Origin of the sequence: Curtobacterium sp. GC_Cur_3 (assembly GCF_026544205.1) — a bacterium.
Lineage (GTDB): Bacteria > Actinomycetota > Actinomycetes > Actinomycetales > Microbacteriaceae > Curtobacterium.
This window is the reverse complement of the sequence record NZ_JALNUI010000011.1, coordinates 54,933-108,634: the sequence shown is the minus strand read 5'-3', so window position 1 is coordinate 108,634 and position 53,702 is coordinate 54,933. Positions and strand designations below refer to the sequence as shown.

The window sequence follows — 53,702 nt, the reverse complement described above, 5'->3', positions numbered from 1 at the left end:
TGACCACCCCGTGCGGCGGGACGGGCTCGCACGGGGTGGTCAAGCTCGCACGGGCCGAGGGAGGTCGCACGGTGCGCGACGGACACGCGCCCGCACGGTGCGGCGCGGCGGAGCGGTGCTCGGTGCGAGGTTGACCACCCCGTGCGGCGGGACGGGCTCGCACGGGGTGGTCAAGCTCGCACGAGCCTCGGGAGCGCGCACGGTGCGAGGCTGCTCGGCGCACACCAGCTCGCATGGTGCGAGGCTGCGCGGCGGGCTCCGGCGACGGGCGACGGGCGGAGGGCGGCGGGCGAAGGGCCCGGCAGCCTCAGCGGCGGCGCAGCATCACGACCGCACCCGCGGCAGCGACCACCATGAGCACCGCTGCGACGCCGGCCGTGATCGTCACGCCGGAGTCGAACGCCGCCCGGGCGGACTCGAGGAGCACCTGCCCCGCGGTCCCGCCGAGCTCGTTCGCCGCCGACACCGCGCCACCGAGGGTCTCCTGCGCCGCGGTGTGCGACGTCGAGGACAGCCCGCCCGGCACCACGACGTGCGCACGGTAGGCCGCGGCCAGGATCGTCCCGAGGATCGCGGTCCCCAGCACGGCACCGATCTCGTACGCGGTCTCGGACACCGCCGACGCCGCACCGGACTTGTCCGCCGGGGCGGTGGAGATGATGAGGTCGTTCGTGACGGTCTCGGACGCGCCGATCCCGATGCCGAGCAGCACGAACGCGAACGCCAGGGCGGCGATCGACGCGTGGTGCCCGAGCACCGCGACCAGCCCGTACGCGGCAGCGGAGAACAGCAGGGCGACGCTGACGACCCACCGTGGCGCGACCCGGGCGACGATGGGCACGGCGACGATGCCCGCGACGATGGTCAGCACGGACCCGGGGATCAGCACGATGCCGGACGCGAAGGGGTCGAGCCCGGCCACGAGCTGCAGGTGCTGTGCGATGAAGAACAGGAACCCGGTCAGCGAGAACATCGCCGCCATGTTCATCAGCACGCTGCCGGTGAACGCCGTGCTGCGGAACAGCCGGAGGTCGAGCATCGGGGTGCGCGTGCGGAGCTGCCGACGGACGAAGGTGATGCCGCAGAGGACACCGACGGCGACCATCGCGACGGCGAGGCCGCGCTCCTCGGGGTGCACGATCGACTTGATCGCCCACGCGATCGGTGCGAGCGTGCCGAGCGAGAGCAGCATGCTCACGACGTCGACCGGCCCGGGGTTGCGGTCGCGGGACTCCGGCACGCAGAACGGCACGGCCGCGAGCATCACGACGAGGATCGGGACCGCGACGAGGAACACGCTGCCCCAGTGGAAGTGCGCCAGCAGTGCGCCGCCGACGAGCGGACCGAGGGCGTTCCCCGCGGCGAACATCGTCGACCAGACGGCGAGGGCCATCCGCCGCTCCCCCGCGTCCGGGAACACGTTGCGGATGATCGAGAGCGTCGCCGGCATGAGCATCGCGCCGAACACGCCCATCGCCACGCGGGCGGCGACGAGCATCCAGGCGTCCGTGGCGAAGGCGGCGGCGACGGACATCGCGGCGAACCCGGTCGCGCCGACCACCAGGATGCGGCGGCGTCCGATCCGGTCACCGATGCTGCCCATCACGACGAGCAGCCCGGCCAGCACGAGCGGGTAGGCGTCGACGATCCAGAGCTGCGTGGTGGCGTCGGGGTGCAGCGCGCGGGCGATCGACGGCAGCGCGAAGCTCAGGATCGTGTTGTCGACCGAGATGAGCAGGACCGGCAGCATCAGGACCGCGAGCGCCAGGAACCGTCGTGCGCGGCTCGCGGTGACACGCGTGGCGACGGGACTGGTGAGGAGTGCGGACATGGTGGTGCTCCGAGGACTTCGAGGGAGGTGCCACGGGCGCGGAAGTCGTCACGCGGCCCGGCAGGACTCCGTCTACTGTACCGTCCGGACGGTTGTGGTTGCAAATGCAAACTCCCCTGACCGACTTCGCAGGCTCCGTCGGCGCTGGCGCCGTGCATCGCTGGCGCGATGCCCTGAACGAAGCGCGCGGGAGGCTCCACTGCGGTCGTGCGCCGAGCCTCCCGTCCGGCGGTGGGCGTGACCACTGCCCCGGCCGAGCGGTCAGGCCGACTCGCGCACCAGGAGGCGATGGCGCACGGTCCGCTGCACCGCGTCGCCCTGCCGGGGCAGGTCCCCCGCGAGCATGCCGAGCGCGAGGTCGAGCGCCTGCTGCGCGACCGTGTCGAGGTCGACGGCGAGCGTGGTGAGGGTCGGCGCGACGAGCCCGCCGAGCGGCAGGCCGTCCACGCCGACCACGCGGACGTCACCCGGCACGTCGACGCCCGCACGGCGGCAGGCCGACAGCACGCCGAGGGCCGTCACGTCGTTGAAGGCGAGCACGGCGTCGAGGCGGCGGCGGTCGGCGAGCAGGCGTTCGGTGGCCGCAGCGCCTGCCGCAGCGGTCGGTTCCCCGCCGTGGACGAGCTCTGGCAGGTACCCGCGTCGGCGCAGCGCCTCGGCCATGAGGCCACCGCGGTGACTGGGCGCTCCGTCGGTCGACGCGTCGAGGACCACCGGGTGTTTGACGCCCGTGGCGACGAGGTGGTCGGCGAGCGCGTCGATGGCCTCGGTCGGGTCGATGCGGACGGACGCCCGGGTGACGGGACCGGCGGGGTCGAGCTCGACGACGGGCACCGAGCCGAGCTGCTCGATCCACTCCGGGGCGCGCAGTCCCAGGTACCCGATGACGACGTCGGTCTGGACGCCGAGGGCCTGCACCATGCGGGACGGGTCGCTCGCGAGTCCGACGTCGGCGAGCATCACGTTCCACCCGCGGTCCGCGGCCAGCCCGAGCACCGCGGCGGCGAGCTCCGGCGAGTACGGGTTCCGCAGGTCGTCGACGACCAGACCGAGCTGGTGGTCGCCGCCCGTGACCAGGCCGCGGCCGAAGCGCGACGGGCGGTAGTCGAGGGCCTCGGCCGCCAGGAGGACCCGTTCCTTGGTCGCCGCGCTGATGCCGGTCATGCCGTTCATCGCGCGGGTGACCGTCTGCCGGGACACCCCGGCGGCCGCGGCGACGTCGATGATGGTCGCGCGGCCGGCGGGGGGCGTCGTCTCGCTCAGGCGCGGAGGTCCAGCCACGCGACCTGCTCCGGGGTGAGCTCGACGGAGAGGCCGGTCATCGAGGAGCGGGCCTCGGCGATGGTGCGCGGTCCGAAGAGCGGGAAGGTCGGGAACGGCTGGTTGAGGACGTACGCCAGGGCGATCGCCGTCGCGGGGACGCCGAACTGCTCGCCGAGTTCGCTCGCACGTCGGAGCCGCTCGAAGTTGTCGTCGCTGTAGTAGCAGCGGACGAGTTCGGCGTCGCTGGTGTCCTCCGGCGTCGCACGACCGGTGAAGAACCCGCGTGCCTGGGACGACCAGGGCAGCAGCGGGACCTGGCGCTCCTCGAGCCAGGCCTTCGACGCGGCGTCGGTGACGTGGCGGCACCCCTCCCACGGCACGTCGTACGCCTCGGCGAGGCCGAAGTGGTTGCTCAGGACCTCGAACCCGTGCTTGCCGTTCGCCTTCGCGTAGGCGTTCGCCTCGTCGAAGCGCGCCAGGCTCCAGTTCGACCCGCCGTACACGCGGATCCGGCCGGCGCGACGGTGCTCGTCGAGGACGTCGACGAACTCCCCCACCGGCACGTCCGCGTTGTCGCGGTGCATCATGTAGATGTCCGCGTGGTCGGTGCCCTGACGCTCCAGGCTCTCGAGCAGCTGGCGGCTCAGGGACTCCGGGTCGCAGTACGGGGTGTGGGCGCCCTTCGTGATCACGACGACGTCGTCCCGGATGCCGCGGTTCTGGATCCACGTGCCGAGGCGACCCTCGAGCACGCCCCCGCCGTAGATGTACCCGGTGTCGAAGACGTTGCCGCCGCGCTCCACGAACAGGTCGAAGATCGCGCTGGCGTGCGCCAGGTCGGGCTGGTTGTCGACGCCCATCACCAGGCGGGACATCCGCTTGCCGACGCCCGGCACCTCGCCGTACAGCATCGTGGTGTCGGACGCGACGGTGAGCGGTCGGCCGCTGACGGTCGGGATGTCGGCGGTCTCGGCCTCGAACGGGTAGCGCAGCTCGATCGCGGCGCGCCAGCGGTCGAGCGTGCGGGCGGTGGCGAGCGACTCGTCGAGGGTCATCTGGGTGGCCTCACCCAGACCGGCGGCGAGTGCGGCGGTGGTGGCGTCGGCTTCACGGGCGTAGGGGTGCTCACCGGCGAAGGACAGCGTGCGGGGGTCCTCGTCGATGGTGCTCACGACGATGGTGGGGTCGTCACCGAGGGTCCACGGGTCCGCCAGGCTGATCCGGCCGCGGGTGCCGTACACGGTGACGGCGTTGTCGTCCTGCACGCGGACACCGGTCCGGACGTTGGCGGTGATCGTGCGACCGGCCCGGCCGCGGTAGGTCAGGTCCGCTGTGGTCCACTCGTCGACGCCGGTCGGGCCGAGGGTGCCGGTCGCGGTCAGCTCGGTCGGCTCCGCGACGGCCGTGCCCGTGGCGGCCTGCACGATCGCCGCGGCCATCGTCACGGGGTAGCCGCCGACGTCGAGGATGCCGCCCCCGGCGGTGTCCACGTCGAACAGGCGCCCGGTGCGCTCCCCCGCGCGGAACGCGAAGGAGGCATCGACGTGAGTGACCTCGCCGATCGCGCCCTGGCGGACGAGGTCGAGCAGTGCCGCGGTCTGCGGGTGGAAGCGGTACATGTAGGCCTCGACCAGGGGCAGGCCGGCGACCCGGGCGGCGTCGACCAGGGCCATCGCCGTGCCGTGGTTCGGTGCGAGGGGCTTCTCGCACAGCACGGCCTTGCCCGCCTGCAGCGCTGCCAGCACCAGGTGGGCGTGGCCCGTGTGCACGGTCGAGACGTAGACGGCGTCGACGCGCGGGTCGGCGAGCACCTCGTCGTAGTTCGTCGCCGTGACGTCGGCGAACCCGTGGCCGGCGGCGTCGTCGGCGAACGAGCGTGCCCGCTCGGGCGACGAGCTGCCCGCGGCGACGAGCGTGGCGCCCGAGGTACTCGCCGGGAGCTGGGAGAGGAACCGGCGGGCGATGCTGCCCGGGCCGAGGACGGCCCAGCCGGGGGTGTCGCCGGTCGGTGTCTGGGTGGTGCCGGTGGTGGTCGCGGTCTGCGCTGACATGCGGATCCTGTTCGTCTCGTGAACCTTCACGGTCACGACGACCCTAGGGCAGTTCTGCCCGCTGGATCAAGGACCGTGAGCGTTCACGATCCCACGGCGGGAGCAGCACGAGCCCGCGGTTCCCTAGACTTCCCCCATGGCCAGTGCCCGCGACCGTGTCCTCGACAGCTTCGTCGCCATCGTGTGCGAGGAGGGCGAGCGTCCCGCCACGCTCGACGCCGTCGCCGCTCGTGCCGGGGTGTCCAAGGGCGGACTGCTCTACCACTTCGGCTCGAAGGCCGCCCTCGTCGAGGGGCTCTGCGACCGGCTGGTCGACCTGTCCACGGCCGACGTCGAACGGATGCGCGACGCCGAGGACGGCCCCGCCCGCTACTTCGTCCGCAACTGCCAGTTCGTGGGCAGTGAGCTCGACCTGGCACTCCTCGCCGCCAGCCGTCTGCAGCAGGCCGGGTACGCGGAAGCCGGGCGCACCCTCGACGAGACCGAGAACGCCTGGCTCGCCACCCTGGTCGAGGCACTCGGCGACGCACCCACCGCGCAGGCGATCAAGCTCATGGGCGACGGGCTGTACCACGCCGCTTCACTCGGTGCCGCGAGCGACGTCCGGCCCGACCGCGCGACGGTCGACATGGAGTCGTTGCTCGGCGTCGTCGACCGGCTGGTGTCCACCAAGCCCGCCGGGTGAACCAGCGCGGGCGCCCCTGGGGATAGACTTGTGGTGATCCACCCGTCTGACCTCCGGAGGTACCCTGTGGGCCGCGTCATCGCCGCTTTCTTCTCGATCCTGCTGCTGCTGGTGTCGATGTACCTGTTCGGGTTCGCGTTCCAGGTGGACTCGGGTCAGGCCTTCGTCTTCATGGCGGGCGTCCTCCTGATGTCGCTCTCCTTCTTCCTGCCGATCCACGTCTTCGGCAAGAAGTAGCCACACCGCCGAGAACGGCCCCGCACCTCACCGGTGCGGGGCCGTTCTGCGTCGCGGGTCGATCCGCGCCGTGACCCGGCTCAGGCGGGGACGCGCAGGCTCCGCAGGGCGACGGCAGTGGCGATGGCCGCGTGTGCCGCTTCGGCGCCCTTGTCCTCCTTCGACCCGGGCAGGCCGGCCCGGTCGATCCCCTGCTGCTCGTCGTCGAGCGTCAGCACACCGAAGCCGACGGGCTTGCCGGTGTCGATCGCGACGCGGGTGAGGCCGCTCGTGGCGGCGTCGGAGACGTACTCGAAGTGCGGGGTGCCGCCGCGGATGATCACGCCGAGCGCCACCGCTGCGTCGAAGCCGGACTCGAGGGCGACCTTCGCCACGACCGGCAGTTCGAAGCTGCCGGGGACGGGGATGACGGTGGCCTCGGCGCCGAGCCGCTCGACCTCGCGCTGTGCCCCGGCGAGGAGCCCGGCTGCGATCGTGTCGTGCCACTGCCCGGCGACGATCGCCACCCGGATGCCGCTGCCGTCGACCTGGTCGCGGTCCGCCGCGCCTGCTCCGCTCATCGTGTGGTTCCTTCCGTGGGCGCGACGAGAGTCGTCGCCCGGTCGGCTGCGTCGAGCCACTCGGCCAGCGCAGCGATGGTGATGACGGGCACGCCCTCGCGTGCCCCCAGTTCGACGAGCCGCGGCAGCCGCATCATGCTGCCGTCCTCGTCGACGATCTCGCAGATCGCCGCCGCCGGACGCAGCCCGGCTGCGGTGACGAGGTCGATCGCGGCTTCGGTGTGCCCGGAGCGCTCGCGGACGCCGCCGGGTCGTGCGCGCAGGGGCACGACGTGTCCGGGGCGGTGCAGGTCCTCGCGCACCGAGGTGGGGTCCGCGAGGACCCGCAGCGTCCGGGCGCGGTCGTGGGCGCTGATGCCGGTCGTGACCCCGACCGCGGCGTCGACCGTCACGGTGTACGCGGTGCCGCGGACGTCCTCGTTGTGCTCGACCATCGGCGGCAGGTCGAGCGCGTCGGCGATCTCGGTGCTCACCGGGGCGCAGATGAAGCCCGACGAGTGCGCCACGGTCCACGCGATCCACTCCGGCGTCGCGAGCTCGGCGGACAGGATGACGTCGCCCTCGTTCTCACGCGACTCGTCGTCGGCGACGATCACCGGACGGCCGGCCGCGATCGCGGCGACGGCGTCCTCGACGGTGGACAGACCGGGCACGCGGGCGGGCGCGACCACCGGCGCCGAGCCGGCCACGTGCCCTGGTGCCGCCACGTCGGGGTGCTGGGATGCGTCGACGACCATCACCGGGCCTCCAGGCTGGAGAAGTCGGGGGCGAGCTCCGACGGGTCCGCGGGGGTCTGTTCGCGCACCGCCGCCTCGAGCCGCAGCATGCGGCGGACGTGGCGCGCGAGGACGTCGGTCTCGACGTTGACGCGGTCACCGGGCACGCGGTCGCCGAGGGTGGTGGCGCTGAGGGTCTCGGGGATGAGGCTGACCTCGAACCAGGCGGCGGCGAGGTCGATGGACTCGGCGGAGACGGCGGAGACGGTGAGCGAGACGCCGTCGAGCGCGACCGAGCCCTTGTCGACGACGAGCGGGCTGAGCTCCGGCGACAGCGTGAAGCGGACGCGGCGCCAGCCGTCCCCGTCGGCGGTCTCGAGCACGGTGGCGGTGCCGTCGACGTGCCCCTGGACGATGTGCCCGCCGAGCCGGTCGCCGACGGAGGCCGCACGCTCGAGGTTGACCGGGTCGCCCACGCGGAGCGAGCCGTGCGCGCTCATGTCGAGCGTCTGCTTCATGACGAAGGTGGTGAAGGTGTCGGACGTCTGCTCGACGACGGTCAGGCAGACGCCGCTCGTCGCGATCGAGTCGCCGTGCCGGGCGTCCGAGACCACGAGGGGGCCGCGGATCGTGAGCGCGACGGAGTCGCCGTGGGGGTCGACGGCGGTGACGGTGCCGAGTTCCTCGATGATGCCGGTGAACACTGGTGTCCTCTCAACGGGACTCCGGGTGTGCACGACGATCGTCGGCAGAACGGAGGTCGCGTCCACGCCGAGTGGTGGGCGTGGTCGTGTCCTCCGCCAGCGCGCCTACCATCCGGACTCTCACCGTCGGTCCCGGAGTCCCACCGGGTCAGCATCGGTCGGGAGTTCACCCGTCGTCAGCTCGTGGACTGTCACCACCGGTTCGGACTTGCACCGACCCCGGAGCGCTTGCGTACCCCGAACGATACCCCAGCCCCCTGACGCGCGCGGCGCGCGGGTCACACGCGGTCATGGACGGGCGCGCCGCCGGGCTGCCAGGCGCCGCGCCAGCGTCACCCGCGCCCCCGCGCCAGGGCCACGGCCTGGCGGAGCGACAGGTCCGGCAGGTACGCCCGGACGACGGCGATGCCGATGGAGGGCAGGGCCACCGGGTCCGGGTAGGCCAGGACCAGCGGGTGCAGCTCCGGCCCGAACTTCAGCTTGAACTTCAGCAGCGACCGGAAGCCGTAGACGGGCTCGAGCACTCCGCCGACGAGCTCGAGGAGGTTCTGCACGCCCTCCCCCGACGGTGCCGGCGCGGCTCCCGGCGCCTGCGCGAGCGGGGCGGCCGACAGGCTCAGGCGGGCGACACCGTCCTCGCGCATCCGGTCGGCAGCGCTCGCGACCAGGAACTCCATCACGCCGTTCGGGGCCGCGCTCGTCCGGCGCATCACGTCGAGCGTCCACCCGACGACGCGGCCCTGGTCGTACGACGGCAGCCAGCTCGTCACGGCGAGCACGGTGCCCTCGGCGTCCTGCGCGACGAGCGTCCGGACGGCCGGGTCCCGCATCTCGTCGACACCGCCGAGCGTGAAGCCCATCTCCGGGAGCTCCCGCTCGGAGACCCACTCCTCGGAGATCGCCTCGATCTGCCGGACGGTGGCGGTGGGCAGGTCCTGCCAGCTTGACCACGTCGCCGTGATGCCCTCGCGCGCGGCCTTGTTCACCGACGTGCGGACGTCCTGCTTCTTCTTGCCGCTCGTCGTCCAGTCACGCGGGTCGAAATCCGCGTCCTCGGCGACCGGCAGCGTGCCCCAGCCGAGCGCACGGAGCGGGGCCGCGACGGTCTCGTCGACGCCGTAGAGCACCGGGGTCCAGCCGTTGTCGTCGCAGAACCGGGCGAAGGCGGTGAGTGCGTCGCCGCGGGCGTCCTGGTGTCCGAACGGCCCGCCGAGCGTCACCGCGACGCCGCCGTTCCGCCGGTAGGCGATGCCGGCTCGACCGTCCGCGGCGAACCAGTAGGCGTTGCCTCGCCACGTCGTCATCCAGCCGAAGGTGTCCCCACCGCCGGCCACGAGCAGCGCCCGGGCCTGCTCCCGCGCGGCACGGCTGCCGTCGAGGTCGGTGTCGGTCGGCGCGGCACCGGTCGGTCGGACGGCGGCGACGGCCACCACCAGCCACAGGATCGGGCCGGCCAGGCCGAGGGTCAGCCGGAGCCCCGGATCAAGCCGCGGCAGGTGCTCCCAGAACGTCGTCGGGGCGAGCGGACCGAGCGCGGAGACGACGATGCGCCAGGGCTCGGCGATGCGGACAGGCGAGGCGTCGGCGACGACGAGCATCACGACGACGAGCACGACGGCGGCGCCGAGCACGGCGATCCCGAACCCGGCGAGACGACGGCGGGTGGGCAGCACGGTGAACGAGCGGCGCAGCAGCACCAGGACGACGGCCGTCGCGAGCGGGACCGCGATCGACGCGATGATGGACAGCGTCACGATGAGCCGGTCCTCGGGGCCGTGCAGCCGCTCGACCCGCCCGGGCACCAGGCCGTACGTGACCGCGGCGGCGATCGCCGTCACCAGGTCGACCACCACGACCAGCCACACCGCGAACCGGCTGCCCCGGAACAGCCCGAGCCCGCCGACGACGAGGACGAGGAGCGGCGGGACCGCGAGGAGCAGCGTCCACGGGTCCGTCGCCCGGTAGGCCAGGAGTCCGCGGAGACACTGCCCGGCGACGCCGTCCGCCCGGCAGCCGGCGACCGGGGTGACCGGCCCGGCGCCGACGACCGCCGCGATCGGCGCGAGGATCCCGACCCGGGCGCGGGACACGAGGGCGATGACCGGGCCGACGGCCGACACCAGCACCGCGGTGCCGAGCAGCACGCGGGTCTCCCGGTGCGAACTGCGGGACCAGCCGACGCGCTTCGGGGCGTTGCGCAGCGTCTCGCCGAGCACCCACCCGGCTGCGGCGGCGAGCACCGCGTAGAGGTCGGACGCGTGCCCGGCGTAGAGGAACAGCGCGGCCACCACGGCCAGCGTGCCCACCCGGATGCGGCGACGCCAGAGCGGACCGGCGAAGGCGCTCGCGGTGGCGATCGTGCCGACGATGGCCGTCCATGGGTCGAACGCCGTCGCTCGTCCGGCGATCAGCGCCCAGGCGTTCCGCCCGTCGAGGTCGACGAACGCACTGAGCGCGCCGATGCCCGTGCCGACCAGGGTCGTCACGACGAAGGCGACGGCCGTGCGCCACGAGCCCATCAGGCGTTCCGCTGCGCCGACCAGCACGACGACCCCGGCGAGGGTGAGCAGGAGCGCGACGACACCGGTCGAGACGACGAACACGCGGAGCGGACCGAACGACGCCGGACCGAAGGCGTCACCGAGCGCGGCGGCATGGCCGTGGTGGCTGGCTGCGAGACCGTGCGTCAGGCGCATGACGACCCCGATCACGGACATCGCGAGGACCAGCACGACGATCGCGGCCGTCACCGGCGACCGGCGCACGGCACGCAGCGGCGAGCGACCGAGGTCACGGAAGGACGGACGACGGCGAGACGCGGTCGCGGAGGCGGTCGCGGTCGCGGTCGCGGACGAGGACGCGGTCGCGGGCCTCGGCGCGGTGCTCACAGCGCACCGCCCTGCGCCGGGAGACCGAGGTGCGCGACGACCTGCGGCAGCCCGTGGGTCAGCACGTACCGCACGGTGTTCCAGTCGTGCGCGGACCTCGGCGAGACGATGAGGGACGTCTGCATCCCAGCGCGTTCGGCCGCGGTCCGGAGCGTGGTGGTCGAGGCCCGGTAGGGCGCGTCGTCCTGCCCGAAGCCGAACACCGTCAGGTGCTGCCGGTACGGCGCGTGCCGGCGCATGACCGCGACGGGGGCCGCGGCCTGGTACGCCGACCGGGAGCCGTCGAACCCGACCTTGACCGTGTGCGCCTCCGACCCGTTCTTCACCGTGAGCTCGCTCGAGATCGCGAGCGCCGACCCGAAGACCTCGGGGTGCGCGGTGGAGAACTGCATCGCGCAGGTCGCCCCCTGCGAGAACCCGGTGATCCCCCAGCCGCTCGGGGCCGCGGCCACGTCGAGGTGCTGCCGGATCCAGTCGACGGTGTCGGTCATGACGTAGGTCGCGCTCCGCCCGAGCCGCCGGGAGTCCACGCACATCGGGTTCCGGTTCGGGGCACCGAGCTGGTCCGGGCTGACCACGATCGGGGCCAGGCCGTGGTGCGCCCGGGCGTAGGTGTCGAGGTCCTCGCCGAGCTCGCCCGCCTGGAACATGTCGGACGGCTGCCCTGGCTGCCCGGACAGCGCGACCAGGACCGGCAGCGTCGGCGGGTTGGCGGTGAGCGCGGCCGGTGGCAGCCACACGACCGCGCGGCGCGCGTGGAAGTGGGACACCGTGCCCGGGATGTGCACCGAGATCGTGCGGCCGTGGTCCGGCATCGAGGCCGGGGCCGTCCAGGTGGCCGCGTCCACCACCGTCGCATCGGTTGACGCCGCGTGCTGGTGCCCGAGCGAGCCCGCCGGGTACGGGTCCGTCGTGATCGCCTGCTCGATGGTCCGGTAGGCACCGAAGTCGACGTTGATGCCGAGTCCGGTGGCGAGCGCGACGCCGGCGAGCGCGGCGATCGCCACGGACCGGCGGCCCCAGCCGCCCTGCACGAGGACGGTGATGCACAGTGCCACGGTCGCGCCGAGGAAGGCGACCCACATCCGCGTGACCGGCGTGAAGGCCACTCCGAAGTCGTCCTGCACGTCGCCGAACCACCAGACGGCCAGGAGGCCCACCCCGGCTCCGACGAGCAGCGCACCTCCGCGCACGGCGAGTCGACCGCGACCGCTCACGATGGTCCGCCCCGCGCCCCTCGTGGAGCGTCGGCCGAGGGGGCCGACGAGTGCCCAGAGGGCCAGCAGCCCGGCGACGACGTCGACGGGGACCAGGACCCCCGGGGTCACGATCGGGGTGCGGAGCAGTTCGGTGAACACGGGTCCATCGTCCAGCCCTGCGGCTCCCGACCGGCTGCTGCACCGCTTCCACTGTTCACAGCATCGACATCATCGCCCCACAGTCCGCGACCAGTCCGTTCCCAGGCACGCCACCGAGGGACACCGGCGTACCGGTGCCCCTCGGCCCTGATCCTGCTAGTGCCGACGACGGAGGACGAGCGTCCCCGTGCCGAGGAGCATCAGCAGCAGTGCGAGCCCCACGGGCACGACGGGCGAGGACGCCCCCGTGTACGCGAGACCGGCCGGGGTCGTGCCCGTCCCCGTGCTCGCCGCGGCGACGGTCGCCGTCGCTGCCGTCCGGACCGGGGTGGTCGCGGCGGTGGTGCGAGCGACCTCGGTGGTCGGGGCGGTGGTGGCAGCGGCGGTCACGGTCGGCGTGGTGCCGGTCGTGGTCACGCTGGCGGGGACCGTCGTGACGTCGCCGGGGGTGGTGGTGCCCGGCGTGGTCGTGCCGCCCGGGGTGGTGGTGCCACCGGGAGTGGTGGTGCCGCCCGGGGTGGTGACCGGCGTCGTGCCCGTGCCCGGGGTGGTGACGGGCGTCGTGCCCGTGCCGGTGCCGGGGGTGGTGACCGGCGTCGTGCTGGTGCTCGGGGTCGTCCCGGTGCTCGTGCCGTCACCGACGATGCCGATGCCGTTCCCGCCGACCGTGACCGGCAGGCTGACCACCGGCGTGACCTGCGATCCCGAACCGATGCCACCGTTGCCGGAGGTCGTGCCCCCGGTACCCGTGCCCGTCCCGACCGGCGTGGTCGACCCGGTGCCCGTGTTCGTGTTCGTGTTGGTGCTCGTGCCGTCACCGACGATGCCGATGCCGTTCCCGCCGACCGTGACCGGCAGGCTGATCACGGGTGCGACCTGCGTGCCCGAACCGATGCCACCGTTGCCGGAGGTCTTGCCCCCGGTACCCGTGCCCGTGCCCGTGCCCGTGCCCGAGCCGACCGGCGTGGTCGACCCGGTGCCCGTGTTCGTGTTCGTGTTCGTGTTGGTGCTCGTGCCGTCACCGACGACACCGATGCCGTTCCCGCCGACCGTGACCGGCAGGCTGACCACCGGCGTGACCTGCGTGCCCGAACCGATGCCACCGTTGCCGGAGGTCGTGCCCCCGGTACCCGTGCCCGTGCCCGAGCCGACCGGCGTGGTCGACCCGGTGCCCGTGTTCGTGGTCGACCCGGTGCTCGTGCCGTCACCGACGACACCGATGCCGTTCCCACCGACCGTCACCGGCAGGCTGATCCCCGGCACGACCTGTGTACCGGAGCCGATGCCGTCCTCACCCGAGGTGACGGGCGCAGTGCCCGAACCCGTGGTGGGAGCGCTCGACGCGGGCGACGACCCGGAGCCCGTCGCGCTCCCGTCGCCGAGCAGCCCGATCCCGTTGCCCGAGACCGTCACCGGCACCGAGACGACCGGCGACACCTGCGTGCCGGAGAGCGTCCCGTCGGCACCGGAGGTCGTCCCTCCGGAACCAGCGGTCCCGGAACCAGCGGCTCCGGAGCTCGCCGTCGGCGCCGAGCCCGCGGCCGTGCCCTCCCCGAGGACACCGATGCCGTTGCCACCGATCGTCACGGGGACCTGGACGGCGGGCACGACCTGCGTGCCCGAAGCGATCCCGTCCGAGCCGGACGTGACCGGACCCGCGGCGGGTGCCGGCGCGGGTGCAGCAGGTGCAGCAGGTGCAGCAGGAGCAACAGGTGCGGCAGGAGCTGCCGCCGGCACCGCCGACGACGCAGCGTCACCGAGCACGGCCACCGCGTTGCCGGTCACGTCGACCGGCACGCTGACGACCCCGGCGACCTGGGTGCCGGAGGCGATGCCGTCCGATCCCGAGGTGGTGGGAGCGGCAGCAGCCGGGGCGGGGACGGCAGCCGGCGACGGTGCAGCAGCCGGAGCCGCCACCGCCGAGGACACCGCGTCGCCGAGCACGCCGAACGCGTTCCTGCCGACGGAGACGGGAGCGTCGATCGACGGCGCCACCTGGGTTCCTGACACGATGCCGTCCGCACCGGAGGTCGTCGCCGCGTTCGCCGCGGCCGTCCCCCCGAGCGTCAGTCCACCGAGGAAGAGGGCGAACCACAGCCCTCTCGAGACGTGCTTGTTCATGGTCATCACTCCTGCGTTGAGGTCTTGTGTGCCGATCGCGGGTGCGATCGGATGGCGCGTCCTGCCGAACGGGCAGGTGCGCCGACCTCAGTCAGGTGCGACGTCGTGGTCGCCGATGACCGACGTGGGGACCACGTCGTCGGCGATCGAGCCGCGAGTCCCCGCGGCGAGGGGGTCCTGGTCGGCGGAGGCGCCGACCATCCCGACGACACCCGCACCGGCGGAGCCGCCGGTCGTGGTGCCGCCGGTGAGTCCGAGTCCGGAGTGGCCGAGCGGCGCGTCTCCGGGAGTCCCCTGCGGGACGAACAGCGCCGTCCCACCGAGCGTCGCCGAGTCCGGCGCGCTCGTGGTCACGGTCGGCACCAGCAGTGGACCGTCCGTCCGGAGCTCCGCTGCCGACCGCACCGACACCGACGCGCGGCGCTCGACGACCGGAGCGGTCGACGCGGGCGCACCCGTCACCGTCGCTGCACCGGCGGTGCGTGTCGACGTCGTGGGTCGCGGGTCAGCGGGTCCGCCAGCCGGTCCGGCCGGCTGCCCCGCCGTTCCGGAGCCGCCACCCACCGGGGGTGCGGGGAGCTGTGGGAGGGGGGTCGAGCCTCCAGGCAGGGTGCCGAGGACCGGTGGGAGCGGGTCGGCCACCACGTCCGGGACGTCGCCGACGACCGTGCCGACATCGCCGAGGACGTCGTCGACGACCCCGGTGACCGGTGCCGTGACGGTGCCGAGCGTGTCGTCTCCGACGACGCTGCCGACGACCGGCAGCGCTCCGACGACACCGTCCAGCGTGTCGACGAGCGACGAGACCGGGCGTGCGCCCGTGAGTCCCTGGACGGTCCCGGTGACGGGACGGAGCAGGGAGGCGACGGTGCCGGTGAGCGGACGGGAGGCCGGGGTGGCGTCCGTCGCGTGGCCCGCGGTCGTCGGGGTGGTCGGGACCACTGCCGGGGCGGGCTGTGTCGGGAGGATCGGCGTGGGGACGTGCGTCGTCGGCACGTGCGTCGTCGGCACGTGCGTCGCGGGGGCCTGCGTCGTCGGAACGGCTGCGGCGGGCTGCTGGTGCGCCGGCGCCGGTGCTGCTGCGATCGGAGCGGGTGCGGCGGGCACCGGCGCTGGGGCCGGCGCGGGTGCCGGCGCGGGTGCCGGACGAACCGGAGCCGGAGCTGCGGGTGCGGGAGCCGGTGCCGGAGCTGCGGGTGTCGGTACGACGACCTGACGGACCGGGGCGACCACGGCACTGACGGCCTGGCCGGCGGTGTTCGTGACGCCGTCGACCACCCCGCCGAGCAGTCCGGAGGACGAGGTCGCGGAGGTCCGGGCGCTCGGAGCGTGCTCGGCGGCGGACGCGGTCTGCGCGCCGAGCGTCAACGAGAGCAGCACGGCGGCGGCGCTGACTCCGGTGCCCACGAGGGCGTACCGGATCGCAGCGCGCCAGGGTGCGCGCAACGGGTTGTCCATGCGCTCACCTCCTGGTCTGGCTGCGCACGTAGAGTGGTTGACCGGCACGGTACGCCCACTTCGGCGCCGCGCACCCGATTTCCCAAGAAAACGTCAGGAACGAAGTTGCCCTCGACCTTCAGCGCCCCCACCCGCAACCTCGACGTCGTCACGTTGCACGAGATCCTCCGGCTCCGTCAGGACGTCTTCGTCGTCGAGCAGGAGTGCGCGTACGGGGACATCGACGGCCGCGACCTCGAGCCCGGCACCATCCAGTTCTGGGCCGGCGAGGGCTCGGTCGACTCGACGCTCCGACTCCTGCGCGAGGACGACGGCACCGAGCGCATCGGCCGCGTCGCCACCGCCGCACACGCTCGTGGCGCCGGCCTCGGGGCAGCGCTGATGCAGGCCGCGATCGCCGAGACCCGCTCCCCCGTCGTGACGCTCAACGCGCAGGCGCACCTCGAGCACTGGTACGGCCGCTTCGGCTTCGTGCGCTCGGGTGAGGACTTCGTCGAGGACGCGATCCCCCACGTCCCGATGACCCGCACGCGCTGACGCGGGGCGGCGCGGCGCGGGGCTGGTGCGGGTGGTTCTGCGCGTGCTCGGTCGTTCCCCGCGTGGCAGGTGGTTCCGCGCGTAGGGAGTCGTTCGTTCCCACCATGCACGCGCGATCCCGCTTCCCATCGCACGCGTCATGGGAAGGACCAGCAGCTCCCGCCAGGGCCGCTCAGGCCTGCCAGCGCCGGAGCTCGTCGTACGACCGTGCCTGCCGCTCCCGGTCCGCGACGAGCCGTTCGAACACGATGTTCGTCTGCGTCGTGGCGACCGAGGGGTCCCCGCTGAGCTCGTCGGCGACGAAGTCCCGCAGCTGCTCGGTCGACGTGCAGGCGATGTGCACGAGGAAGTCCTTGTCCCCCGCCAGGAACGACACGTCGAGCACGACGGGCACCCGCAGCAGGCGCTTGGCGAAGTCGCGGAGCTCGTGCCGTGCGGCCGCGTGGACCCGGACCGACACCATGGCCTCGATCGAGAACCCGAGCCGGGCGACGTCGACGTCCGCTCGGTAGCCACGGATCACGCCGGCGTCCTCGAGCGCCCGGACCCGCGTCAGACAGGTCGACGGAGCGATGCCCACCGCGGCGGCCAACCGGTTGTTCGGGATCCTGGCATCGGCGGCGAGCGTCCAGAGGATGCGCTCGTCGACCTCGTCGAGGCGCGGCGCCGGGTCGGGGCGGCGGACAGGTCGGTCGGACACGCGACCACCGTAGCGCGGGCTCGGCGGCTTTCCCGAGGGAGGCGCGGGCGCGGTCCGTGGGGTCACTACATCGCGAGCGTCATGCCGATCACGGCGACCGTCATCGCGAAGACCTCGCCGCTGCGCACGGACCGACGGTCCTCGCGTCCCCACTCGTACCGCAGCAGCCACCCGCTGAACGCGCAGTAGCCGATCACGCCGCCACCGAGCACGGCCGACAGCGCGATGCCGTGTCCGGCGTGCGGGTCGGCGAGCCCGGAGGCGTGCCCCATCAGGAGCATCCCGGCCATCACGACCGAGGACAGCGCCCGGTGGACGTCCATCGGCTCAGCACGACGACCGTCGGCACGGCGGCGGCGCATGACCGGCAGCGGCGCCAGGAGCAGCAGCACCGTCGCGGCGAGCAGCGTCCACGAGGACCCGGCGTGCACGACGGGCATGAGCATCGCGACGAGCATCACGGCCGCGGGCACGATCACCCCGGGGCGCGGGCGGTACCGGTCCCCGACGATGCAGCACACCGACGCGAACTGCGGCACGACGAGCATGGCGTCGGCGACGGTCTCGTGCACGGGCGGTCCTGGGTCGGTCCGGGCGGGTCAGTTCGTGGTGGAGGGTGTCAGGCCTCGGCGCGGGCGGCGGCCTTGGCGGCACGCTCGTGCTTCACGCGGGCGTTCTCCTCGTGCACGGCGGCCTGGGTCGCACGCTCCTGCACGAGCCACTCGGGCTTCTCCACGAGCAGCTGCTTGATCTCGGCCGTGGTCAGCGCGTCCTCGATGCCGGAGCGGGACAGGCCGGAGATCGAGACGCCGAGCTTCTGGGCGACGACGGGTCGCGGGTGGGGGCCGTCGCGGCGGAGCTCCTCGAGCCACGTCGGCGGCTCGGTCCGGAGTTCCTCGAAGGCGGTCCGCGTGACGGGCGCGTCGCGGAAGGACTCCGGAGCGGCCGACAGCAGGATGCCGAGCTTCTTCGCAGCCGTCTCGGGCTTCATCGTCTGTTCCTGCGCCATGGGGTCAAGGGTACGGCCCCTATGCTCGGTTGCATGACCGTGGCACTCACCATCGCGTTCGTGCCGGGCGTCTCACCCGCCAAGTGGGCCAGGGTCTGGCGCGACCGCTTCCCCTCCGTCGAGCTCCGGCTCCGCCCCGTCGGGCAGGGCGACCTCGTCGCGGCGCTCTCCGCCGAGGAGGACGCCGTGGACATGGTCTTCGCCAGGATGCCCGTGCCCGAGGACCTCCGCGCCATCCCCCTCTGGACCGAGACCGCCGTCGTCGCGACCCCGAAGGACTCGGACCTCGCCAAGGCCACCGAGGTCACACCGGCCCATCTCGAGGCAGTCCACATGATCGACGCCGGGCCCGTCCCGGCCGACGTCGACGCTGCGCTCGACCTCGTCGAGGCGAACGTCGGCGTGGTCGTCCTCCCGCAGTCCCTCTTCCGCAAGGCCAGTCGCAAGGACCTCGTCGCGCGGCCGCTCGCCGACGCCGAGGGCACCCGCGTCGCGCTGGTCTGGCGGGACGAGGACTCCTCCGAGCTGACCGAGGAGTTCATCGGCGTGGTGCGTGGGCGGACCGCCAACAGCTCCCGGAGCCAGCCGGACCAGCCAGGAGGCTCGGAGCGCTCCGCCGACGAGCCCTCGCGTCCGGCGCGTGGTGCGGCGAAGAGCGGCGCCGCGGGCGGCTCCCGGTCTGCGGAGGCACCCGGCGGCAAGGCGAAGGCGAAGTCGCCCGGCGGCGGCAAGTCCGGCGCCGGCAAGAAGTCGAACACCGGCAAGGGCCCCACGCCGGGTCGTGGCAAGATGCGCGGCAAGCCGAGCCGGGGTTCCAAGGGCAACCGGTGACGGACACGCGCCTGCGCGTGATGGCGGCCACGAGCCTCCCGGCCTGGCTCGAGACGACCATGGCCGAGTACGTGGCGTCCCGGATCCGGTCCGGCGAGACCGAGGCGCAGGCCGAGGTCGCCATGCGGAAGTCCGTCGACACGTGGTTCCCGGGTGGCACTCCCGCTCCGGGCCACCACGTGTGGGACGTCGTCGACGGCGACGACACCGTGGTCGGGTCCCTGTGGATCGGGCCGTTCGAGCCGGCGGGCCGTGACTGGTGGGTGTTCGACATCGAGATCGCGGAGGCACACCGGCGTCGTGGGCATGCCCGGCGCGCGCTCGAACAGGCGCACGTCGTCGCGAAGGACGCGGGCGCGGCCTCGATCGGCCTGAACGTGTTCGGCTACAACACTGGCGCCGCCGAGCTCTACGAGCAGCTCGGGTACGGCGTGACCTCCGTGCAGATGAAACTGCCGCTGGACTGACCCGTCACGCGTCGGTCAGGGCAGCACGGCCGCTGCAGCCCGCCCGACGCGGTCGCCGCGCGCTGACTCAGCCGCCGTCCGCGCCGCGGTGACGACCCGGGCGTCGGCACGTTCCGCCGAACCGGCGTCGAACGGCGGGTGCGGGTCGTACTCGATCTGCAGCTGGATGCGCTCCGCCGCCTCCTGGCCGGCGAGCTCGGCCGCGAGCCAGAGCGCCATGTCGATGCCGGCGCTGACCCCGGCCGCGGTGACGACGGCCCCGTCGACGACGTACCGCTCGTCCACCGGCGTCGCCCCGAACGCGGCGAGCATCGGCTTCGAGGCCCAGTGCGTCGTCGCCCGCTTGCCGGCGAGCAACCCGGCTGCTCCGAGGACGAACGCCCCCGTGCACACCGAGGTGACCCAGGTGGCGCGCTCGGCCTCGCGCCGGACGAACGCGATGACGTCCGGGTCGAGCATGGCGTCGAAGGCGCCGTCGCCCCCGGGGACGACCAGGACGTCCGCCGGTGCGGCATCGGCGAGGGTGACGGTCGGCACGAGCGCGAGCCCGCAGTCGCTCGGCACCGGGTCGAGCGTGGCGGCGACGTACTCCACGCGGGCGCCCGGGACACGGCTGAGCACCTGCGCTGGGCCGGTCAGGTCGAGCTGCGTCAGGTCCGGGAAGAGCAGGAACGCGATCCGGACGGTGCTCTCGGTCGTCATGCCCGCGACCCTAGCCCTGGTCGTCTGGTGTCGGGCCGTCGTCCGGTCGTCCGGTCGTCCGGCTGTCCGGCTGTCCGGTGCCGGTCCGTCGTCCGGTGTCGGGCCCTTCAGGCCCAGACGCCCGAGCTGCCGCGGCGGTGACTGCCGACGAGGTGCGTGTCCACGATCCCGAGGGCCTCCATCAGCGCGTGCATGGTCGTCGGCCCGACGAACGCGAACCCGCGCTTCCGCAGGGCCTTCGACAGGGCGACGGACTCCTCGCTCGTCGTCGGGACCTCGGCGAAGCTGCTCGGCTCGGGGGTCGTCGCCGGACGGAAGGACCACACGAAGTCGGCGAGCCCGCCGTCCTCGCGCAGGGCGACCGTGGCGTTCGCGTTGGTGATCGTCGCGAGGATCTTCGCCCGGTTCCGCACGATGCCGGCGTCGGCCATCAGCCGCTCGACGTCCTGCTCCCCGAAGGCAGCGACGGCGTCGGGGTCGAAGTCGGCGAAGGCAGCGCGGAACGCCGGACGCTTTGCGAGGATGGTGCGCCACGACAGTCCGGACTGGAAGGCCTCGAGCGAGAGCCGCTCGAACACGCCCCGCTCGTCGTGGACGGGCATGCCCCACTCGGTGTCGTAATAGTCCCGCAGCATGGGGTCCGTCGACGCCCACACCGGCCGGGCCAGGCCGTCGTCCCCGATCACCAGGTCACTCACGGGGACCATCCTGCCCGACCGACTGGCAGCCGTGACCGCACGTGGTCGTCGGTAGGCTCGCCGCATGACCGAGCAGTCGCGCATCCTCGTCCTCAACGGCCCGAACCTCGACATCCTCGGGCGCCGCGACCCGGAGCAGTACGGCACGGTCACGCTGGCGGACATCGAGGGCATCGTCCGCGCCGAGGCCGAGATCCACGGGCTCGGCGTCGACTTCCGGCAGACCAACCGCGAGGGGGAGCTCGTCGAGTGGCTGCACGAGGCGCTCGACGACTTCGACGGCGTCGTGATCAACCCGGCCGCCTACGCCCACACCTCGGTCGCGCTGCACGACGCCGTCGAGGCGCTGTCCGTCCCCGTGGTCGAGGTCCACATCTCGAACACGTGGAAGCGTGAGCCCTTCCGGCACGTCGACCACGTGGCCACGGCCGCGACCGCGGTCATCGCCGGGGCCGGCGCCGACGGCTATCGTCTGGCCGTGGCGCACCTGGCGTCCCTGCGGCGCTGACTCCTGCCGAGACGCCGGCGTCTCGGCAGCGCGCGGCCGCGAGACACCGGCGTCTCGGCAGTCGCTGTCCGCAAAACACCGGTGTTGCGGCGCGGCGCCGCGGATTTCCCCGGCGTCTTCACCAGACACCGGTGTTCCGCACAGGAGGCTCCGCAAGACACCGGTGTTCCGCGGAGCACGGGCCGGAGCACGGGCCGGGTCTGGCGGGCCCGCGGGTCAGAAGTCGGCGGGGCGTCGGACTTCGGCGGTGGCAGCCGTCGCGAAGCCCCCGCGGATGATGGGGAGCGCGCGCCGTACGGCCTGGTCGATGCGGAGCTCGAGGTCGAGGCTCGTGATGTCGTAGCCGCCCTCGCGCTTGGTGAAGTCGCGCTCGTTGCCGAAGACCCCGAGCGGCAGCGTCGTGGACTGGAAGAAGCCGAACAGCGGACGCATCTGGTGCTCGACGAGCAGCGCGTGCCGGTCGCTCCCGCCCGTCGCGGTCAGGAGCACCGGGGTGTCGACGAGGTCGTACTGTCCGACCCAGTCGAAGAAGAGCTTGAACGCGCCGGAGTAGGCCGCGCGGAACGCGGGGCTGCCGACGACGAGGACGTCGGCGGACTCGACGGCCTCGAGTGCGGCGATGGTCGCCGGTGCCATCGAGGCCCGGTCGGACGAGGCCCCGAGGTCGGCCAGCAGCGGACCGATCTCGACCGTCAGGGTCTGGGCGCCCTCGAGCTCCTCGCCGAGCCGGGCGACCGTGGCCGCGACCAGCGTCGAGGTCCGGGACGGGTCCGATGGGCTGCCGCTGACGCCGACGACGTGTGCTCCGCTCATGGGTTCGATGCTCACACGGGCGCCGAGCGGCTGCTCGCGTGTGACGGCATGTGTCACCCCAGCCGGGCCGCGTACCGTTCGCGGCATGCAGACGTTCCTGCCCTTCGCCGACTTCCGTGCCTCCGCCGAGGTCCTCGACGACAAGCGGCTCGGCAAGCAGCGCGTCGAGACCCTGCAGGTGATGCGCGCGCTGACGCTGCCCGACTACGGCTGGCAGCACCACCCGGTCACGGCCATGTGGCGCGGGTACCGCCCGGCACTGATGGCGTACCAGGACGCGACCTGCTCGGTGTGGCTGGAGCGCGGGTACGCGGACACGTGCCTGGCGAAGACGCTCGAGGACCTGGCCCGGGTTCCCGAGGACCTGGCCGCCTACGAGCGCGGCGACTACCCGCGACCGGCGTGGAACGAGGACGAGCGAGTGCACCTGTCGCACCGCTCGAAGCTCGTGCAGAAGGCGCCGGAGTTCTACCGACCGCTGTTCCCCGACGTGCCCGACGACCTGGACTACGTCTGGCCGGTGCCTTCCGCGAGCGCGCTCAAGCGATCGGCGTCCACCGCGCCCCGTCGCGCCGGGTGACCCGGTCCGACCGGATCTCGACGGTGTCGCGCAGGCCGTCCACCGCGTGTCGGGCGACGGCGACGGCCTCGCTGTCCTCGGCGGCCTCGTAGCGGACGACCGCGCAGGGCACCCCGCGCAGCAGGCGGACGTCCTGGGCCTCGACGACGGTCCGCTCGGCGACGAGTCGGGCGGCCTCGGGCAGGACGGCGTCCGGGGCGACCCCGGGGGCGAGGGCACCGACGGCGAGGGTCACGCGGTAGGAAGGCACGCGGCCACGCTAGCGGCGAGCACCGTGCGAGTTCTGTCGGCCCGTGCGGGTCCGACCACGTGGTGCGGCGCGATGGCGGCGCACGGGGTGGTCGACCTCGCACCGAGCGGCAGGCAGGCAGGCCGCGCCAGCGCGCGGAAGTGCACCCGGGCCCGCCGTGGGGAGCGATGTGGACGTCGTTCAGGGGAATTGACGTCCCGCATGCCCACGGCGGGCCTCGGGTGCAGCGGACGGCGGCGACAGGGGTTCGCCTCGCCCGCTCCGGACGCGGTTTCAGGGTCGCGTCCGGTCTGGTCGCGCCGGATCGGTTCCCATGGGGGTGTCGGAACCGAGGGCGCGGGTCCTCAGAGGTGTTCGGTGTCCTCTCGGTACCGCTCCGACTCGGTCGGAGCAGGCATGGACCGGCAGAGCATCGGGAGCAGGGCGCTCCCGATCGTGGCGAGCGCACCCACGGCGGCGATCAGACCGAGTGGGGCGGTGCCGACGTCGTGTCCGGCTGCCACGGCGAGCGCGACGATGGTCGCCGGTGCCGGGAGGAGCTGCACCGCCCGGAAGCGGTCCTCCCGGAGCGTCCGAGTCGTCATCGCGTTTGCCATGTGAACACTCTGTCGCAGATTGCTTGTCCGCAGAAGGGGGGACAGGACCCCAGAGATGGAGTAGAACGTCTAGTACACCCTCAGCACGGTCAGCCCAGCGCCCGGACGGATGCCACCGCCGAGGCCACCGCGTCGACCACGAGGGGCACGTCCGCCTCGGTCAGCCCGGCGTCGAACGTCAGGCGGACGGCACTCCTGGCGACGTCGTCGGACAGGCCGAGCGCGGTGAGCACGTGCGACGCCTCGGTGCTGCCGGCGGCGCACGCGCTCCCCGAGGACGAGACGACGTCCCGTTGCTCGAGCTCCAGCAGCACCGTCTCGCCGTTGACGCCCGGCAGCTCCGCCGTCGCGAGGAAGCAGAAGGACGCATGCCCGGGGAGCCGAGCGGACGGCGACCCGGTCAGCACCGCGCCCGGCACCCGTGCCAGCACCCCCGCGATCACCGCGTCCCGGGTCACCGTCGCCGTCCGGGCCACCGTGTCGCGCGAACCGTCCGTCAGCGTCAGCGTCAGCGCCACGGCCACCGCGACCGCACCGGCGACGTCCTCGGTGCCGGAGCGCCGACCCCGCTCCTGTCCCCCGCCGTGCACGAGCGGCTCCATCGGCACACCCGCGCGCAGCGCGAGCACGCCGGTGCCCTTCGGGGCGCCGAGCTTGTGGCCGGAGAACGTGAGCGCGTCCACGCCGAGCCGGTCGAGCCCGATCGGCAGCCACGGCGCGGACTGCACGGCGTCGGTGTGGAACCGGGCACCGACCGCGTGTGCGACCGCGGCGAGCGCGGGGACGTCCTGGACGCTGCCGATCTCGTTGTCGGCGTGGGCGATCGACACGAGCGTGGTGTCGGGTCGGAGGGCCTCGGCCAGCACCGCGGGCGCGACCAGCCCGTCCCGGTCGACGGGGAGCACCGTGACGGTGAAGTCGTGGAACCGCGCGAGGTAGTCGCAGCTGGCGAGCACCGCCTCGTGTTCGATCGCACTCGTGACGACGTGCCGTCCCCGGGGTGCGGCGAGCGCCAGGCCCTTCACCGCGGTGTTCGCGCCCTCGGTCCCCCCGGCGGTGAAGACGACCTCGGCGGGGCGGCACCCCAGCACCGCTGCCACCTGGGCCCGGGCGTCGGCGAGACCCCTGGCCGCCTGGTCGCCGATGCCGTGGGTCGAGGACGGGTTGCCGAAGCCCCCGGTGAGCCAGGGCCACATCGCCTCGAGGACCTCGCGGCGGACGGGCGTCGTGGCCGCCCGGTCCAGGTAGAACACGAGCGTCAGTCCAACGGAGCAGCGGCGGACGACGCAGCACCGGGACCCGGCACCGCCACGGCGATGTCCAGCCCGAGGTCGAGCGCCCGCGCCGAGTGCGTCAAGGCCCCCACCGAGATGACGTCGACGCCCGTGGCCGCGATCGCCGCGACGGTCTCGAGCGACACCCCACCGGAGGCCTCGACGAGCGCCCGCCCGGCGACGATGCCGACGCCGGTGACCAGGTCCGCCGGCGTGAAGTTGTCGAGCATGATCGTGTCCACGCCCGCGGCGACGACGGGTTCGACCTGGTCGAGCCGGTCCACCTCGACCTCCAGGTGCACGGTGTGCCCGAGGCGTGCGCGGGCGCCACGGATCGCGTCGCCGATGCCGATCCCGCTCGCGAGCAGCACCGCCAGGTGGTTGTCCTTCGCGAGCACCGCGTCCGACAGCGACGTGCGGTGGTTGTGGCCGCCGCCGCACCGCACCGCGTACCGCTCGAGCGCGCGGAGCCCCGGCGTGGTCTTGCGCGTGTCGACGATCCGCGCGCTCGTGCCGGACACCGCCTCGACGTACCGCGCGGTTGCCGTCGCGATACCCGACATCCGCTGCACCAGGTTCAACGCGACCCGCTCGGCGCGGAGCACGGACCGCGCGGGCCCCGTCACGGTCGCCAGGACGTCCCCCGGCGCGAAGGGAGCGCCGTCGGCGTGGTGCAGCGACACCGCGATCGTCGGGTCGACCGCGTGCATGACCGCGACGACGACCGCACCGCCGCTGAGCACGCCGGCCTCCCGGGCACCGAGCGTCGCGGTGGCCGTCGCGTCCGCGGGGATGAGCGTCTCGCTGGTGACGTCGCCCCACGGGGCGTCCTCCTCGAGTGCAGTGTCGATGACACGTCGGAGCACGTGCGGCGGGACGGTGCCGGGGTCGACGGGCGACGTGGCGGTGCTGGTCATGCGATGGCCTCTTCGGGGACAGGAGCGGGGACGGGAGCGGGAGCAGGAGCAGGAGCAGGAGCAGGAGCCGGAACCGGGGTGGCAGCCGACGTGACGACCCGCGCCCACGCGAGCGACGCGGGAGCACCGGGGTCGGTGTCGGGGTGGTCGGTCCTGGCATGGGCGCCGCGGGACTCCGTGCGGGCCTCGGCAGCGCGCGCGACCAGCCGGGCGAGGTCGAGGAGCGCGCGGTCCTCGTGCGCCCGGACCGTCGTCGGTGCGTCCACGGAGAGCGCGGCGAGCTCGCGACGGGCACCGGCCAGCCCGGCCGCGTCCCGGAGCAGTCCGACGCGGTCGGTCATGACGGACTGCAGCACCCGCCGGACGTCCGCCGGCTCGGCGAGGCGATCGGGGCCTCCCGTCCGTCCCGGGTCACCATCCACCGGACGGGAGGCTCGGACCGGCTCCGGCAGGTCCGTCACCATGGTGACGGGCAGCGTCGCGTCACCGCGAAGCCGGAGCCGAGCGGGCCGTGGGGCACCGAGGGCGTCCGCGGCGCGGACCGCGAAGACGAGGCCCTCGAGCAGGGAGTTGGAGGCGAGGCGGTTGGCGCCGTGGACGCCGGTGCAGGCGACCTCGCCGACGGCGGACAGGCCGGGCAGGCTCGTGCGGCCCTCGGCGTCGGTGGCGACGCCGCCCATGGAGTAGTGCGCGGCGGGGGCGACCGGAACGCCCTCCCGGGTCCAGTCGAAGCCGGCGGCCCGGGTGGCACGGGTGAGGCCGGGGAAGCGTCCGACGAGGAAGGCGGCGTCGAGGCCGGTGGCGTCGAGGAAGACCGCGCCGTGGTCACGGATCGCGGCGGCGATCCCCCGAGCGACCACGTCGCGAGGGGCGAGTTCGGCGTCGTGGTGCAGGTCGCGCATGAAGCGGTGGCCGCGGGCGTCGCGGAGGACCGCGCCCTCGCCGCGGACGGCCTCGGAGACGAGTCCGCCGCCGGGGACCGCGAGGCGGGTCGGGTGGAACTGCACGTACTCCAGGTCCGCCAGGACCGCCCCGGCACGCCACGCGGCTGCGGCCCCGTCACCCGTCGCGACGAGCGGGTTCGTCGTCTCGCGGTACAGGTGGCCGGCTCCCCCGGAGGCGAGCACGACCGCGTCGGCGTCGATCCGTCGGGGTTCGCCGAGCAGGTCGAGCACGTCGACGCCGACGACGGTGCCGTCCCGCAGGACGAGGTCGGTGAGGCAGGTGCGCTCGAGGATCGTGACGTGTCGGCGGTGGAGCGCGGCGATGAGGGTCCGTTCGATCGCGGCGCCCGTCGCGTCGCCGGCGGCGTGGACGACGCGCCAGCGCCCGTGCGCTGCCTCGCGCCCGCGGGCCAGGTCGTCGCCGTGGCGGTCGAGGCTGCCCGGGTCGTCGGTGCGGTCGAACGGCACACCGAGGGCGAGCAGGTCACGCACGCGGGCGGGGCCGTCGGTGCAGAGCACGTCGACCGCGCGGGCGTCCGCGCTGCCAGCCGCGGCGACGTGCGTGTCGGCCGCGTGCAGGGTCGCCGAGTCGTCGGTGCCGAGCGCGACGGCGATCCCACCCTGTGCGTGGCTCGTCGCGGCGTCGGCCAGGGCCCCCTTCGTCACGAGGGTGACGTCGTGGCGGGCACTGGCGCGGATGGCGGCGGTGAGCCCGGCGATGCCGGAGCCGACGATGACGACGTGCACGGTCAGGCCCTCGGCTTGGCTGCCAGCATGCGCTCGAGCGCGACCTTGGCGTCCGCCTTGACCGCGTCCGGCACGACGATCTCGTTGAGGACCTCGCCGCGCACCAGCGCCTCGAGCACCCACGCCAGGTAGCCCGGGTGGATCCGGTACATCGTCGAGCACGGGCAGACGACCGGGTCGAGGCAGAAGATCCGGTGCTGCGGGTACTCCGCCGCCAGCCGGTTGACCATGTTGATCTCCGTGCCGATCGCGAAGGTCGTCGGTTCCGTGGCCGCCGCGACGGTCTTCCGGATCAGGTCGGTGCTGCCGGCGACGTCCGCGGCGTCGACGACGGCCATCGGGCACTCCGGGTGGACGATCACCGTCACGCCGGGGTGGTCACGACGCGCCTGCTCGATCTGGTCGACCGTGAAGCGGCGGTGGACCGAGCAGAAGCCGTGCCACAGGACGACCTTCGCCGCGAGCAGGTCCGCCGCGGTGTTGCCGCCACCCGGCAGCCGGGGATTCCACATGGGCATCAGGTCGGTGCTGATGCCCATCGCCTTCGCGGTGTTCCGGCCGAGGTGCTGGTCGGGGAAGAACAGGACGCGCTGACCCCGCTCGAACGCCCACTCGAGCACGGTCGCCGCGTTGGAGGACGTGCACACGATGCCGCCGTGCCGACCGCAGAAGGCCTTGAGGTCGGCCGCCGAGTTCATGTACGTGACGGGGATGACCGGCACGCGGCCGTCGGCGTCCGGTTCGGTGCCGTAGACGGCCTCGAGCTCGGCCCAGGCGGCCTCGACGCTGTCGATGTCGGCCATGTCCGCCATCGAGCACCCGGCGGCCAGGTTCGGCAGGATGACCCGCTGGTCGTCCCTGGCCAGGACGTCGGCGGTCTCGGCCATGAAGTGCACGCCGCAGAAGACGATCGCCTCGGCGTCGGGCTTGGTCAGCGCGGCGTTGGCGAGCTGGAACGAGTCGCCGAGGAAGTCCGCGTGCCGGACCACCTCGTCGCGCTGGTAGAAGTGCCCGAGGACGACGACCCGGTCGCCGAGCGTCGCCTTCGCCCGCTCGATTCGCGCGTGGAGCTCCTCGACCGGCGCCTGCTTGTACTCCTCGGGCAGGACCCCCTGGCGCGGGGCGGTGGTGGGGATGACGTCGGACATCGACGAGCCCGGGCCGTAGCCGGGGCGGGCGTCGAAGTCCCACGTCGGCATCGCGAGGTCGGGCGTGCAGGTGCTGCCCTCGGCGCGGCCGTTGGAGATCAGTTCGATGGTGGTGGCGATGGACACGGTGGTTCCCGTCAGGTCGTGCGGGTGGTGGGGCCGGACTGCAGCGGGCCGTTGTCCGCGTAGGCCAGGTCGGGGTTCGAGCGGTACAGGCGGGCCGGACGGTGCCGGTCCCCGCTCGTGGTCTCGTCGGTGGCGATCACCGCGTCGGACTGCGCGACCTGCCGCCGGAAGTTGGCGGGGTCGAGCGTGCGGCCGAGCACGGCCTCGTACACGCCGCGGAGCTCGGCGAGGGTGAAGCGGTCGCCGAGGAACGCCTGCGCGATCCGCGAGTAGGACATCTTCGTGCGGAGCCGCCACAGGGCGTACTCGGCGATGCGGTCGTGGTCGAACGCGAGCGGCGGGTGCTCGTCCGCCAGGAACCAGCGCACGTTCCAGTCGTCGGGCACCGAGCTGGCCTCGGCCGGACGGACGAGGGCCCAGTACACGATCGACACGACCCGGGTCGGGGAACGGTCCACGTCACCGAACGCGTAGAGCTGCTCGAGGTAGCGCGGCTGGACGTTCGTCGTCTCGCGGAGCCGGGCGGCGGCGGAGTCCTCGAGCCCCTCGTCCGCACCGACCCACCCGCCGGGCAGTGCCCACGACCCCTCGTACGGCTCGGCCGTGCGCCGGACCAACGGCATCCACAGCGCCGGTGCCCCGGTGTCGGGATGTGGGCGCAGGGCCACGATCACGGTGGAGACCGCGAGGCGGATCCCGGTGTCGTCCATGTTCGGGTCATCCTGACTGTAAGTGTTGGGGTTGAGAGGACACTATCACCGACGACGACACGCGGCGACACCTGGCGGAAACACTCCGACATCCACCGGAAGCACGGCGGTGACCGGCGGGAAACTCAGGCCGCCTACATTGGCGACATGACAACGGTGACCAGGGTGCACGTCGTCGTCACGGGGACGGTCCAGGGGGTCGGTTTCCGCTGGTGGACGGCACGCAAGGCAGACGGGCTCGAACTCGCGGGGTACGCGCGGAACCTCTTCGACGGCACGGTGGAGGTCGAGGCCGAGGGGCCCTCGGCCGCCGTCGACGCCCTGGTCGAGATGCTCCGGACCGGACCGCCGGCCGCCACGGTGACGGACGTGTCGACCCGACCGGTCGTCCCGCACGGGGACACCGAGCGGTTCGACATCCTGCGCTGAGCGGCCAGACCGAGATCGATCGGCGCGTCGCGGAATGATCGAGAACACTCAGGTGCTGCACCGGTGGCACTGCCCATCGACTCTCGTTCGGAGCCACACATGACCGACCACGCCATCGACACCGCTCAGCGGACCGGGTCGCAGCCCGCTCCGGTGCGGTCCGCGGCCGACGACCGACTCGTGATCGGGCTGCTCCTGGTCTCGGCGTTCGTCGTGATCCTCAACGAGACGATCATGGGTGTGGCGCTGCCGCGGCTCATGGACGACCTCGACATCAGCGCCGCGACCGGGCAGTGGCTCACCACCGGCTTCCTGCTGACCATGGCCGTCGTCATCCCGATCACCGGGTTCCTGATCCAGCGCTTCAACACCCGGCCGGTGTTCGTCTGGGCGATGAGCCTGTTCTCCGCCGGCACGCTCATCGCGCTGCTCGCCCCCGGGTTCTCCGTGCTGCTCATCGGCCGCATCGTGCAGGCCAGCGGCACCGCGATCATGATGCCGCTGCTCATGACCACCGTCCTCACCCTCATCGACCCCGCGCACCGCGGCCGCGTGATGGGGAACATCTCGATCGTCATCTCGGTCGCCCCCGCCGTCGGCCCGACGATCTCCGGTCTGATCCTCAACGCGTTCTCGTGGCGCTGGCTGTTCGGCTTCGTGCTGCCCATCGCCGTCGCCGCGCTGATCCTCGGCATGGTGAAGGTCCGCAACGTCGGCACCCCGCGGAAGGCCCCGCTCGACGTGGCCTCGGTCATCCTGTCGGCGTTCGCGTTCGGCGGGATCGTCTACGGCCTGTCGAGCATCGGTGAGATCGCGACGACCGGCCCGGTGATGCCGGTCACGGCCCTGGTCATCGGTGCCGTCGCCCTCGCGCTGTTCATCATCCGGCAGACGCGCCTGCAGCGGAGCGACAGCGCCCTGCTGGACCTGCGCACGTTCCAGACGAAGGGCTTCACCGTCCCGATCATCGGGATGGGCCTGAGCTTCCTGGTGATGCTCGGCACGCTGATCCTCCTGCCGATCTACCTGGAGCGCGTCCTCGGGCTCGAGGTCCTGAGCGTCGGGCTCCTGCTGCTCCCCGGTGGCCTGCTCATGGGGCTGCTCTCCCCGATCGTCGGCCGCATCTACGACCGTCGCGGTCCGCGGGTCCTCCTGATCCCGGGTGCGGTCATCATCGCCGTGGTGCTCTTCGCCCTGTCGACGGTCGGCACGGACACGAGCGTGTGGTTCGTCCTCGCCGCGCACGTCGTCCTGAGCATCGGCCTCGCGCTGAGCTTCACGCCGCTGTTCACCGCGGCGCTCGGCGGCCTGCCCCCGAAGCTCTACTCGCACGGCAGCGCGGTGCTCGGCACGGCGCAGCAGCTCGCCGGTGCTGCCGGTACGGCCCTGTTCATCACGCTCCTGACCATCGGCGCGGCGACGGCGACCGCTGGGTCCGGCGCCGACGGCCTGGCCGAGGCGACGGCCTCCGGCGTCCGCACGGCGTTCCTCGTCGGCGGGATCATCTCCCTGTTCACGATCCTGGCGGCCTGCTTCGTGCGGAAGCCCGTCGTCCCCGAGGGCGCCCCGACGCCCCCGATGGCGCACTAGCCAGCACCGCGCTGACCCACCGGCGCGCACTGCACCACGGAACGGACACGGCACCGCGCATCTGCACGGTGTGGTGTCCGTTCCGTGGTTTCGTGGTTCCGTGCAGAGTGCGCCCACGCCACACACCGGCAGGTGGCATCGTGGGCGCATGCACTCGACGACGAGCGAGCTCAACTGGTCCGGCACCGTCACGTACACCGCGGAGCGCGTCGTCCGTCCGACCTCCCTCGACGAGGTCGCCGACGTCGTCGCCCGGGCGTCGCGCATCCACGGCCTCGGCACGCGCCACTCGTTCAACGACGTCGCGGACACCCCGGGCGTGCTGCTCGACCTGACCGGCATCCCCACCGACCTGGTGATCGGTGACGACGGCACCACCGCCACCCTCGGTGCCGGCACCCGCTACGGCCGGGTCGCCCCCGAGCTCGACGCCGCCGGCCTCGCCCTGCACAACATGGGCTCGCTCCCCCACATCTCCGTCGGCGGCGCGATCGCCACCGGCACGCACGGCTCCGGCACGACCCTCGGCTCGCTGTCCACCGCGGTCCGCGCACTCGAGGTCATCGGCCCCGACGGCAGCACCCGCACCCTCCGCCGCGGCGACGCGGACTTCGCCGGCAGCGTCCTGCACCTCGGGCTGTTCGGCATCGTCACCCGGGTCACGCTCGACGTCGAGCCCGCGTACCGGATGCGCCAGGACACCTACGGGCCGTTCCCCTGGCGCACGTTCCTCGACCACGCCGCCGAGATCCACGCCGCCGGGTACTCCGTCTGCGCGTACACCCGCTTCGGGGAAGAGATCAGCGAGGTCCTGGTGAAGTCCCGCGTGGACACGACGGACGACGTCCCGGACACCCTGTTCGGCGCCCCGCGACTCCCCGGCAGCCCCGGCGACGACCACCACACCGCGCGTGACGGCTCCGTCGGCCCGTGGTGGGACCGCCTGCCGCACTTCCCCATCGACTCCGTCCCCTCCCACGGCTCCGAGGTGCAGAGCGAGCACTTCGTCCCGCTCCGGCACGCGGCGGCAGCGCTCGACGCCCTCCGCGGCCTGGCCGACCGCATCCAGCCGCACCTGCACGTCGCGGAGCTCCGCACCATGGCCGCCGACGACCTGTGGCTCAGCCCGTCCCAGGGCGAGGACACGTTCTGCATCGCCTTCACGTGGCAGAAGCACCCCGAGGAGGTCGCCGCCCTGCTCCCCGACCTCGAAGCCCGGCTCGCCCCGTTCGGCGGCCGCCCGCACTGGGGCAAGATGAGCTCCCTCGACGGCGACGCGGTCGCAGCGCTCTACCCCCGCCTGCCGGACGTCCGCGCGCTCATCGCGCGCGCCGACCCGCACCGGACGTTCGCGTCCGCGTTCGGCGAGCGGGTCCTGCGGGCCTGATCCGAGCCTCCAGACCGGCCGGGAGGCCCGCTGCCGGTCCGCCACCCGGCTCACGGGAGCTGCGTGACCACCTTCGCGTCGCCGTCCCAGTGACGGAGGCCGCCCACGGTGAGCACCTCGGGCAGGGGCGCGTCTGCGGTGAGCACCCGGAGCGCCGCGGGCAGGTCGACGTCGCGGATGCGCCGGGCGAGGGTGACGTGCGGGGCCCAGCGACCAGGCAGCGACGAGTCGAGGGACCCGGGAGCGGCCGCGTGGACCGCGCAGTGGTACCGGGCGAGCGGCTCGTCGACGACCACGCCGAGGCCGAGCACGTGTCGACCGGGTCCGGCGGGGAAGAGCAGGACGCCGGCGACGCGGAGGGCCTCCGGCAGCGTGGCGTCGACCTCGGTCGGGACGGGCAGCGTCTCCCCCGCGGCGAGCGTGACGTGCGGGTCGTTCGTGCCGGAGTGGCCGAGGCTCGGGAGCTCCGCGGCGACGAGGGTCTGCCACAGCGCGCGCACCGCCGCGTCCGAGGGGCCGTCGAGGACGAGTTCGATGCTGCGCACCCGTCCGAGTCTGCCCGTGGCGGCTGCGCGGGCTCCGCGTCGGGCCGCCCGGGCTCCGCGGGCTCCGCGACGGCGGCGCGTAACACGGCGGAACGCAAGTCGACCATGCTCCCGCCGGCGGCCACACTCGTGGTCAGTCCACGAGCGTGTGACCCCGCCGACCCACGAGGAGCACCCCATGAGCGCACCCGCACTGCCCGCCAAGCCGAAGCGCAAGCGCCCGATCGGCTGGATCGTCGCCGCGGCGGTCGTCATCGTCGCGGTCATCGTGGCGATCGTCGTGGTCGCCGTCCGGAACGGTGGCGACGACACCGCCGGGTCCGCGTCGAGCGCCGCACCGAAGACCGTGTCGATCGGTGTCTCGGACAAGTCCCTGCCGTACTGGAAGACGTACGTGGACCTCGCGAAGAAGCAGCTGAACGTCACCGTGCAGCTCAAGAACTTCTCGGACTACTCGCTGCCGAACCCGGCGCTCAAGGACAAGCAGATCGACATCAACCAGTTCCAGCACATCCAGTACCTGGCGAACTACAACGTCACCTCGGACGACGACCTGCAGCCCATCGGCGCGACGGCCGTCTACCCGCTGCCGCTGTACTCGACGAAGGTCTCGGACGTCAAGGACTTCGCCGAGGGCGCGAAGATCGCCATCCCGAACGACGCCATCAACGAGGCCCGGGCGCTCCTGGTGCTGCAGTCGGCGAAGCTGCTCGAGCTGAAGGACGGCGGCAACGCGTTCTCCACCGTCGCCGACATCACCTCGCACAAGGTCGACGTGCAGCCGCTCGACGCCTCGCAGACCGCGAACGCGCTGCAGCAGGGCTCGGTCGAGGGCTCGATCGTCAACGTGAACTACGCCACGTCCGCCGGGCTCGACACCAAGGACGCGATCTTCCAGGACGACCCGAAGAGCGCCTCGGCCGCCCCGTACGTGAACGTGTTCGCCACGCGGAACGCCGACAAGGACAACGCCACCTACCTCGACCTCGCGAAGCTGTTCCAGGACAAGGCGGTGCAGGAGGTGTTCGCGAAGGACTACCCCGACGCGGTGCCGAGCGACGAGAGCGCCGCTGCCCTGCAGCAGGAGCTCACGACGGTCGAGAAGGACGCGAAGGCGGCAACGAAGTAGTGGCTGCCCTCGTCGAACTCCGCGGCGTCTCGAAGAGCTACCGCCGCGCCGACACCGGCGAGACCGTCGCCGCCGTCGAGGACGTCACCCTCGACGTCGAACAGGGTGAGGTCCTCGGCGTCATCGGGTACTCCGGTGCCGGCAAGTCCACCCTGGTCCGCCTGGTCAACGCACTCGAACTGCCCACGGCGGGCACGGTCACGGTCGCCGGTCAGGAGCTGACGGCCATCCCCGAGCGGGACCGCCGGCTGGCGCGGCGCCGGATCGGGATGATCTTCCAGCAGTTCAACCTGTTCCGCTCCCGCACCATCGCCGGCAACGTGGCGTATCCCCTCAAGGTCGCCGGTGTCGCGAAGGACGAGCGGGACCGCCGCGTGGCCGAGCTGCTCGACTTCGTGGGACTGCTCGACCGCGCCCATGCCTACCCCGAGCAGCTCTCCGGCGGGCAGAAGCAGCGCGTCGGCATCGCCCGGGCGCTGGCGGCGGGCCCCGAGCTGCTGCTGGCCGACGAGGCCACGAGCGCGCTCGACCCGGAGACCACCTCGGAGGTGCTCGCGCTCCTCCGCCGGGTGAACCGGGAGCTCGGCGTCACGATCATCGTCATCACGCACGAGATGGACGCCGTCCGGCAGATCGCCGACCGGGTCGCCGTCATGGAGCAGGGCCGCGTGGTCGAGGTCGGCGACGTCTACGACGTGTTCTCCACGCCGGAGACCGACGCCGCGCAGCGCTTCGTCCGCACGGCACTGCACGACCGGCCCTCCGCGGAGACGCTGGTCCGGCTGCGCGAGCGGCACCCGGGACGCCTGGTCACGGTGCAGATCACCGACGAGGCCGGGCTGCAGAACCGCATCGACCAGGCGTTCCGCACCGCGGGCGTCACCGCCGAGCTGGTCTACGGCGGCGTCGGCGAGATCCGGGAGCGCCGGATCGGGTCGCTGACGTACGAGCTGAGCGGTGGCGAGGTCGACGGTGCCCTCACCGCACTCCGCGCCGCGGGTGTCACCACCGACGAGGAGGACGGACGATGAACAACTCCTTCCAGAGCGTGATCGACACGTTCGACGTCTTCCTGTCCTCGGTGCGCGACACCATCGTGATGTCGATCGTCTCCCTGGTGATCGCCGGGCTCATCGGCCTGGCGCTGGGCCTGGCCCTGTACGCCACACGGCCGGGCAACCTGCTCGGCAGCCGCACCGCGTACACGGTGATCAACCTGCTCGTGAACCTGGTGCGGCCCATCCCGTTCGTGATCTTCCTCGCCGCGATCGCACCCCTGTCCCGCGTCGTCGTGCAGACCACGATCGGCGTGCCCGCGGTCACGTTCGCGATCTCCCTCGCGGCGTCGTTCGCCGTCGCCCGCATCGTGGAGCAGAACCTGCTGTCGGTCGACCCCGGCGTGGTCGAGGCCGCCCGGGCCTCCGGCGCGCACCCCGTGTCGATCCTGCTGACCGTGCTCATCCCCGAGGGCCTCGGGCCGCTCATCCTCGGCTACACGTTCATCTTCATCGGCATCGTGGACATGACGGCGCAGGGTGCACTCATCGGCGGCGGTGGTCTCGGCGAGTACGCGATCACCTACGGCTCGCAGCGCTACGACTGGTGGATCGTCTACGTCTCCGTGGCCGCGATCGTCATCATCGTGCAGCTCGGCCAGTTCATCGGCAACCGGTTGGCGCGCGCGACGCTCCGTCGCTGAGGCGGGCGCGACTTCGCTGAGATCGCACTTCGTGTCGCCTCCCCCGTCCCGGAGGCGACACGAACCGCGATCTCACCCCGCCGGCGGGGCCGGCAGCGCGGTCACGCGCCGCGCGAGGCGGGGCCGCACCGAGCCTCCCGGCCGGTCACCGGACGCCGGACGTCGGACGTCGGACGTCGGTCGGAGCGTCGGGCTGCGCCCGCTCGGCTCGGTGAGATCGCACCCCGTGTCGGGTTCTCGGGACCCGAGGCGACACGAAGTGCGATCTCACCAGACCCACGGACGGGAGGCTCGGGGCGCGCCCGTCTCGCCGCCTCCGGTCCGCCGACCGGTCACGACACCCCGCTCACGTCCGCCGAGCGGTCGGTCGTCGTCGGCCGCGAGGCCGCCGAGCGACGGGCTCCGCCCACTCGGCACGCACCCGCCGGGGTGTCGCGACCACTCGGTTCGGTGAGATCGCACGTCGTGTCGGGTCCCCGGACCCCATGGCGACACCAACCGCGATCTCGCCGGGTTGGCGAGGCGGGGCCGCGCCGAGCCTCCCGACCGGTCACGACACCCCGGTCACGTCCGACGAGCGGCCAGCGGACGTCGGTCGGGCCGTCGCAGAGCGACCGGCTCCGCCCACTCGCGCGCCGGTGAGATCGCACTCCGTGTCGGCTCCCTGCTGCGCGAGGCGACACGGACTGCGATCTCACCGGACACCCGGACGGGAGGCTCGGGGCGCGCCAGCCCCGCTGCCTCCGGTCCGCCGACCGGTCACGACACCCCGCTCACGTCCGACGGGCGGTCAGCGGACGTCGGTCGGGTCGTCGCCGAGCGACGGGCTCCGCCCTCTCGGCGCGCACCAGACGGGGTGTCGCGACCAGTCGGCCCGCGCGGCGCGGGTCAGGCGGCGGGGTCTGCCGCCACGGCGCCCGCGGCGGACGAGCCGGCACCGGCCGCCGCCGGGGTCTCGTAGTGCGCCCGCACCAGGATCGGTCGGTGGTCGGAGATGCCGGCGGGCAGGGTCTCCACGCCGGCGATGTGCAGCCCGACGCTCGTGGCGAAGTCGAAGTGGCCGGTGAACTTGCGGTAGCGCAGGTAGGTCGGCTGGTCCGAGAGCGACAGCGCGAAGCCGTGCGACTCGATCTTCCGGCGCAGGTTCGTCTGGAACCAGGGGTAGTTGAAGTCGCCGACCATGATCGCCGGGGCCTCGCTCGAGAGGTCGCGGACGAACTGGTGCGCAGCCTCGATCTGCTTGCGGCGCAGGGAGTTCGTGGCGGTGAGCGGCGAGGCGTGGAACGAGGCGACGATGACGTCGGTGTCGGCCTCGGCGTCGCGGAGGTGCATGGCGATGAGCCGCTCGTGCGCGGGTGCGAGGACCCGGTCGTGCAGGGACTTCTGCAGGGAGTGCACGCGGAAGTCCCGGAGCTCGAAGCGGTCGTCGCGCTTGTAGATGGCGAGGCCGAGGCGGTTCGCCTTCGTCGACGCGGCGAGCGTCAGGCCGCCGATGGACGGCGCCAGGTCGTTGCTGTCGCACTCCTGCACGCAGAGCACGTCGGCCTGGGACGACTCGGCGAGGGCGGCGAGCTCGCTGTTCGCGGTGTGCTCCCGCAGGTTGTAGCTGACGACGCGGATCGCGGTGGGTTGGACGTCGGTGTCCATCGGGATGGTCCCCTCGTGGTCTGGCACGGGCATGCTGCCTTCCTTCCGGAGCCGGGTCCCTGCGTCCCGCTCAGTCTGCCGCCGCAACGGTACTCGGCGTCTGCAAGCAGTTGCTGTGACTGTATCGGCTGGCGGTTTCGTGCGCGTGACGAGCGCGCGAACAGGCGGCCGCCCGCTCGACGAGCGCGCGAACGGTCAGGCCCGCACGCGCTGCCGACGCGCAGGACGGATGGCCTCACCGGCTGAGCGGCTCATCAGGACGCCCTCGACCAGGGCCACGACGAGCAGCACGGCGATGACCCAGAAGGCGACGGCGTAGGCCCCGGAGCCCTCGAGCCCGGCGCCCGCCCGGATGACGACGGCCGCGACGGCCACCCCGAACCCGGCGGCGGTCTGCTGCAGCGTCGAGGACAGCGTGTTCGCCGGGGTCATGTCGGCCTGCTCGACGTCGGCGAAGGCGATGGTGTTGTACGCGGTGAAACCGACGGACCGGGCGGCACCGCTCACGACGAGGAGCACGGCGAGCAGCCAGAACGGGGTGTCCGGCGTCAGGAAGGCCATCGCCACGACGGTCAGCGCGGCGATCCCGGCGGACACGATGATCACCGGTCGGTACCCGAACCAGCGGAGCAGCGGGGTGGTCGCGGGCTTGATGCCGAGGTTGCCGACGAAGACGAACAGCACGGCACTGCCGGCCTCGAGCGCCGTCCACCCCCAAGCGTCCTGGAACAGCAGCGGCAGCACGAACGGCACCGCGGAGACGGCCAGGCGGAACAGGCTGCCGCCGGCGTGCGACACCCGGAAGGTCTCGAGCCGGAACGCGTCGAGCCCCATGATCGGATGCGGCACCCGGCGGAAGTGCCGGATGGCGAGCCACGTGCAGACGGCTCCCACGACACCGGACACGACCACGGCCACCACCGGCACGGTGTCGAGCGCCAGCAGCGAGGCCATCACCACGAGGGCGCCGAGCCCGAAGCACGCCAGCAGCGACCCGCGCCAGTCGAACGGCACGCGCTGGGCGGCTCGCTCCTGTGGCACGAGCACGAGCGCGGCGACGAACGCGATCACCCCGAGCGGCAGGTTGACCAGGAAGATCCAGTGCCAGGAGAGGGTGTCCACGAGCACACCGCCGACGAACGGCGCGATGATCGGTGCCGCCAGAGCCGGCCAGGTGAGGATCGCGATGGCCGTGACGAGCTGGTCCTTGCCGGCGCTCCGCAGCACGACGAGCCGCCCGACGGGCACCATGAGCGCTCCGCCGACGCCCTGCAGGATCCGCCAGAGCGTCAGGTCGACGAGTCCCGTGGACAGCGCGCACAGACCGGAGGAGACGGTGAACACCGCGATCGCGGCGGCGAACACCGTGCGCGAGCCGACCCGGTCCGTCAGCCACCCGCTCACCGGGATGAGCACGGCGAGGGTCACGAGGTAGGCGGTGATCGCGATGCCGATCGCCGCGGAGTCGACGCCGAGGTCGCGCCCCATCGCGGGGGCCGCCGTGGCGAGGATCGTGCCGTCGAGGAGCTCCATGAAGAAGGTCCCCGCGACGAGCACCGCCACCGCCGTGCTGCCCGTGCGTCGTCTGGCCGATGTCGTCGTCGTCATGTCTCCCGAATGCTATGCCCGGGTCCGCCGCGGTGACGCCACGACGACGTCAGGTCCCGCCCCCTGGCGCACGGTTCTGCAGAGTGGAACGCTGGGCGGGACGACGTTGTCCGACGCCCGGCGCCTGCAGGAACGTGGACCCCGTCGACCGACCGGACGCGACAGGAGGATCGATGCCGACCACCCCCGCCACCGTGACCACGAAGGGCGCCCCGGAACCGAGCACCAGCGCGACGCCCCGCCACGTCCTCGACGACGCCCACCTGCCGGTGATGACGCTCCGCGAGTCCGCTCTGACGTCGAACACCGCCGTCATGCAGGACTGGGTCGACCGCCACGACATGCTGTTCGCGCCGCACATGAAGACGCACATGGCCCCGGCCCTCGCCCGTCGCCAGGTCGACGCCGGCGCGTGGGGCGTCACGGTGGCCTCGGTGCAGCAGGCCATGGTCGCGTGGGAGCACGGGCTACGCCACCTCCTCGTCGCGAACGAGGTGCTCGACCCCGCCGGGCTCCGCTGGCTCGCCTCCCGCCGGACCGTCGACCCGGGGTCGGACGTCCTCTGCTGGGTCGACTCGGCCGTCGGTGTCCGCGCCGCGGCCGACGCAGCGCGGGCCGTCGACGGCGCGGTGCACGTCGTCGTCGAGGTCGGCTTCCCGGGCGGCCGCACCGGGGTCCGCTCCCCCGAGGCCGCGATCGAGGTCGCGGAGGCAGCGGCAGGAGCGGGCCCCGGTGTCGTCCTCCGCGGCGTCGCCGGCTACGAGGGCGGCCTGCCCGGCGTCGACGCCGCCCGCGCCTACGTCTCGGGCGTCCTCGCCGTCGCAGCCGCCGTCCACCACCTCGTCCCCGGCGAGCGCGGGCTGCTGAGCATGGGCGGCAGCGCCTGGTTCGACGCCGTCGGCGACGCGGTCGCCGCCCGCCCGGCAGACCTCGACGTCCTGCTCCGCTCCGGCGCGTCCCTGACCCACGACGACGGCTTCTACGCCGACCGCACGCCCTTCGGCCGCCACCCCGCCGAGGGCTCGCTCCGCCCCGCGATCGAGGTCTGGGGCCGCGTCACCTCGTGCCCGGAGCCCGGCCTGGCACTCGTCGCGGTCGGCAAGCGCGACATCTCCTTCGACGAGGGACTGCCCGTCGTGCGGCAGATCCGGCCGGGAGGCTCGGAGCGGCTCCCCGGGACGGCGCTGGCTCCCGGGGCGGTCACCGTCACCCGCCTCGACGACCAGCACTGCTACCTCGCGCTGGCACCGGAGGTCGTGCTGACGCCCGGCGACGTGGTCGTGTTCGGGATCTCGCACCCGTGCACGGTGTTCGACAAGTGGCGTGCCGTGCAGGTCATCGACGACGAGGACACCGTGCTCGAGACGATCGCGACGTGGTTCTGATGCCCACCGTGACTCCGACCGACACCGACGCCCAGGCACCCGCCCGGAACGCCGCCCTCTCGCTGCGCCGGGGCCTGCGCATCCTCGACCTCGTCGCGGACCGGACCCGGAACGGCGCGCCGTCGGTCAGCCTCACGACGCTGAGCGGTGAACTCGGCACGTCGAAGTCCACCGTGCTGCGGCTCACGGCCCCGATGCTCGAGAACGACCTGCTCCGCCGCACCCCGGACGCGGGCTTCACGCTGGGGCTCGGGTCGCTGCTCCTCGGGCAGAGCTACCTCGAGGGCATCGACCTCCGCGCGGCCGCGGCCCCGTTCCTCCGGCGCACCGCCGAGCAGACCGGGCTGACGTGCCACCTCGTCGTGCCGGACGGCACGGACATCGTCTACGTCGACAAGGTCGAGACCCGCGGGACCGTCCGGATGGGCTCGCGCATCGGGAACCGCCTGCCGATGCGGAACACGGCGTCGGGCAAGGCGATGGTGGCGTTCGGAGACCCCGACCTGCTCGGCCGGGTCCTGGCGACGCCCGGCACCGCCATGACCGAGCACTCGATCACCGACGACGACCGCTGGCGCCAGGAGATCGGGCGCACGCGGGACCGCGGCTACGGCATCGACGACCGGGAGAACGAGCCGGACATCCGCTGTGTCGCGGCGCCGGTGCTCGACCACGCGAACCAGGTGGTCGGCGCGATGAGCATCTCGGGCCTGGCGTCCGGGTTCCGCGCCTCGGCCGTCCGCGCGCTCGGCGACGGCGTGGTCCGCACCGCGCTGGAGATCTCGGTCGCGCTCGGGTCCTCCTCCGCCCAGCTCGCACTCGCCAGGAGCCCACGATGACCTCGGTGACCGGGGCGACCGGGGTGCTGACCTTCGGCGAGACGATGCTGCTGCTCGGCGGCCGCGGCGCCCTGGTCGAGCTCGACACGATGGGCGTCGACACCGGCGGCGCCGAGAGCAACGTCGCGATCGGCCTGGCGCACGCCGGGGTCCCCGTGACGTGGATCGGCCGGGTCGGGGTGGACCCCGCCGGGGACCGCGTGCTCGCGGACGTCACGGCCCAGGGCGTCGCGGTCGTCGGCGTGCGGGACCCGGAGCGGTCGACCGGCATCATGCTGAAGGAGCGCCTGCCGGACGGCCGCACGCGGGTGACCTACCACCGCCGGGGCTCGGCGGCGTCGGCGTTCACACCGGGTGACCTGCCGTCCGGCGTCGTCGAACGGGCCACGCTGCTCCACGTCACCGGCATCACGCTCGCGCTCTCCGACACCGCCCGTGAGACCGTGCACGCGGCGGTCGTGCGCGCCACCGACGCCGGCGTCCCCGTGTCGTTCGACGTCAACCACCGGCCGAAGCTCGTCGACGACGCCACGGGGCGCGGGTGGTACCGCGCCGTCGCTGCCCGGGCTGCGGTCGTCTTCGCCGGGGACGACGAGGCCCGGCTCGTCCTCGGGCGGGACGAACGCCCCGGTGACGACGAGGCACTCGCGCACGAGCTCGCCGCGCTCGCGACCGGCATCGCCGTCGTGAAGCTCGGCTCCCGCGGCGCGGTCGCGTCCGTCAAGGGCACGATCCACCGCCGCGCGGCCAGCCCGGTCGCCGTGGTGGACCCGGTCGGTGCCGGGGACGCCTTCGTCGCCGGGTGGCTCGCCGCCGACCTCGCGGGGCGCTCCCCGGCCGAGGCCCTCGACGCGGCCGCCGACGCCGGAGCACTCGCCTGCACGGTGCACGGCGACTGGCGACGCCCGGACCCCGGCGCGCCTGGGCTCCGGCTCGGGCTCGTCGACCACGGTGAGGCCGACCACGCCGACCACGCCGTCCACGACCGCGTCGACCGCTGACCGATCCCTGCCCACCCACGAGCACGAGGAAGCGCACGATGACCGACCCCGCACCGAGCACCACGACCGCCGACGCTCCCCCGCGCCACCGGCACCAGGCGGGACCCGCGATCGCGATCCTGCGCGGTGGGACCGGCGAGCACGTCGAGGACGTCGTCCGCACCCTGGTGGAGGCCGGTGTCCTGGCGATCGAGATCACGACGAACACCCCGCGCTGGCGTGAGGGCATCGCCTGGGCCGTCGACCGGTACGGCAGCGGGGCGTCGATCGGCGTCGGGACGGTCATGGACACCCGCCAGCTCGACGACGCAGCCGCGGCGGGTGCGGTGTTCGCCGTGAGCCCGCACACCGACCCGGTCATCGGGGAGCGAGCCCACGAGCGCGGCCTCGGCTGGTACCCGGGTGCCGCGACGCCGACGGAGATCGTGCGCGCCTGGCAGCTCGGGGCCCGGGCGGTCAAGGTGTTCCCGGCCGCGCAGCTCGGCGGTCCGGCGTTCCTCCGGCAGGTCCTCGCACCGCTCGACTTCGTGGACGTCATCCCCACCGGTGGCATCGGGCTGGACGACGCGGCCGACTACCTCGCCGCCGGGGCCGTCGCCGTCGGGCTCGGGTCCCCGCTCGTCGGCGACGCCCTGGACACCGGCGACCTCGACGCGCTCCGGGTCCGAGCCGGACAGCTCCTCGCCGGGCTGCCCCGATGACGACGGTCCTGCTCCGCGGCGGCTCCGTGGTCGACGACGACGGGGTGCGGCCCGCCGACGTCCTGGTCGAGGACGACCGCATCACCCGCATCGCGCCCGCGGTCCCCGCGCCACCCGGTGCCACCGTGGTCGACTGCGGCGAGCGCCTCGTGCTGCCGGGGTTCGTCGACGCGCACTCGCACGCCGGTGCCCTCGTGTTCGAGCCCGAGGTGCAGCTCGCGCTCCTCCGGCAGGGCGTCACGACGATCGTCACCGGGCAGGACGGCGTCGGTCCGGCCCCGGGCGACGGGGTCTACGCCTGGACGTACTTCAGCGCGATCGACGGCGAGCACCCGCACCACGAGGGCGGTGGCATCGGCGACCTGCTCGCGACCTACGACGGCACGACCCCGCTCAACGTGGCGACGCTCGTGCCCGCGGGGACGGTCCGGCACCTGGTCCGTGGCGACGGCCCGGGTGCCGCGGCCCCGGACGAGCTCCGCGCGATGCGCACCCTCGTCCGCAACGGCCTGGACGAGGGGGCGGTCGGTCTGTCGACGGGGCTCGACTACGTGCCGGGGCTGTACGCGGACACCGCGGAGCTGACGGCGCTGTGCATCGAGGTCGCCGACGCCGACGGGCTGTACGTGTCGCACATGCGCGGCGGGTACGAGGCGAACGCCCGGGTCGGCCTCGAGGAGGTCGCGACGGTCGTCCGCGCCACCGGGGTCCGCGCGCACGTGTCGCACCTGCACGCACCCGTCGACCTGGCGCTCGGGGTCCTCGACGACCTGGAGCGGTCCGGGGCGCCGATGTCCTTCGACGCGTACCCGTACTCCCGCGGGTGCACGATCCTGTCGATGCTGCTGCTGCCGGCCGAGCTGGCCCGACCGGGCACGAGCGACCTCGCGGCGGCGATCGCGGACGACGCCGGACGGGCCAGGGTCCGCGCGGCCGTGCTCGACCGCGTGCTCGGCCGAGCCGACCTCGGTGCCGGGTGGGCCGACCAGGTGACGCTGTCCCACGTACCGGCGCCGGCGTTCCACGCGCTGCAGGGCCGGACCCTCGCCGAGGCCGCCGCCGTGACGGGCACCGATGCCGTGGACCTCGCCCTCGACGTGCTGGTGGCGTCCTCGTCGCAGGTGACCGTCGTGATGCGGGTCCCTTCGCCGAGGACCGCCGACGACCTCGCACCGCTGTTCCGCCGACCGGGACACACCGCCGGGTCCGACGGCATCTTCGTCGGTACGCACCCGCATCCCCGCGCGTACGGCACCTTCGCGCGGTACCTCGAGGAGTACGCGGTGCCCGGTCGTCTCAGCTGGGCCGAGGCCGCACGCCACCTCGCGACGACCGCCGCCGAGCGCCACCGCCTGGGCGCCCGTGGCAGGGTCGAGGTCGGGGCGGTCGCGGACCTCGTCGTGGTGGACCCGGCCCGGGTGGCGGCCCGTTCGACCTACGCGCTCCCGATGCGCCTGGCCGAGGGCATCGAGGACGTGCTCGTCGCGGGCGTACCCGTGCTCGCGGACGGTGCCCTGACGCACGCGACCCCCGGCCAGGGACTCCGCAGAGCCGGCTGACCGGGGGTCGGTGCGTGCGGCGGCGTCAGGACGCGCTGGGCAGCACCGCCACGACGTCGATCTCGACGAGGATGCCGGCGAGGTGCGACTGCACGGTGGTGCGCACCGGGTACGGGGCCGTGAAGTGCTTGGCGTACTCCTCGTTGAAGGCCGGGAAGTCGCGGTCGGAGTGCTCGAGGTGCACGGTCGACTTCACGACGTCGTCCAGGGTGGCCCCGTGCTCGGCGAGGACGGCCGCCACGTTCGCGAGCACCTGCGCGGTCTGCCCGGCGACGTCGTCGGCCATCGCCCCGGTGGCCGGGTCCTGCGGGCCGAAGCCGGCGGTGTAGAGGAAGCCGTTGGCCACGATGCCCTGGCTGTAGGGGCCGGCTGGCTTCGGGGCGTTGTCGGTCACGATGGCGGTCTTCGGCACGGTGGCTCCTCCTGGGTCCGAGCGGACGGGTCTGGACGGACGGGTCCGAGTGGACGGGTTCGAGTGGACGGGCCTCCAGGCTAGGGCCGTGACGGCTGCCGGGACCGGCCACTCGACCTGCGCTTTCCGGCCTGCACAACGCGGGTCGAGCCTCCCGTCCGGCCCCTGCCGCGTGTCGGCCGAGGCCGACGGCGACCGTCCAGCGTTCCCTCGTTACGCTGCTGAGGTGCCGTCTGCTCTGCCCGAACGACGTGGGACACACACGTGACCCGTCTCGAGGGGACCCTGCCGCAGTCGATCGCGACCGGTCGACGCCGCGCGATCGACGCCGTGGTGAGCCTGCCCGCGTGGGCCGCCGTGCTGCTCGTCTGGACCGGCGGTCGTCTCGTCTCGACGCTCTGGCTGGCGCTGGCGTACCCGCTGATGGCGCGGTCGCAGCCGGAGAACGCGATCTGGGGGAACGAGCACGGGTTCCTGCGGTTCCTCACGTCGTGGGACGGCCAGTACTACGAGCAGATCTCGCTGCACGGCTACCCGACGACGCTCCCGCTCGACGCCGCCGGGCACGTCGCCCAGAACGCCTGGGCGTTCCTGCCGGCGTTCCCGTTCACCATCCGGCTGCTCACCGTCTCCACCGGGCTGCCGTTCGACGTCGGCGCGCCGGCCGTGGCGTTGGTCGCCGGGTTCGTCGCCGCGCTGCTCCTGCACCGACTCGTCCGCGAGCGTGCCGGTGACGCAGCCGCCATGTGGGCGGTCTTCTTCTTCACGTGCGGGCCGCTGTCCTTCCTGCTGCAGGTCGGGTACGCGGAGAGCACGTTCCTCGCGCTGACGTTCGGTGCGCTCCTGGCGCTGGAGCACCGGCGGTACGGGCTGCTGACGCTGCTCGGGGTCGCCGCCGCCTTCACCCGACCGGGAGCCCTGGCGCTGCCGCTGACGCTCGGCGTGGTCACCCTCATCCGACTGGTCCAGCTGCGCCGAGGGTCGGTCCGGGTGCTCGACGGGTTCCCGCTCGGTGAGCTGCTGCGGGTCGTCGGGGCCGGCGTGGTGATGGTGCTGGCCGGGCTCGCGTGGCCGGTCGTCGCCGCGCACGTGACCGGGCAGTCCGACGCCTACCTGGCCACGGAGATGTCCTGGTGGGTCAACTTCATCGGGCGCGTCGACTTCATGCCGCTGACGCCGTGGTTCCTGACGACGGCGAAGTGGCTCGGCGTCGGCGGGGTCATGATCGTGATCGGGCTGCTCGTCGGGTACCCGCTGTGGCTGCTGCGGCGGTCGACCCGCACGCTGGGCACCACCACGCTGGTGTTCTCGGGGGCGTACGCGCTCTACGTGTTCGCGGTGTCGCTGCCGATGGCCTCCACCCCGCGGCTGCTGATGCCGCTCGCGCCGCTGCTCGGGTCGCCCGAGCTCGTCGCGAAGCCGTGGATGCGGTGGACCCTGGTGACGTGCGCGGTGCTCGGGCAGCCGGTGCTCGTCGCGGTGCTGTGGCTGCTCGGGCCCCCGTGACGGGAGCGCCCCGCGCGGGCGGGGGCGGGGTGCGTGCGGCGGGCTGCGCTGACGCTCGGCGCTCAGCGCGGGGGGCTGCGCTGACGCTCGGTGCGAGGTTGACCACTGGGTGCGGGTTCGTACAGCCGCACGGGCTTGCCAACCTCGCACCAGCTGAGTGATCGCGCACCGTGCGAGCTCCGACAGCGCTGCCCCGGCACAGCCCGCCCACTTCGAGACACCGGCGTCTCGCTGAGACGCCGCCCGAGCTCCGAGACGCCGCAGTTTTCGACCGCGTCTCGCGTGCATCGAGGCGTCTCGCGCAGACACCGGTATCTCGCATCGAGACGGGGGCGTCTCAGCACGAGACATCGGCGTCTCGCCCGTGCAACTCGCGCTGACGAAGCCGTCCCCCGCCGAGAGGGGGGTGTCTCGCACGCGCTCAGCGCCCGAGAAGACCCCCGCCCGCTACAGCTCGACCGTCCCGTGGCTCCCGACGTCGGGCTGGGACTCCCGCCCGAGCGCGGCCTTCATCGTCTGCACGAGGGTGCCGACCTTCCCGGAGTCCTGCGTCCAGTACTCGACCGAGTCCCCCTCGACGGTGAGGAGCCGGATCGAGGGGTCCCCCCGCCCGTCCGGGAACCAGGCCTCGGCGAACGGCGACCACAGCTCGTCGATGACCGAGTCGTCCTGCGTGACCGTGGCCGTCCCCGCGATGGACAGGTAGCCGCCCTGCGACTCGATCGCGACGTTCACGTGCGGGTTCCTGGCGATGTCGGCGACCTTCTCGCTGCCGTCCTGCACCAGGAAGCGCAGGGTGCGGTGGAAGGTCTTGTCCTGCACCGCGAGCGGTCGTGCGTGCAGGGACCCGTCCTCGCTGACCGTGGTCAGGAGGGCGGTTCGGGCTCCGTGGACGATGTCCGAGATGGCGGCGAGTTGGTCCGCCTGCGTGTCGGTCATGGTGCTCCTTCGCATCGAGTGCCCCGTTGCACCGACCTGGCCGGGCAACCCGGGGGCGTACCGTTCGGGTCAGTCTGCCCCTCCACCCTGGACACGTCCAGCACCTCGGTCAGCGGTTCACGACCCGGCCTGGAGGCTCGGTCCGGCTCCGCCCCGCCGGCTGCGGAGCGCGGTGCGGGTCCGTCAGGCGGGCTCGCGGATGGTCGTCTCGACGTCGACGACCTGCGGGATGCGCGGCATCGACGCGAAGCCGAAGCGCACGGGCGGGTCGAGCGGCGCCAGGTCCCCGAGGGGCTCCCCCGCCCAGGTCCCGCGGACACCGGTGACGTCGTGCGCCCCGGTCACGCCGTAGTACTCGCGACGGCCGTTCCCCGCCGAGCCCGCGGTGCCGGCGCCCGGTGCGACGAGCCGCGCGATCGGGTTGATCGTCCGGAGCCAGCGAGGGTCGCGGGCGATCGGCTTGGGCACGACACGGAGCAGCCGACCGAGCGGCGAGATCGTGCCGACGTCGATGGTCGCGCGGAGCTGGCCGGCGTCGAGCTCCAGCCCGGACGCCGTCCGCCTGGCGTGCACCGGCAGGACGTCGACCGCGTCGAAGCGGTAGGTGCCGGAGACGTACGCGGCGACGATCTCGTCCGGGGCGAGCAGCACGCTCGACCCGTCGGGCAGCTCCACGAAGACGTCCGTGAACGCACCGAACGGGGACTGCTCCCACATGCCGATGACGAGTCGGACGCCCGAGGTCGTGCCGACGCCCATGATCCGGCCCCGGAAGCGACGTTCGATGGTGCTGGAGTGCTGTGGCATGCGGTGGACGCTACCCGGCGCTCCCGTGAGTGGATGCGGCGGACGCGCCCCCGGGCCTCCCGGCAGTGCCGTCAGTGCCGTCAGGGGACGGGGACGGGCTCCGCCAGGAGCTCGCGGACCCGCGGGGCGACCGCGGTGCCGTAGAGCTCGATGGAGCGCATCATGTCCTCGTGCGGCAGACGCCCGGTGGCGTAGCGCATGTCGAACCGGGAGACGCCGAGGATCCGCATGTTGCGCGCGATCTTGCGGGCGACGGTCTCCGGCGAACCGACGTAGAGCGACCCGCCGGCGGAGAGCCCGGCCTGGTACTGGGCGACGTCGAGGGGCGGCCAGCCACGCTCGCGACCCAGACGGTCGGTGACGTCCTTGTGGTACGGCCAGTAGCGCTCGGCGGCCTCTTCGTCGGTCGCGGCGACGAAACCGGGCGAGTGCATCGCGATCGGCTGCTGTGGGATCTCGAGCTGGTCGAGGGCCTGGCGGTACAGGCGCGAGAACGGGGCGAACTGCGCGGGCTGCCCACCGATGATCGCCAGGAACAGCGGCATGCCGTAGGACGCGGCACGGATGACCGACTGGGGCGAGCCGCCGACGCCGATCCACGTCGGGATGGGGCCGTGCTCGAGCTTCGGGAAGACGTCCTGCTCGGTCAGCGGGGCGCGCTTGGTGCCGCTCCAGGTGACGGTGTCGCCGCCGCGGAGGGCCGCCCAGAGCTGCAGCTTCTCCTCGAACAGGACCTCGTAGTCGGACAGGTCGAATCCGAACAGCGGGAAGGACTCGGTGAAGGACCCGCGGCCGAGGATGACCTCGGCGCGGCCGTTCGAGAGCGCGTCGACGGTGGCGAAGCGCTCGTACACGCGGACCGGGTCGTCGGAGGACAGCACGGTGACGGCGGAGCCCATCCGGATGCGCTCGGTGCGGGCGGCGATGGCGGCGAGGACGACCTCGGGGGCGCTCACGGAGTAGTCAGCGCGGTGGTGCTCCCCCACGCCGATGAAGTCGATGCCCACCTGGTCGGCGAGGACGGCCTCGTCGACGAGGTCGCGGAGGCTCTGGGCGTGGGTGCGGGTGGTGCCGTCGAGGCGGTCGGTGACGTCGCCGAACGTGTCGAGGCCGAGCTGCACGGGACCGACGCGGTCCGGTGCGGGCGGCGGGACGTCCGAGGGACGACCAGTGCCGAATGCGTTGCTCATGCGATGCCTCCTGATTGATGCGTACGCATGAATCTAGCACAGGGGGACGCCGGACGCGAGGGGTCCGCAAGGCCCGCGTGTACCGTCGCGCCCATGCCGCAGATCCCCGACCAGACCGGCCGACGCATCATCGTCACCGGGTCCAACAGCGGCACCGGCAAGGAGACCGCCACGCGCCTGGCTGCCGCCGGTGCCGACGTCGTCATCGCCGTGCGCACGACGTCGAAGGGCGAGACCGCCGCCGCCGAGATCCGGGCGGCGCACCCCGGCGCCTCGGTCGAGGTCCGCGAGCTCGACCTCGCCGACCTCGCGAGCGTGCGCCGCTTCGCCGCCGGCGTGCTCGCCGACGACCGACCGCTCGACGTGCTCGTGAACAACGCGGGCGTGATGGCACCGCGCGAACGGTTCGAGACCGTCGACGGCTTCGAGCTGCAGTTCGGCACGAACTTCCTCGCCCCCTTCGCGCTGACGAACCTGCTGATGCCGGCGCTGCTCCGGGCCGAGGCGCCGCGCGTGGCGACGATGTCGAGCCTCGCGGCCGTCCCCGGGCGCATCCGGTTCGAGGACCTGCAGTGGCAACGCGGGTACAGCCCGTTCCGCGCCTACGCCCAGTCCAAACTCGCCGACCTGCTGTTCGCGCTCCACCTGCACACGCTGTCGGTCGAGCTGGACTGGCCGCTCCTCAGCACCGCCGCGCACCCGGGCTACACGCGCACGAACCTGCAGTCCGCCGGGCGGTCCCTGGGTCGGTCGGCGCCGGTGTCCTCGGACCAGCGGGCGTGGCCGTGGACGCAGGGGGTCGAGCAGGGCAGCGAGCCGCTCCTGTTCGCCGCGGTCGGCCCGTCCGCCACGGGTGGGGCGTACTACGGTCCCGCCGGCCCCCTGGGCATCACCGGCCCGACGTCCGTCGCGTCGATCCCCCGCTCGGCCCGGAGCACGGACCTGGCACGCAGCCTGTGGGCCGTCGCCGAGGACCTGACGGGGACGCACCTGCCGGCCTGAGCACCCGCTCCGTGCGCGGTTCCTCGGCCCGTGCGAGGTTGCACACCCCGTGCACGGTCGTCCCGCCGCACGGGGTGCGCAACCTCGCACCGGGTGCGGCGCGTCAGGCGCGGTGGAGCTCCACGGAGCCGCTGATGTCGCCCGGGTCGGCGAGCCGCGCGTGCTGCAGCACCGTGCGCCCGGGCCCGACGGCCGCCGCCACGATGGACAGCGTCGCGAAGTGCCCCTCGGGCTCGACGGTGTCGCGGAGGATCGCGTCGGGGTCGCCCGGCGAGAGTGCGGCCGAGGCGGCGAGGACCCCGAACCACGGCCCCCAGCCGTCGCCGGCGTCCGACCCGGGCCCCCAGCCGTCGCCCGCGTCCGACCGGGCCTCGGCGGCACGGAGCTCGTCGAACGGCGCGAGCTCGGGCGGCCCGTCCGGCGCTGCGACCCGGCGGAAGGCCTCGAGCCACCGGCCGATCCGCGGCGCCGCGGGGTCGTCGGGCTCCCCATGCGTGACCATGTGCACGCCCGGCCCGAGCTCCGTCGTGCGGACACGGACGCCGTCCCACGACAGCACCTCGGCACCGGACGCCGTGGCCCGCACGAGGTTGAACGCCCGGGTCGTCGGCACCGAGCCGTCGTGTCCCGGCAGCTCCCCGTCGGCGACGGCGTCGAGGGGCAGCACCCCGCGGGTGGTCCAGGTGCCGTCGGCGGAGGGGACGTCCTCCCACCGGTTCAGCACGACGGCGAGCCCACCCTCGTCGGACGCGGCGAGCCACGCGCCGCCGGCCTCGCGGTCGCGGACCCCGCGGACGCCCGGGTCGCGGTCGGGCCACCAGGCGGCGGGCGGGTCCCACGGGCGGGACGGGGACTCGTCACGCATGGCGAGCATGGTGACGGGCCACGCCGATCGGGGATCGACGCGGACGACGACGGTGCACATGCGACCGATCCTGCCACCAGCCTCCCGACCGCCCGGCAGCGCCGTCCGGGTAGCGTGACCGTCGTGAACGGAGCACCGGAGCAGCGCAGGACCATCGTCGTCGGCATCACCGGGGGGATCGCGGCGTACAAGGCCGTGCAGGTGATCCGCGAGTTCGTCAAGGCGGGCCACGACGTCCACGTGGTCCCGACCGAGGGCGCCCTGCGCTTCGTCGGACTGCCGACGCTCGAGGCCCTGAGCCGGAACCCGGTCACGACGAGCGTGTTCGAGGACGTCGCCGAGGTGCGCCACGTGTCGCTCGGACGTCGCGCGGACCTCGTGGTCGTCGCTCCCGCCACCGCTGACTCCCTCGCGCGGATGGCCGCTGGCCTCGCCGGGGACCTGCTCGGCACGACCCTGCTGGCGACCGAGGCGCCCGTCGTCGTCGCGCCGGCGATGCACCCGCAGATGTGGGAGCACCCCGCCACCCGGGCGAACCTCGCCACGCTCCGCGACCGCGGCGTGCACGTCGTCGGGCCGGTCGTCGGCGCGCTCACCGGCGACGACGCGGGCATCGGGCGGATGTCGGAACCGGAGGACATCGCGGCGGCCGCGCTGGCGGTGCTCGCGCAGACGACGGACGCGAGCCGGACCACCGGGGCCGAGCCGAGCCTCCCGGCTGGCACCGGCTCCCCGGCCGGCACCGGCTCCCCCGCCGGCACCGGCTCCCCCGCCGGGACCGGCGCCCGCGGTGAGCAGGGCGACCTGGCCGGCGTCCACGTCGTCGTCAGCGCCGGCGGCACCCGTGAACCCTTCGACCCCGTGCGCTTCGTCGGCAACCGCTCCAGCGGCCGACAGGGTGTGGCGATCGCCGCCGCCGCTGCGTCGCGGGGCGCGACCGTCACCCTGGTGTCCGCGAACGTCGACGCGGGCCTGACCGCCGGCCTCGACGCCCGGATCGTCTCCGTGGGCTCCGCGCTCGAGCTCGCCGAGGCCGTGCACGCCGCGGCCGCCGAGGCCGACGTCGTCGTGATGACCGCAGCGGTCGCCGACTACCGCCCCGCCGAGGTGCTGCAGGAGAAGCTCAAGAAGGACGCGCAGGGCGAGCGGATGACGCTGGAGCTGGTGCGGAACCCGGACGTGCTCGCCGACCTCGTGGCGAACCGCCGTCCCGGACAGGTCATCGTGGGGTTCGCCGCCGAGACCGAACCCGACCGGGACGCCCGCATCGAGCTCGGCCGCGCCAAGATCGCCCGGAAGCCGGCGGACCTGCTCGTGGTGAACCACGTCGGCTGGTCGGCGGGCTTCGAGCGCGAGGAGAACCAGGTCGAGGTCCTGGTGCCCGGCGGCGCTGTGGTGCGGGAGGCCTCCGGCACGAAGGCCGAGGTTGCCACGGCCCTGCTCGACCTGGTCGCGACCGCGCTGACCTGAGCTCACCTGAGCTGACCTGAGCTGACCGCATCCTGTGGTCGCTCTGGGAGCATCCCGGGGCCCCAGGGCCACGATGGGCGCCATGGGACGACGCTCCGACCGCGCCAGACGCGCCTCCAGGACGGCGGCCGTGCTCGCCGTCATCCTGGGCGGCGCTGGCGCCACCCACTTCCTCCGCCCGCGCGGCTACGACCGCATCGTGCCGGCCGGGCTGCCCCCGCGCACCACGACCCTGGCGTCCGGCCTCGCCGAGCTCGGCATCGCCGCCGGCCTCGCGGTGCCCGCCACCCGACGGGGCGCCGGGCTCGCCGCCGCGGCGCTGTTCGTCGCGGTCTTCCCCGCCAATGTGAAAATGGCACGGGACCTGCTCGACAGCCCCCGTTCGACCAGGGCCTCGCGGCTCGTCGCGGTCGTCCGGCTGCCCCTGCAGGCCCCGCTCGTCGCCTGGGCCCTGCGCGTCGGCCGGCACGCGCCCCGCCGGTGATCGTGTCCCCGCGGGACCGGGCGTCGGAGCCACTGCGCCACCGCCCGGTGACCGTGCACGCCTGGGACGACGTCGTCTT

53 protein-coding genes, 1 pseudogene and 1 riboswitch (1 of these 55 only partly in view) are annotated in these 53,702 nt (G+C 73.4%); of the genes and pseudogenes, 23 read left to right on the top strand and 31 right to left on the bottom strand.

Annotated elements, in window-relative coordinates:
• Positions 1-307: 307 nt before the first annotated feature.
• The 3 genes from OXR63_RS07930 to OXR63_RS07920 form a co-directional block, all read right to left on the bottom strand.
• Positions 308-1,831: an MFS transporter gene (locus OXR63_RS07930; RefSeq protein ID WP_267421674.1), complete on the bottom strand. Its 1,524-nt coding sequence runs from the start codon at positions 1,829-1,831 to the stop codon at positions 308-310.
• A 261-nt stretch (positions 1,832-2,092) separates the two neighbouring features.
• A complete protein-coding gene (locus tag OXR63_RS07925; RefSeq protein ID WP_267421672.1) occupies positions 2,093-3,112 on the bottom strand; it encodes a LacI family DNA-binding transcriptional regulator in 1,020 nt (339 codons plus the stop codon).
• A complete protein-coding gene (locus tag OXR63_RS07920; protein ID WP_267421669.1) occupies positions 3,091-5,145 on the bottom strand; it encodes an aldo/keto reductase in 2,055 nt (684 codons plus the stop codon). Before OXR63_RS07920 ends, OXR63_RS07925 begins: the two co-directional genes overlap by 22 nt.
• A gap of 136 nt (positions 5,146-5,281) precedes the next feature.
• On the opposite strand from OXR63_RS07920, the gene OXR63_RS07915 reads away from it, so the two are divergent.
• Positions 5,282-5,830 carry a TetR/AcrR family transcriptional regulator gene (locus OXR63_RS07915; protein ID WP_267421667.1) on the top strand — a complete coding sequence of 183 codons (549 nt, stop codon included), beginning with the start codon at positions 5,282-5,284 and terminating at the stop codon, positions 5,828-5,830.
• 66 nt (positions 5,831-5,896) lie between these two features.
• The gene (locus OXR63_RS07910; protein ID WP_194662300.1) at positions 5,897-6,067 is read left to right on the top strand and encodes a hypothetical protein; all 171 of its coding nucleotides are present in this window, start codon (positions 5,897-5,899) and stop codon (positions 6,065-6,067) included.
• An 80-nt stretch (positions 6,068-6,147) separates the two neighbouring features.
• On the opposite strand, the gene ribH is transcribed toward OXR63_RS07910, so the two are convergent.
• The 7 genes and pseudogenes from ribH to OXR63_RS07875 form a co-directional block, all read right to left on the bottom strand.
• Entirely contained in the window at positions 6,148-6,627 is a 480-nt protein-coding gene (gene ribH, locus OXR63_RS07905) for a 6,7-dimethyl-8-ribityllumazine synthase (RefSeq protein ID WP_071269986.1), read from the bottom strand.
• A 41-nt stretch (positions 6,628-6,668) separates the two neighbouring features.
• Positions 6,669-7,364: pseudogene (gene ribB, locus OXR63_RS07900) on the bottom strand (3,4-dihydroxy-2-butanone-4-phosphate synthase); the annotation flags it as partial.
• Positions 7,364-8,047, bottom strand: a complete 684-nt coding sequence (locus tag OXR63_RS07895) for a riboflavin synthase (protein ID WP_267421659.1) — start codon at positions 8,045-8,047, stop codon at positions 7,364-7,366. The pseudogene ribB and the gene OXR63_RS07895, both read right to left, overlap by 1 nt.
• A 96-nt stretch (positions 8,048-8,143) precedes the next feature.
• A riboswitch (FMN riboswitch) is annotated at positions 8,144-8,278 on the bottom strand.
• Between the two features lie 101 nt (positions 8,279-8,379).
• Positions 8,380-10,935, bottom strand: coding sequence for a bifunctional lysylphosphatidylglycerol flippase/synthetase MprF (locus tag OXR63_RS18390; protein ID WP_267421657.1), 2,556 nt, complete (start codon positions 10,933-10,935; stop codon positions 8,380-8,382).
• Positions 10,932-12,293, bottom strand: coding sequence for an alpha/beta hydrolase (locus OXR63_RS07885; RefSeq protein ID WP_267421655.1), 1,362 nt, complete (start codon positions 12,291-12,293; stop codon positions 10,932-10,934). Before OXR63_RS07885 ends, OXR63_RS18390 begins: the two co-directional genes overlap by 4 nt.
• 156 nt (positions 12,294-12,449) lie before the next feature.
• Positions 12,450-14,414 carry a chaplin family protein gene (locus tag OXR63_RS07880; RefSeq protein ID WP_267421653.1) on the bottom strand — a complete coding sequence of 655 codons (1,965 nt, stop codon included), beginning with the start codon at positions 14,412-14,414 and terminating at the stop codon, positions 12,450-12,452.
• Positions 14,415-14,501: 87 nt separating this feature from the next.
• A complete protein-coding gene (locus tag OXR63_RS07875) occupies positions 14,502-15,872 on the bottom strand; it encodes a hypothetical protein (RefSeq protein ID WP_267421651.1) in 1,371 nt (456 codons plus the stop codon).
• A 105-nt stretch (positions 15,873-15,977) separates the two neighbouring features.
• On the opposite strand from OXR63_RS07875, the gene OXR63_RS07870 reads away from it, so the two are divergent.
• The gene (locus OXR63_RS07870) at positions 15,978-16,409 is read left to right on the top strand and encodes a GNAT family N-acetyltransferase (protein WP_194627176.1); all 432 of its coding nucleotides are present in this window, start codon (positions 15,978-15,980) and stop codon (positions 16,407-16,409) included.
• Positions 16,410-16,581: 172 nt separating this feature from the next.
• Here the strand turns inward: OXR63_RS07870 and OXR63_RS07865 are convergent, their stop codons facing one another.
• The 3 genes from OXR63_RS07865 to OXR63_RS07855 all read right to left on the bottom strand — a co-directional run bounded on the left by OXR63_RS07865 (position 16,582) and on the right by OXR63_RS07855 (position 18,118).
• The gene (locus OXR63_RS07865; RefSeq protein ID WP_267421650.1) at positions 16,582-17,109 is read right to left on the bottom strand and encodes an Lrp/AsnC family transcriptional regulator; all 528 of its coding nucleotides are present in this window, start codon (positions 17,107-17,109) and stop codon (positions 16,582-16,584) included.
• A gap of 65 nt (positions 17,110-17,174) precedes the next feature.
• Complete coding sequence (locus OXR63_RS18385) at positions 17,175-17,681, bottom strand: hypothetical protein (RefSeq protein ID WP_194662313.1); 507 nt, start codon at positions 17,679-17,681, stop codon at positions 17,175-17,177.
• A 47-nt stretch (positions 17,682-17,728) separates the two neighbouring features.
• The gene (locus OXR63_RS07855; protein WP_071269968.1) at positions 17,729-18,118 is read right to left on the bottom strand and encodes a DUF5997 family protein; all 390 of its coding nucleotides are present in this window, start codon (positions 18,116-18,118) and stop codon (positions 17,729-17,731) included.
• Positions 18,119-18,151: 33 nt separating this feature from the next.
• Here OXR63_RS07855 and OXR63_RS07850 point away from each other — a divergent pair, with 33 nt between their 5' ends.
• Together OXR63_RS07850 and OXR63_RS07845 are read left to right on the top strand one after the other, a co-directional pair.
• Positions 18,152-18,949: a LysR family transcriptional regulator substrate-binding protein gene (locus OXR63_RS07850; RefSeq protein WP_267421646.1), complete on the top strand. Its 798-nt coding sequence runs from the start codon at positions 18,152-18,154 to the stop codon at positions 18,947-18,949.
• Positions 18,946-19,416: a GNAT family N-acetyltransferase gene (locus tag OXR63_RS07845; protein ID WP_267421645.1), complete on the top strand. Its 471-nt coding sequence runs from the start codon at positions 18,946-18,948 to the stop codon at positions 19,414-19,416. Before OXR63_RS07850 ends, OXR63_RS07845 begins: the two co-directional genes overlap by 4 nt.
• A 15-nt stretch (positions 19,417-19,431) precedes the next feature.
• Here OXR63_RS07845 and OXR63_RS07840 read toward each other — a convergent pair whose 3' ends face one another.
• Entirely contained in the window at positions 19,432-20,118 is a 687-nt protein-coding gene (locus OXR63_RS07840) for a DJ-1/PfpI family protein (RefSeq protein WP_267421644.1), read from the bottom strand.
• A gap of 107 nt (positions 20,119-20,225) precedes the next feature.
• Positions 20,226-20,825, bottom strand: coding sequence for a DNA-3-methyladenine glycosylase I (locus OXR63_RS07835; protein ID WP_267421643.1), 600 nt, complete (start codon positions 20,823-20,825; stop codon positions 20,226-20,228).
• Positions 20,826-20,880: 55 nt separating this feature from the next.
• On the opposite strand from OXR63_RS07835, the gene aroQ reads away from it, so the two are divergent.
• Positions 20,881-21,324: a type II 3-dehydroquinate dehydratase gene (gene aroQ, locus OXR63_RS07830; protein ID WP_267421642.1), complete on the top strand. Its 444-nt coding sequence runs from the start codon at positions 20,881-20,883 to the stop codon at positions 21,322-21,324.
• Between the two features lie 216 nt (positions 21,325-21,540).
• Here the strand turns inward: aroQ and OXR63_RS07825 are convergent, their stop codons facing one another.
• Positions 21,541-22,137, bottom strand: a complete 597-nt coding sequence (locus OXR63_RS07825; protein ID WP_267421640.1) for an NAD(P)H-dependent oxidoreductase — start codon at positions 22,135-22,137, stop codon at positions 21,541-21,543.
• A gap of 85 nt (positions 22,138-22,222) precedes the next feature.
• Between OXR63_RS07825 and OXR63_RS07820 the strand changes: the two genes are divergently transcribed.
• On the top strand, positions 22,223-22,717 hold the full coding sequence (locus OXR63_RS07820) for an MSMEG_6728 family protein (protein WP_267421638.1): 495 nt from the start codon (positions 22,223-22,225) through the stop codon (positions 22,715-22,717).
• Here the strand turns inward: OXR63_RS07820 and OXR63_RS07815 are convergent.
• The 7 genes from OXR63_RS07815 to OXR63_RS07785 form a co-directional block, all read right to left on the bottom strand.
• Complete coding sequence (locus tag OXR63_RS07815) at positions 22,677-22,967, bottom strand: hypothetical protein (RefSeq protein WP_267421636.1); 291 nt, start codon at positions 22,965-22,967, stop codon at positions 22,677-22,679. The genes OXR63_RS07820 and OXR63_RS07815 overlap by 41 nt on opposite strands.
• 344 nt (positions 22,968-23,311) lie before the next feature.
• Positions 23,312-23,563: a hypothetical protein gene (locus tag OXR63_RS07810; protein WP_267421634.1), complete on the bottom strand. Its 252-nt coding sequence runs from the start codon at positions 23,561-23,563 to the stop codon at positions 23,312-23,314.
• A gap of 89 nt (positions 23,564-23,652) precedes the next feature.
• Positions 23,653-24,816 carry a cysteine desulfurase family protein gene (locus tag OXR63_RS07805; RefSeq protein ID WP_267421632.1) on the bottom strand — a complete coding sequence of 388 codons (1,164 nt, stop codon included), beginning with the start codon at positions 24,814-24,816 and terminating at the stop codon, positions 23,653-23,655.
• A 5-nt stretch (positions 24,817-24,821) separates the two neighbouring features.
• Complete coding sequence (nadC, locus tag OXR63_RS07800) at positions 24,822-25,754, bottom strand: carboxylating nicotinate-nucleotide diphosphorylase (protein WP_267421630.1); 933 nt, start codon at positions 25,752-25,754, stop codon at positions 24,822-24,824.
• Positions 25,751-27,445 carry an L-aspartate oxidase gene (locus OXR63_RS07795; protein ID WP_267421627.1) on the bottom strand — a complete coding sequence of 565 codons (1,695 nt, stop codon included), beginning with the start codon at positions 27,443-27,445 and terminating at the stop codon, positions 25,751-25,753. Before OXR63_RS07795 ends, nadC begins: the two co-directional genes overlap by 4 nt.
• A gap of 2 nt (positions 27,446-27,447) precedes the next feature.
• Complete coding sequence (nadA, locus tag OXR63_RS07790) at positions 27,448-28,719, bottom strand: quinolinate synthase NadA (protein WP_267421625.1); 1,272 nt, start codon at positions 28,717-28,719, stop codon at positions 27,448-27,450.
• A gap of 11 nt (positions 28,720-28,730) precedes the next feature.
• A complete protein-coding gene (locus OXR63_RS07785; protein WP_267421622.1) occupies positions 28,731-29,429 on the bottom strand; it encodes an NUDIX hydrolase in 699 nt (232 codons plus the stop codon).
• Between the two features lie 147 nt (positions 29,430-29,576).
• Here OXR63_RS07785 and OXR63_RS07780 point away from each other — a divergent pair, with 147 nt between their 5' ends.
• From OXR63_RS07780 to OXR63_RS07770, 3 genes are all read left to right on the top strand, one after another.
• Positions 29,577-29,858, top strand: coding sequence for an acylphosphatase (locus OXR63_RS07780; RefSeq protein WP_267421621.1), 282 nt, complete (start codon positions 29,577-29,579; stop codon positions 29,856-29,858).
• A 99-nt stretch (positions 29,859-29,957) separates the two neighbouring features.
• A complete protein-coding gene (locus tag OXR63_RS07775) occupies positions 29,958-31,448 on the top strand; it encodes an MDR family MFS transporter (RefSeq protein WP_267421619.1) in 1,491 nt (496 codons plus the stop codon).
• 148 nt (positions 31,449-31,596) lie between these two features.
• On the top strand, positions 31,597-32,835 hold the full coding sequence (locus tag OXR63_RS07770; protein WP_267421617.1) for an FAD-binding protein: 1,239 nt from the start codon (positions 31,597-31,599) through the stop codon (positions 32,833-32,835).
• A 50-nt stretch (positions 32,836-32,885) separates the two neighbouring features.
• On the opposite strand, the gene OXR63_RS07765 is transcribed toward OXR63_RS07770, so the two are convergent.
• Entirely contained in the window at positions 32,886-33,380 is a 495-nt protein-coding gene (locus OXR63_RS07765) for a 2'-5' RNA ligase family protein (RefSeq protein ID WP_267421615.1), read from the bottom strand.
• A 178-nt stretch (positions 33,381-33,558) separates the two neighbouring features.
• On the opposite strand from OXR63_RS07765, the gene OXR63_RS07760 reads away from it, so the two are divergent.
• The 3 genes from OXR63_RS07760 to OXR63_RS07750 are packed head-to-tail and all read left to right on the top strand — an operon-like array spanning position 33,559 to position 36,208.
• Complete coding sequence (locus tag OXR63_RS07760; protein ID WP_267421613.1) at positions 33,559-34,509, top strand: MetQ/NlpA family ABC transporter substrate-binding protein; 951 nt, start codon at positions 33,559-33,561, stop codon at positions 34,507-34,509.
• Positions 34,509-35,540, top strand: coding sequence for a methionine ABC transporter ATP-binding protein (locus OXR63_RS07755; protein WP_267421611.1), 1,032 nt, complete (start codon positions 34,509-34,511; stop codon positions 35,538-35,540). Before OXR63_RS07760 ends, OXR63_RS07755 begins: the two co-directional genes overlap by 1 nt.
• Positions 35,537-36,208 carry a methionine ABC transporter permease gene (locus OXR63_RS07750; RefSeq protein ID WP_267421609.1) on the top strand — a complete coding sequence of 224 codons (672 nt, stop codon included), beginning with the start codon at positions 35,537-35,539 and terminating at the stop codon, positions 36,206-36,208. The genes OXR63_RS07755 and OXR63_RS07750 overlap by 4 nt, the downstream gene beginning before the upstream one ends.
• Before the next feature lie 888 nt (positions 36,209-37,096).
• Here OXR63_RS07750 and OXR63_RS07745 read toward each other — a convergent pair.
• Positions 37,097-37,888, bottom strand: a complete 792-nt coding sequence (locus OXR63_RS07745) for an endonuclease/exonuclease/phosphatase family protein (protein WP_267421607.1) — start codon at positions 37,886-37,888, stop codon at positions 37,097-37,099.
• Positions 37,889-38,050: 162 nt separating this feature from the next.
• Entirely contained in the window at positions 38,051-39,463 is a 1,413-nt protein-coding gene (locus tag OXR63_RS07740; RefSeq protein WP_267421606.1) for an MFS transporter, read from the bottom strand.
• Between the two features lie 173 nt (positions 39,464-39,636).
• Here OXR63_RS07740 and OXR63_RS07735 point away from each other — a divergent pair, with 173 nt between their 5' ends.
• The 5 genes from OXR63_RS07735 to OXR63_RS07715 are packed head-to-tail and all read left to right on the top strand — an operon-like array spanning position 39,637 to position 44,948.
• Positions 39,637-40,848, top strand: a complete 1,212-nt coding sequence (locus OXR63_RS07735) for an alanine racemase (protein ID WP_267421605.1) — start codon at positions 39,637-39,639, stop codon at positions 40,846-40,848.
• Entirely contained in the window at positions 40,848-41,687 is an 840-nt protein-coding gene (locus OXR63_RS07730) for an IclR family transcriptional regulator (RefSeq protein WP_267421604.1), read from the top strand. The genes OXR63_RS07735 and OXR63_RS07730 overlap by 1 nt, the downstream gene beginning before the upstream one ends.
• Entirely contained in the window at positions 41,684-42,688 is a 1,005-nt protein-coding gene (locus tag OXR63_RS07725; RefSeq protein WP_276585179.1) for a sugar kinase, read from the top strand. Before OXR63_RS07730 ends, OXR63_RS07725 begins: the two co-directional genes overlap by 4 nt.
• A 38-nt stretch (positions 42,689-42,726) precedes the next feature.
• The gene (locus OXR63_RS07720; protein WP_267421602.1) at positions 42,727-43,389 is read left to right on the top strand and encodes a bifunctional 4-hydroxy-2-oxoglutarate aldolase/2-dehydro-3-deoxy-phosphogluconate aldolase; all 663 of its coding nucleotides are present in this window, start codon (positions 42,727-42,729) and stop codon (positions 43,387-43,389) included.
• Entirely contained in the window at positions 43,386-44,948 is a 1,563-nt protein-coding gene (locus tag OXR63_RS07715; RefSeq protein ID WP_267421600.1) for an N-acyl-D-amino-acid deacylase family protein, read from the top strand. Before OXR63_RS07720 ends, OXR63_RS07715 begins: the two co-directional genes overlap by 4 nt.
• Before the next feature lie 25 nt (positions 44,949-44,973).
• On the opposite strand, the gene OXR63_RS07710 is transcribed toward OXR63_RS07715, so the two are convergent.
• The gene (locus tag OXR63_RS07710) at positions 44,974-45,360 is read right to left on the bottom strand and encodes a RidA family protein (RefSeq protein WP_267421599.1); all 387 of its coding nucleotides are present in this window, start codon (positions 45,358-45,360) and stop codon (positions 44,974-44,976) included.
• 264 nt (positions 45,361-45,624) lie between these two features.
• Between OXR63_RS07710 and OXR63_RS07705 the strand changes: the two genes are divergently transcribed.
• Positions 45,625-46,866: a hypothetical protein gene (locus OXR63_RS07705; protein WP_267421596.1), complete on the top strand. Its 1,242-nt coding sequence runs from the start codon at positions 45,625-45,627 to the stop codon at positions 46,864-46,866.
• A gap of 447 nt (positions 46,867-47,313) precedes the next feature.
• Here OXR63_RS07705 and OXR63_RS07700 read toward each other — a convergent pair whose 3' ends face one another.
• The 3 genes from OXR63_RS07700 to OXR63_RS07690 form a co-directional block, all read right to left on the bottom strand.
• Positions 47,314-47,805 (bottom strand): pyridoxamine 5'-phosphate oxidase family protein, encoded by a 492-nt coding sequence (locus OXR63_RS07700; RefSeq protein ID WP_267421593.1) that lies wholly within the window; start codon positions 47,803-47,805, stop codon positions 47,314-47,316.
• A gap of 183 nt (positions 47,806-47,988) precedes the next feature.
• Positions 47,989-48,612, bottom strand: coding sequence for a hypothetical protein (locus tag OXR63_RS07695; RefSeq protein ID WP_267421590.1), 624 nt, complete (start codon positions 48,610-48,612; stop codon positions 47,989-47,991).
• Between the two features lie 80 nt (positions 48,613-48,692).
• Positions 48,693-49,802: an LLM class flavin-dependent oxidoreductase gene (locus OXR63_RS07690; RefSeq protein ID WP_194662371.1), complete on the bottom strand. Its 1,110-nt coding sequence runs from the start codon at positions 49,800-49,802 to the stop codon at positions 48,693-48,695.
• Positions 49,803-49,895: 93 nt separating this feature from the next.
• Here OXR63_RS07690 and OXR63_RS07685 point away from each other — a divergent pair, with 93 nt between their 5' ends.
• On the top strand, positions 49,896-50,804 hold the full coding sequence (locus tag OXR63_RS07685; protein WP_267421587.1) for an SDR family oxidoreductase: 909 nt from the start codon (positions 49,896-49,898) through the stop codon (positions 50,802-50,804).
• Positions 50,805-50,907: 103 nt separating this feature from the next.
• Here the strand turns inward: OXR63_RS07685 and OXR63_RS07680 are convergent, their stop codons facing one another.
• Positions 50,908-51,729: an NRDE family protein gene (locus tag OXR63_RS07680; RefSeq protein WP_267421585.1), complete on the bottom strand. Its 822-nt coding sequence runs from the start codon at positions 51,727-51,729 to the stop codon at positions 50,908-50,910.
• 63 nt (positions 51,730-51,792) lie between these two features.
• Between OXR63_RS07680 and OXR63_RS07675 the strand changes: the two genes are divergently transcribed.
• From OXR63_RS07675 to OXR63_RS07665, 3 genes are all read left to right on the top strand, one after another.
• Entirely contained in the window at positions 51,793-53,139 is a 1,347-nt protein-coding gene (locus OXR63_RS07675) for a bifunctional phosphopantothenoylcysteine decarboxylase/phosphopantothenate synthase (RefSeq protein ID WP_267421583.1), read from the top strand.
• Positions 53,140-53,221: 82 nt separating this feature from the next.
• Positions 53,222-53,623 (top strand): DoxX family protein, encoded by a 402-nt coding sequence (locus OXR63_RS07670; protein ID WP_267421582.1) that lies wholly within the window; start codon positions 53,222-53,224, stop codon positions 53,621-53,623.
• A gap of 47 nt (positions 53,624-53,670) precedes the next feature.
• On the top strand, positions 53,671-53,702 hold the start of the coding sequence (locus OXR63_RS07665; RefSeq protein WP_267421580.1) for a DUF2071 domain-containing protein. The gene runs 736 nt beyond the window's last position; 32 of the gene's 768 nt are visible here — the first part of the coding sequence; the start codon lies at positions 53,671-53,673; its stop codon lies off the right edge, out of view.

What these genes read in the sequence shown, in the direction of transcription:
- OXR63_RS07930 (WP_267421674.1), bottom strand. Translation starts at nt 1,831, where the DNA reads ATGTCCGCACTCCTCACCAGTCCCGTCGCCACGCGTGTCACCGCGAGC.
- OXR63_RS07920 (WP_267421669.1), bottom strand. Translation starts at nt 5,145, where the DNA reads ATGTCAGCGCAGACCGCGACCACCACCGGCACCACCCAGACACCGACC.
- OXR63_RS07915 (WP_267421667.1), top strand. Translation starts at nt 5,282, where the DNA reads ATGGCCAGTGCCCGCGACCGTGTCCTCGACAGCTTCGTCGCCATCGTG.
- ribH (WP_071269986.1), bottom strand. Translation starts at nt 6,627, where the DNA reads ATGAGCGGAGCAGGCGCGGCGGACCGCGACCAGGTCGACGGCAGCGGC.
- OXR63_RS07880 (WP_267421653.1), bottom strand. Translation starts at nt 14,414, where the DNA reads ATGAACAAGCACGTCTCGAGAGGGCTGTGGTTCGCCCTCTTCCTCGGT.
- OXR63_RS07875 (WP_267421651.1), bottom strand. Translation starts at nt 15,872, where the DNA reads ATGGACAACCCGTTGCGCGCACCCTGGCGCGCTGCGATCCGGTACGCC.
- OXR63_RS07855 (WP_071269968.1), bottom strand. Translation starts at nt 18,118, where the DNA reads ATGGCGCAGGAACAGACGATGAAGCCCGAGACGGCTGCGAAGAAGCTC.
- OXR63_RS07850 (WP_267421646.1), top strand. Translation starts at nt 18,152, where the DNA reads ATGACCGTGGCACTCACCATCGCGTTCGTGCCGGGCGTCTCACCCGCC.
- OXR63_RS07840 (WP_267421644.1), bottom strand. Translation starts at nt 20,118, where the DNA reads ATGACGACCGAGAGCACCGTCCGGATCGCGTTCCTGCTCTTCCCGGAC.
- OXR63_RS07835 (WP_267421643.1), bottom strand. Translation starts at nt 20,825, where the DNA reads ATGGTCCCCGTGAGTGACCTGGTGATCGGGGACGACGGCCTGGCCCGG.
- aroQ (WP_267421642.1), top strand. Translation starts at nt 20,881, where the DNA reads ATGACCGAGCAGTCGCGCATCCTCGTCCTCAACGGCCCGAACCTCGAC.
- OXR63_RS07825 (WP_267421640.1), bottom strand. Translation starts at nt 22,137, where the DNA reads ATGAGCGGAGCACACGTCGTCGGCGTCAGCGGCAGCCCATCGGACCCG.
- OXR63_RS07820 (WP_267421638.1), top strand. Translation starts at nt 22,223, where the DNA reads ATGCAGACGTTCCTGCCCTTCGCCGACTTCCGTGCCTCCGCCGAGGTC.
- OXR63_RS07810 (WP_267421634.1), bottom strand. Translation starts at nt 23,563, where the DNA reads ATGGCAAACGCGATGACGACTCGGACGCTCCGGGAGGACCGCTTCCGG.
- nadC (WP_267421630.1), bottom strand. Translation starts at nt 25,754, where the DNA reads ATGACCAGCACCGCCACGTCGCCCGTCGACCCCGGCACCGTCCCGCCG.
- OXR63_RS07785 (WP_267421622.1), bottom strand. Translation starts at nt 29,429, where the DNA reads ATGGACGACACCGGGATCCGCCTCGCGGTCTCCACCGTGATCGTGGCC.
- OXR63_RS07780 (WP_267421621.1), top strand. Translation starts at nt 29,577, where the DNA reads ATGACAACGGTGACCAGGGTGCACGTCGTCGTCACGGGGACGGTCCAG.
- OXR63_RS07775 (WP_267421619.1), top strand. Translation starts at nt 29,958, where the DNA reads ATGACCGACCACGCCATCGACACCGCTCAGCGGACCGGGTCGCAGCCC.
- OXR63_RS07770 (WP_267421617.1), top strand. Translation starts at nt 31,597, where the DNA reads ATGCACTCGACGACGAGCGAGCTCAACTGGTCCGGCACCGTCACGTAC.
- OXR63_RS07760 (WP_267421613.1), top strand. Translation starts at nt 33,559, where the DNA reads ATGAGCGCACCCGCACTGCCCGCCAAGCCGAAGCGCAAGCGCCCGATC.
- OXR63_RS07750 (WP_267421609.1), top strand. Translation starts at nt 35,537, where the DNA reads ATGAACAACTCCTTCCAGAGCGTGATCGACACGTTCGACGTCTTCCTG.
- OXR63_RS07745 (WP_267421607.1), bottom strand. Translation starts at nt 37,888, where the DNA reads ATGCCCGTGCCAGACCACGAGGGGACCATCCCGATGGACACCGACGTC.
- OXR63_RS07740 (WP_267421606.1), bottom strand. Translation starts at nt 39,463, where the DNA reads ATGACGACGACGACATCGGCCAGACGACGCACGGGCAGCACGGCGGTG.
- OXR63_RS07735 (WP_267421605.1), top strand. Translation starts at nt 39,637, where the DNA reads ATGCCGACCACCCCCGCCACCGTGACCACGAAGGGCGCCCCGGAACCG.
- OXR63_RS07730 (WP_267421604.1), top strand. Translation starts at nt 40,848, where the DNA reads ATGCCCACCGTGACTCCGACCGACACCGACGCCCAGGCACCCGCCCGG.
- OXR63_RS07725 (WP_276585179.1), top strand. Translation starts at nt 41,684, where the DNA reads ATGACCTCGGTGACCGGGGCGACCGGGGTGCTGACCTTCGGCGAGACG.
- OXR63_RS07720 (WP_267421602.1), top strand. Translation starts at nt 42,727, where the DNA reads ATGACCGACCCCGCACCGAGCACCACGACCGCCGACGCTCCCCCGCGC.
- OXR63_RS07715 (WP_267421600.1), top strand. Translation starts at nt 43,386, where the DNA reads ATGACGACGGTCCTGCTCCGCGGCGGCTCCGTGGTCGACGACGACGGG.
- OXR63_RS07700 (WP_267421593.1), bottom strand. Translation starts at nt 47,805, where the DNA reads ATGACCGACACGCAGGCGGACCAACTCGCCGCCATCTCGGACATCGTC.
- OXR63_RS07695 (WP_267421590.1), bottom strand. Translation starts at nt 48,612, where the DNA reads ATGCCACAGCACTCCAGCACCATCGAACGTCGCTTCCGGGGCCGGATC.
- OXR63_RS07690 (WP_194662371.1), bottom strand. Translation starts at nt 49,802, where the DNA reads ATGAGCAACGCATTCGGCACTGGTCGTCCCTCGGACGTCCCGCCGCCC.
- OXR63_RS07685 (WP_267421587.1), top strand. Translation starts at nt 49,896, where the DNA reads ATGCCGCAGATCCCCGACCAGACCGGCCGACGCATCATCGTCACCGGG.
- OXR63_RS07680 (WP_267421585.1), bottom strand. Translation starts at nt 51,729, where the DNA reads ATGTGCACCGTCGTCGTCCGCGTCGATCCCCGATCGGCGTGGCCCGTC.
- OXR63_RS07670 (WP_267421582.1), top strand. Translation starts at nt 53,222, where the DNA reads ATGGGACGACGCTCCGACCGCGCCAGACGCGCCTCCAGGACGGCGGCC.